Here is a 54,211-nt window from a genome sequence, read left to right as displayed (position 1 = left end):
GTGACCTCGGCAGGCTGAATTTCACGCTGCGCCGTCTTTTCCAGGGCGCGGGTGGCACGTATATTAGTCGGCTTCGTGTGCAAGGCTCCAAGTCTGGCACCCGCGCCCCGCCCTTTCAAACCTTTCGACGGCGGCGCCTGCGACTTCTCAATCGGGATCACATCATGCAGTTCAGCAAATCGAACAAGCTCGCCAATGTCTGCTACGACATTCGCGGCCCAGTGCTCAAGCACGCCAAGCGCCTGGAAGAGGAAGGCCATCGCATCCTCAAGCTGAACATCGGCAACCCGGCGCCGTTTGGCTTCGAGGCACCGGACGAAATCCTCCAGGATGTGATCCGCAATCTGCCCACCGCCCAGGGCTACAGCGACTCCAAGGGCCTGTTCAGCGCGCGCAAGGCGGTGATGCAGTACTGCCAGCAGAAGCAGATCGAAGGCGTCGGTATCGAGGACATTTACCTCGGCAACGGTGTGTCCGAGCTGATCGTGATGTCGATGCAGGCCCTGCTCAACAACGGCGACGAAGTGCTGATCCCAGCGCCCGACTACCCGTTGTGGACCGCTGCGGTCAGCCTGGCCGGCGGCAAACCGGTCCACTACCTGTGCGACGAGCAGGCCGACTGGTTCCCGGACCTGGAAGACATCAAGGCCAAGATCACGCCGAACACCAAGGCCCTGGTGATCATCAACCCGAACAACCCGACCGGCGCGGTGTACTCCAAGGAACTGCTGCTGGGCATGCTGGAACTGGCGCGCCAGCACAACCTGGTGGTGTTCTCGGACGAAATCTACGACAAGATCCTCTACGACGAGGCCGTGCACATCAGCACCGCCTCGCTGGCCCCGGACTTGCTGTGCCTGACCTTCAACGGCCTGTCCAAATCGTACCGGGTCGCTGGCTTCCGCTCCGGCTGGCTGATCATCTCCGGGCCCAAGCAGCATGCCCAGAGCTACATCGAAGGTATCGACATGCTGGCCAACATGCGCCTGTGCGCCAACGTGCCCGCCCAGCATGCCATCCAGACCGCCCTGGGCGGCTACCAAAGCATCAACGACCTGGTGCTGCCACCAGGGCGCCTGCTGGAGCAGCGCAACCGCACCTACGAGTTGCTCAATGCCATCCCAGGCGTGAGCTGCGTCAAGCCCATGGGCGCGCTGTACGCGTTCCCGAAGATCGACCCGAAAGTGTGCCCAATCCACAACGACGAGAAGTTCGTGCTCGACCTGCTGCTGTCGGAAAAGCTACTGATCGTTCAGGGCACCGCGTTCAACTGGCCGTGGCCGGACCACTTCCGCGTGGTGACCTTGCCACGTGTGGATGACCTGGAGCAGGCGATTGGCCGCATCGGTAATTTCCTGAAGGGGTATTCGCAGTAGGGTCGGCTTGGGGTTCGTGGCGGCGCGTGGATCGAGCGCCGCCCGCGCGGCGCATCGCGAGCATGGCTCGCTCCTACGCTTGCTTAGGGCCATGAAACAACGTCCGACAGCCCTCTCAGCATGTTTCTTACATCCTGCAACGCTCTAGCTCACAGCCCCCGCGATATCCTCTGCCATACTCCGCCGTACACAGTTTGAAATAGTCGCCCGATTGAATCGGCGCGACAGGCCCCTTATATACCCCGCATACGCAACGAACTCATCCGTCAGGAGAACGTAACAACCATGATGCGCATTCTGTTGTTTGTAGCCACCAACCTTGCGGTGGTGCTGGTTGCAAGCATTACCCTGAGCCTGTTCGGTTTCAACGGGTTCATGGCCGCCAATGGGGTTGACCTCAACCTCAGCAGCCTGCTGGTCTTCTGCGCCGTGTTCGGCTTCGCCGGTTCGCTCGTTTCGCTGTTCATCTCCAAGTGGATGGCGAAGATGACCACCGGCACCCAGATCATCACCCAGCCGCGCACCCGTCACGAACAGTGGCTGTTGCAGACTGTCGAGGAGCTGTCCCGCGAGGCCGGCATCAAGATGCCCGAGGTGGGTATCTTCCCAGCTTACGAGGCAAACGCCTTCGCCACCGGCTGGAACCGCAACGACGCGCTGGTCGCCGTATCCCAAGGCCTGCTGGAGCGCTTCTCGCCCGATGAAGTGCGTGCCGTGCTGGCCCACGAAATCGGCCACGTGGCCAATGGCGACATGGTGACCCTGGCGCTGGTGCAAGGCGTGGTAAACACCTTCGTGATGTTCTTCGCCCGGATCATCGGCAACTTCGTCGACAAGGTCATCTTCAAGAACGAGGAAGGCCAGGGTATCGCCTATTACGTGGCCACCATCGTCGCCGAGCTGGTGCTGGGCATTCTGGCCAGCATGATCGTGATGTGGTTCTCGCGTCGCCGCGAATACCGCGCTGACGAAGCTGGCGCACAACTGGCCGGTACCAACGCCATGATCGGCGCCCTGCAGCGCCTGCGCGTGGAGCAAGGCCTGCCGGTGCACATGCCTGACACCATGCGTGCCTTCGGCATCAACGGCGGCCTGAAGCATGGCCTCGCTGGCTTGCTGATGAGCCACCCGCCACTGGAAGACCGCATCGAGGCGCTGCGTCGCCGCGGTTGATGGGTCGAGGTATGAAAAGGGCGACTCAGGTCGCCCTTTTTTTACGCCTACCTCTCCCCACCAACACCTGTGGGGACGGGCTTACCCGCAAAGCGTCCGGGACCTGCGCGCTATCGATCAAAACCCTAGCCGATAGGCGCGCTCCAGCAAGCTCGCGATTCCAGCCTGGCGAAACTTCGGACTTTCCTCGATCACCTCGACGGCCTCCAACGCCTCCACCTTCCAAGCGCAAAAGCCGCGCCGCACCTCTTCATCCCCCACCGAAAACGGCGGCCCCTCCAGCTTGGCCTGGTCATAGTCCAGTGTCACCAGCAGCCCTCGACCACCAGAAGGCAGGATATTCGACAGCATCGCCATGTACCGCTCCCGCATCTCAGGGGGCAAGGCAATCAGCGCGGCCCGGTCGTAGAGCCCGACACAGTCGACGACATCCTCGGCCTGCAAGGCGAAGACATCCCCGCACAACACTTGCACCGCGCCGGCCTGCCAGAGCTCGAATACGCCCTGCTGCGATACCTCGGCCGACAACCCCTGCTCGCGGAAGAAGTCTTCCACCGCCCGCCGCGACAACTCCACCCCCAACACCCGGTGCCCCTGCCCTGCCAGCCACGCCAGGTCCAGGCTCTTGCCACACAGCGGCACCAATACCCGACTACCGGGTGCCAACCCCAACGCTGGCCAATACCGCTGCAGATAGGGGTTGACCTGGGCCTGGTGAAAACCGATCTGGTTGTCGGCCCACTTGCGATGCCAGAACGCCGCGTCCATCTTTCCTCCTGGTTACTCGATAGATAACGCTAAAATCTTATATTGGAATTCGATCTGTATCTGATCGAAGATGTCAGCATCTTAACCGCCAGGACACCACCATGCTGCCCAGCCTGTTCATTTCCCACGGCTCCCCCATGCTCGCCCTGCAACCCGGCGCCAGCGGTCCGGCCCTGGCTGGTCTGGCCAACGCCTTGCCACGGCCAAAGGCGATCGTGGTGGTGTCGGCGCACTGGGAAAGCCGCGAACTGCGGGTGACCGGCAGTGCGCAACCAGGGACCTGGCATGACTTCCATGGCTTCCCCGCCGCGTTGTATGCGGTGCAGTACCCGGCGCCGGGCGAACCTGGCCTGGCCGGCCAGGTCAGCGAACGGTTGACCAAGGCCGGCCTGCCCGCCCGCCTGGACCCGCAGCGACCGTTCGACCATGGTGCTTGGGTACCGCTGTCGCTCATGTACCCGGATGCGGGCATTCCGGTAATTCAGGTTTCACTGCCCAGCCACATGGGCCCGGCGCTGCAGATCAAGGTCGGCCAAGCGTTGGCGGGGCTGCGAGAGGAAGGTGTGTTGCTGATCGGTTCGGGCAGCATCACCCACAACCTGGGCGAGTTGGACTGGCACGCCGGGCCGGATGTGATCGAGCCTTGGGCGTTGGCCTTCAGGGACTGGGTGGTGGCGCGCCTGGCCGAGGATGACCAAGCTGCATTGCTGGATTACCGGCACCAGGCGCCGTTTGCGGTGCGCAACCATCCCAGCGATGAGCATTTGCTGCCGCTGTTCTTTGCCCTGGGGGCCGGAAAGCGGTTTGCCGTGGTGCACCAGGGGTTCACCTTGGGGGCCCTGGGGATGGACATTTATCGATTCGACTGAAGGGACCTCTTGCCGGCAGGCCGCCGCCTGCCGGTAAAGCTGAGCGTGCAGGCAAAAAAATCCCCGACCTAGGCCGGGGATTTTTTCATGGCGCCAGGATCAGTCCTCGCGGTAGCGGCGCAGCTTCAGCTGCTTGCCCGCCACACGGGTGTCCTTGAGCTTGGACAGCAGACGCTCCAGGCCGTCTTCCGGCAGTTCGATCAGGCTGAAGCTGTCACGAACCTGGATCCGGCCGATGGCGTCGCGAGCCAAGCCGCCCTCATTGAGGATCGCACCCAGCAGGTTCTTGGCGGCGATACCGTCACGGGCACCCAACGCGGTACGGCAACGAACGCGACCTTCAGCCAGCGGCATCGGCGCGCGACGCTCGCGGTCACCACGCTCACTGCGCTCACCACGGTCGCCACGCTCACCACTGCGCTCACGCGGGGTGAAGCTTGGCACCAGCGGCTGCTCACGCTCGACAGCCGCCAGATCCAGAGCCTGGCCATTGGTGGCCTTGCGCAGCAGGGCCGAGGCCAGTGCGCGTGGGCTGCAGCCGAGGTCGGCGGTCAGACGGTCGAACAGTTCGCCATGGGTGGCTTCCGCTTCGGCCACCAGCGGCGCCAGGCTCGAAGTCAGCTTCTTGATGCGGGCATCCAGTACGGCCTGCGCGTTCGGCAGACGGGCCTCGGCCACTTTCTGACCGGTTACACGTTCGATCACCTGGAGCATGCGACGCTCACGCGGGGTAACCAGCAGCAGCGCACGGCCATCGCGGCCAGCACGGCCGGTACGACCGATACGGTGAACGTAGGACTCTGGGTCGTACGGCATGTCCACGTTGAATACGTGGGTGATGCGCGGAACATCCAGACCACGGGCCGCGACGTCGGTGGCGACGACGATGTCCAGACGGCCATCCTTGAGCGAGTCGATGACGCGCTCACGCTGGTTCTGGGCGATGTCGCCGTTCAGCGCGGCAGCCTTGTAGCCCTTGGCTTCCAGGGCGGAGGCCAGGTCCAGGGTGGCTTGCTTGGTGCGTACGAAGGCGATCAGCGCATCGAATTCTTCCACTTCCAGCAGACGCAGCACAGCCGGGATCTTCTGGTCGGCGTGGACCATCAGGTGGGCCTGATCGATCGCGGTGACGGTCTGGGTCTTGCTCTGGATCTTGACGTGCTTCGGCTCGCGCAGGTGGCGCTCGGCGATGCTGCGGATCGAAGACGGCAGGGTGGCGGAGAACAGCACGGTCTGGCGCGATTCAGGGATGGCGTCGAAGATCACTTCGAGGTCGTCCATGAAGCCCAGCTTGAGCATCTCGTCCGCTTCGTCCAGTACCAGGTACTGAACGGTGGACAGGACTTTCTCGTCGCGGCGCAGGTGGTCGCACAGGCGGCCAGGGGTAGCGACGACGATTTGCGCGCCGTTACGGATGGCACGCAGTTGTGGGCCCATCGGGGCACCACCGTACACGGCCACGACGTTAACGCCCGGCATCTGCTTGGCGTAGGTTTCGAATGCGGTAGCTACTTGCAGCGCCAACTCACGGGTTGGCGCAAGGATCAGGGCTTGCGGTTCGCGCTTGCTCACGTCGATCTTGTTGAGGATCGGCAGGGCGAAGGCAGCGGTCTTGCCGGTGCCAGTCTGCGCCTGGCCGATCATGTCGTGACCGGCGAGGATGATCGGGATCGACTGTTGCTGAATGGCGGACGGCTCTTCGTAGCCGGTAGCCAGTACGGCAGCAACAATGTTCGGATTGAGTTCGAGAGCGGCGAATCCGCCGGTTTCCTGGGTCATGGGTCTGCCTCTAGGTGCATCCGCAAAGACCCATGCTCCAAAGCTGCACATGCCTTGAAAGACCAAACGGTCACCCAGGCAGCTTTGGCGGCGGGGATTTGCGAAAACGATTGAAAATGAATACGTGGGAAGGTCCGCCTAGCGGACGCGCAGCCGAAGCTGGACTCGGAGGATTTGCACCACCTGATTTTGAGGTCCGCTAAAAGACCGGCGCGTACTATACCCGAATTGAAGGGGACAGTGAGGAAATTTTTCAGTTTGGGTAGCCAGTATCAGGCCATCAATCGATACCGGCTGAAACGTTTTTCTCCAGCAGCCCCCTTCCTGCCCCGCTTCCGAAGAGCCCACTGCCCTGGAGCACGGCGCAGTCCCCGTAGGAGCGGGTTTACCCGCGAAGAGCGCAACACGGTTTCAGGTCGCTGGCCGAATTTCCCGGATCAGGCTCTCCAGGCTATACCCCAGGCGCGGCGCCAGCGCTTCGGCGCGTGCCCGCACCCCGTCCAGGTCCAACGTCTGCTCGAGGTCCGCAGGCACCAGCAGGATGACATTGCCCTCCTTCACCGGCAGCTCCCAGTAATGCCGGTGGTAAAGCCCGCGCAGCAACGCCGCACCCAGCGGCCGGCCATCGTCATTGGCCCACTGGTTGATCACCAGCCAACCGCCGGGGTTGAGTTGCTGCTGACAGTTTTCCAGGAACCGCCAGGCCAGGTGCCCGACACCCGGTCCGTGGTCGGTGTACAGGTCAACGAAGATCAGGTCGGCTTTTTCCGCGCTCGGCAGCAACTCGAGGGCATCGCCGATACGCACGTAAAGCCGCGGATCATCGTCCAGCCCGAGGTACTCCATGGCCAGGCGCGGCACATCCGGGCGCAGTTCGATGGCTTCGATGTCCTCCAGCGGCAGGAATTTCATGCAGGCCTGGGTCAGGGTACCGGCCCCCAACCCCAGGAACAGCGCACTCTCTGGCTGTGCGTGGCACAGCGCCCCCACCAGCATGGCACGGGTGTAGTCGTACTCCAGCCAGCTGGGGTCGGCGGTGAACACGCAGCTTTGCTCGATCGCATCGCCGAACTCGAGAAAACGGTAGTCGTCCACCTCGTACACGCTGATCACGCCAAAGGCATCTTCGACCCGGGCCAGTAGCCGCTCTTCCCGCTCCGTCGCCATCACTGCCACCTGCCCACACAAAAACGCGCATTGTCCGTCAACACCTGCAACGCAACAAGCGCACCGCCAACTGTTACCATGACGAACAGCCTACAACCGACAAGACCGAGCCTGTGATGAACCAACCGTGGAGCCCTGACAGCTGGCGTGCCCTGCCGATCCAGCAGCAACCGACCTACCCCGACGCCGCGCACCTGCTGAAGGTCGAGCAGACCCTGGCCAGCTACCCGCCGCTGGTGTTCGCAGGCGAAGCGCGCGAGCTGCGTCGACAGTTCGCCGAGGTCACCGAAGGCCGGGCCTTCCTGTTGCAAGGTGGCGACTGCGCCGAAAGCTTCGCCGAGTTTTCGGCCGCGAAGATCCGCGACACCTTCAAGGTGCTGCTACAGATGGCCATTGTCATGACCTTCGCCGCCGGCTGCCCGGTGGTCAAGGTCGGGCGCATGGCCGGGCAGTTCGCCAAGCCTCGCTCCGCAGGCGATGAAACCATCGGCAACGTCACCCTGCCCGCCTACCGCGGCGACATCGTCAACGGCATCGGGTTCGACGAGAAAAGCCGCGTGCCGGACCCGGAGCGCCTGCTGCAGGCGTACCACCAGGCCACCGCCACCCTCAACCTGCTGCGCGCCTTCGCCCAGGGCGGTTTCGCCGACCTGCATCAGGTGCACAAGTGGAACCTGGACTTCATCGCCAACTCGGCGCTGGCCGACAAGTACCACCAGTTGGCCAACCGCATCGACGAGACCCTGGCCTTCATGCGCGCCTGCGGCCTGGACAGCGCCCCACAACTGCGCGAAACCAGTTTCTTCACCGCCCATGAAGCGCTGCTGCTCAACTACGAAGAGGCCTTCGTGCGTCAGGACAGCCTGACCGGTGACCACTACGATTGTTCGGCGCACATGCTGTGGATCGGCGACCGTACCCGCCAGTTGGATGGTGCCCATGTCGAGTTCCTGCGCGGCGTGCACAATCCGATCGGGGTGAAGGTCGGGCCGAGCATGAACCCTGAAGAACTGATCCGCCTGATCGACATCCTCAACCCGGACAACGACCCGGGCCGGCTGAACCTGATCGTGCGCATGGGCGCCGGCAAGGTGGGTGACCACCTGCCGGGGTTGATCCGCACCGTCGAGCGCGAGGGGCGCAAGGTGCTGTGGAGCTCCGACCCGATGCACGGCAACACCATCAAGGCCAGCAGCGGCTACAAGACCCGTGACTTTGCGCAGATCCTGGACGAGGTGAAACAGTTCTTCCAGGTGCACCAGGCCGAAGGCAGCCATGCGGGCGGGATTCATATCGAGATGACCGGACAGAACGTCACCGAATGCATCGGCGGCGCCCGGCCGATCACCGAAGACGCGCTCTCAGACCGCTATCACACCCATTGCGACCCACGCATGAATGCCGACCAGTCACTGGAGCTGGCGTTCCTGATCGCCGAGACGCTCAAGCAAGTGCGGCGCTGAGCGGGAGCGGTTGGCTGAAAGCGGGGGCGTTCGTGAGAGCGAGCGCCGCCCGCGCGGTGCATCGCGAGCAAGGCTCGCTCCTACGTTTGTTTCCGGCCAGCACAGGCTCTTACCCTCATTTACGCAGCGGATCGTCCCAGAAATGCCGATCCGCCTCTTGCTGGATATCGGCCCGGCTCAACCCCAAGTCCTGCAACGTCGCGTCACTGAGGCGAGCCAACTCCTGACGCTGGCGATACAACTGCAGCCAGCGCGCCAAACGCTCGATCGCCACATGCCACAGGTGGTTCAGGGAAAAGGTGGTGTGCTCGATGCTGCTGACATGACCTTTCATCGTGAGGCCCTCCGTGTTGATGGCTCCAGTCTCATCCCAGGCTTAAGATCAATCCAACGAATGTTTCTGATGCCATGCATCTCGGAGATTGATGCAATGTCCCACTATCAGAGTCTCGATGCCGATGTGCTGCGCACCTTCGTCGCCATTGCCGAACAAGGCGGCTTCACCCGCGCCGGCGAGGTGGTCAACCGCACGCAGTCGGCAGTCAGCATGCAGATGAAGCGCCTGGAAGAAGACATCCTCCAACGCCAGCTTTTCGAGCGCGACGGCCGCCAGGTGCGCCTGACCGCCGAAGGGCAAGTGTTGCTGGGTTATGCCCGGCGCATCCTCAAGCTGCACGGCGAGGTGTTCAACACCCTGCGCATGCCACACATGGTCGGCGTGGTGCGTATCGGCACGCCGGACGATTATGCGATGCGTTTTCTGCCGACAATCCTGTCGAGTTTCGCCCAGGCTTACCCGCTGGTGCAGGTGGAAGTGCACTGCGACTCGTCCAAGCAACTGATGCTGCGCCAGGACTTGGACCTGACCATCGTCACCCGCGAGCCGGGTAACGAAGTCGGCCAGCTGCTGCGCCAGGAGCGGCTGGTCTGGGCCGCTGCCGAAGGCTTCTGCCCACACGAGCAGCGGCCCGTGCCATTGGCGTTGTTCAACACCGATTGCTTCTGCCGCGCCTGGACCTGCAATGCCCTGGAGGCCCAGGGCATCGACTACCGCATTGCCTACACAAGCCCCAGCCTGGCGGCGATCTTCGCCATCGTCACCGCTGGGTTGGCGGTGACAGCGCAGCTGCAGAGCCTGATTGGCGGTAATGTGCGCATTCTTGGCGAACAGAGCGGTTTGCCGCAGTTGCCGCTGGCCAATGTGATGCTGCTGCGCAATTCGCAGAGCCAGTCACCGATTACCGACTGCATGGCCGACTACATCGTGGAAGGGTTCAAATGACCGCGGGCCACCACTGTCGGCTATAGCTCGAACCCAAGCATCGCCGCGCACACCACCAGAAACACGCAGAACAACGCCCGTAGCACTTTCTCGGGCAGTGCATGGGCCAGCCGCACACCCCAACTGATGCTGAGCAAGCCCCCCACCGCCAGTGGTATGCCCACGCTCCAGCTCACGCTGTGGTGCACACCGTAGGTCAGCAAGGTCACCGCCGTGCTTGGCGCCGCCAAGGCCAGGGACAGCCCTTGGGCTACCACCTGGGTGGTACCGAACACACTGGTGAGGATCGGCGTTGCGACCACGGCCCCGCCTACCCCGAACAATCCCCCCATGGCGCCCGAGAAGCTGCCCAGCACACCCAGCCACGGCCAGGGGTAGCGCAGCTCGGCGGAGGGTGGCGCCACCTTGAGGAACATCCGCGCCACGTTCCAGATGGCCAGGGCCACCAGGAAGCCGACGAAGCCCAGGCGCATCGACTGCGCGTCGATCCCCACTGCCCAGATCGACCCTAACCAGGCGAACAGCAGGCTGCACAGTGACAGCGGCAGTGCATGGCGCAGCTCGATGCGATTGCGCTGGTGATAACGCCACAGCGCCAGCAACACGTTAGGGACCACCATCACCAGCGCGGTGCCCTGCGCCAATTGCTGATCGAGGCCGAACAACACACCCAACGCCGGGATCGCGATCAACCCTCCACCAATGCCGAACAGCCCACCCAGGGTACCCAGGGCTGCGCCCAGCGCGACATACATCAACCACTCGATCATCAGGGCCTCATCCGCCTGTAGTTGGAATTCAAGCATCCTACCCAGTCAGGGCTGGCGGGGAAACGCACAGCAACGCACAATGGCTATGCGTGTTTCGCAAAGCAGAGTCGCCATGAGCCCCGACACCCTGACCGAACAACTGAGCCTGTTTCTCGATGTGCTGGAAACCAGCAGCTTCTCGGCCGCCGCCCGCCGTCACCCGCTGACGCCCTCGGCGGTGGCGCGGCGCATCGACAACCTGGAAGCGGCCGTCGGTAGCCGACTGTTCGTGCGCAGCACCCATGCCGTGCGTGCCACCCCCGCTGGCAATGCCTTCGCCGAGCGCGCCCGGCGCATCATCGAAGAGCTGCGCCTGGCCCGTGCCGAGGCAGTGTCGTTGAGCAATGCCCCGGAAGGCTTGATTCGCATCGACGCCCCGGCGGCATTCGGCCGTCGTCACCTGGCGCCGGCCATCGCCGATTTCCTGGTGGCCTACCCTGGCCTGGATGTACAACTGCGCCTGATCGACAGTTTCGTCGACCTGCATGGCAGCCACTTGGGCGAGGTGGATTTGGTGCTGCGCGCCGGCCCCCTGGCCGACACCCGACTGGTCGCCACACCGCTGGCCTACATGGTGCGTATCGCCTGCGCCAGCCCCGCCTACCTGGCCAACCGTGGCGTACCGGCTTGCCCCAGCGAGCTACCTGACCACGACGGCCTGGACTGGGACGGGCTCGCGCCGCCGTTCGCCTGGCGCTTCACGGTCGCGGGACAAACCCGCCTGTATCGCCCGCAGCGCATGCGCATGGCCGCCAACAACGCCGAAACGCTGCTGTTCGGCGCACTGGCAGGCTTGGGTGTCGCGCACCTGCCCACCTGGCTGATCAGCGACTACCTGCTGCGCGGTGAACTGATACCGCTGTTCTGCGAAGGCGGCCTGCCCGAGCCTGAGTCCAGCGGCATCTACGCACTGCGCCTTGAACATGAAACGAACTCTCGCAGCCGTTTACTGCTCGAATTTCTCAAGAGCCGCTTCAGCCCGGTTCCACCTTGGGACTTGGCCTTGCGAAGCGAATTGCGCTGGTAATGAGCGCGCCAATCATCAGCGTGCTAGATTTTCACATTGATCAATTTCAAGGATCTGCATGAACGCCGACCCCAAAGCCCCCTGTGACGAGCTGCTGTTGGATAACCAGGTCTGCTTCGCCCTGCACTCCACCTCGTTGCTGATGACCAAGGTCTACAAGCCGCTGCTGCAGGCGTTGGGGCTGACCTACCCGCAGTACCTGGCCATGCTCGTGCTCTGGGAGCAGGACGGCCTGACCGTGGGCGAAATCAGCCAACGCCTACTCACCGACCCCGGCTCGCTTACCCCCCTGCTCAAACGCCTGGAAAGCGAAGGTTTGCTCAAGCGCACCCGCAGTCGCGAAGACGAACGCGTCGTCCTGGTGCAACTGACCGACAAGGGCCGTGCCCTCCACCAGCAAGCGCGCAGCGTGCCCCAGTGCATCCTCAAGGCCAGCGGCCATAGCCTGGAACGCTTGCAGCAGCTGCAAGCCGAACTGCTGGAACTACGCGACAACCTGCAGAAGAACCTCTGAGGACTATGCTCTGAGGTGGCCGTTCGGATGAATGGTCAAAGATTTATCTTGCGCACTAACTAATTGCGCGCTAATTTAAATCCCGTACCCACTCAGCGCCCCGGCGCACATCACTCAAGCGAGGCTCAACATGCAAAAGGTCACTCCGCTGTACATCGCCGAAGCCACCTCCACTGGCGGGCGCGACGGTAAATCCCGCTCCAGCGACGGCAAGCTGGAAGTCAAGCTGAGCACCCCGAAGGAGCTGGGCGGCGCGGGCGGTGACGGCACCAACCCCGAGCAACTGTTCGCTGCCGGTTATTCGGCCTGCTTCATCGGCGCCCTGAAATTCGTCGCAGGTCAGGAGAAGAAAGCCCTGCCAGCCGATGCCTCGATCACCGCGAACGTGGGCATCGGCCAGATCCCAGGTGGCTTTGGCCTGGACATCGACCTGCACATCAACCTGCCAGGTCTGGCGCAGGCCGATGCCGAAGGTTTGGTCGAGAAGGCGCACAAGGTTTGCCCGTATTCCAACGCCACTCGCGGTAACGTGGATGTGCGGCTGCATGTGACGGTGTGATGGATGCGCGCAGCCTCTGACACAACAGAGGCTTGCGCGGTCCCTGCAAAAGCGAAGATCCGCCAGCGGGCGAGATTCTCGCAAGCAAAAAAAACCCGGCCAAGGCCGGGTTTTCTGCGTATCGCAAGAAGTCTTACTTCTTGGAACGGCCCTTGAAGCTGCCGTCGCGGGTATCGATATCGATCCACTCGTCGATTTCGATGAAGTCGGCAACCTGTACTTCGGTACCGTTGGCCAGCTTGGCAGGCTTCATGACCTTGCCCGAGGTGTCGCCGCGGGCAGCGTTCTCGGTGTAGACGACCTGACGGCTGATGGTGGTCGGCAGTTCAACCGATACCACTTTCTCTTCGTACATGGTCAGGGCGCAGATGTCCTGCATGCCTTCTTCGATGTACGGCAGAACGGCGTCGATGTCTTCGGCGTTCAGTTCGTACATGGTGTAGTCGGTGGTGTCCATGAAGGTGTAGGCGTCACCGCTGATGAACGACAGAGTCACTTCCTTGCGATCGAGGATCACGTCGTCCAGCTTGTCGTCGGCGAAGTAGACGGTTTCAGTCTTGTAGCCGGTCAGCAGGTTCTTCAGCTTGGTCTTCATGATCGCGCTGTTGCGACCGGACTTGGTGAATTCGGCTTTCTGTACCAGCCACGGGTCGTTGTCGATCCGCAGTACGGTACCGGGTTTCAGTTCTTTACCAGTTTTCATTACAAAGTATCCGAATCTGGATGGATTTATAAAAATCGAGGCCGCGTATCATAGCCAATTTCGGTAAAACTGTACCAGCGTCATGGCAAGGTCCGGCTGAGCGGCCTGTTTGGTGCACCAATGGCGGGCATGCGCCTGCAGCTCGTCCCAGTGGGCCAGCACCCCGCGCCACGGGGCGCCCATGTCGCGATGCATGTTCCAGGCACGCCAGAGCTCGACCAGTGCTTCACCGGCTTCTTCCGACAACCCATGTCGATAAATCGCCAAGAACGCTTCAAGTTTTTCCCAGTGAGCGTTCTCGTCCTGCACATAGATGTGCCACAGCAGCGGCCGCCCTGCCCACTGGGCGCGGACGAAGGAGTCTTCGCCCCGCACGGCATTGAAGTCACAGCACCAGAGCACGCGGTCGTAGTCGTCCTGGCTGACGAAAGGCAGCACCTGCACTGTCAACGCGCCTTTGCGGCGCAGGTCGCCCGGGGCCAACGATGCCTCCCCCAGCCAACCTTGCAGGTCACCCAGGATACGCCCCTCCGGCACCAGCAAGTGGGTGGGCCGCTCTGCCTCGGCCATGGCATCGAGCCAACCCCTTAGCTGCGAGTTCTCGTAGGCGAACAGCGAAACCAAGCGGGCATCGGCCTGGGGGTGCACTCCCAGCCGGTTAAGGAACGCCTCGCGTAGCCCGGGGCTGGCCTCGAAGGCCTCTCGTTGCGCAAGCAAGGAGGCTTCGCGCAGCAAGCCGCCGGTCTTGTCGCTGAAACCGGGAAAGAAAAACACCGTGCGCAGGCCGCTGGGCTGCGGCGAAGGCAAGCCATGGCAACCTTCCACCCAGTCCTCGGCGCTGAGGTATTCCAGGTTCAGCCATAACGTCGAAGTGGGCTTCAACCCGTCGATGTAGGCCGGCGGCAAGCGGCAGCCAAAGGCGCCGATCACGACCTCAGGGGCGTTCACTGGCTGCCAGTCGGTCGGCCAGCGGCGCACGTCGACGCCTTGCTGCCACTGCTGGTCGGCCGCAGGGTCGGCGCCAGGGCACAGGCGCACGAAGGCCTGCAGGTCATCCACCCACAGGCGCACCGCCAGGCCGTGCTCGGCCACCAGTTGCCGGGCCAGGCGCCAGGTCACGCCGATGTCGCCATAGTTGTCGACGACGGTGCAGAAAATGTCCCAGGTGGCCTTCATGTGCCCTACCCTCGTCGTACGGAAAAGCAGCGGATTCTGCGCATAAATTGTCGCCGACAAAAGCACCGACGCTGAAAAAACCCTCGGTGCCATGCGACAATACCCGCTCGTCCCGCCTTGCCAGGAGGCCACCATGCCCCGCCACCGTGAACTGAAAATCACCCTGAAGCCACTGCAATTGATCCTGTGCGTGGCTTTCGGACTGTGGCTGGGCGCCGTGGCCATCGCCCTGAGCCTATGGCTGGCCTTGCAGTATTGGCCCGACCAGGTGCAGCCGGTGGCCCAGGCCGTCGCCCCCACCTACGCGCACCCCGCTGCACCACCTGTGCAACCAGCCGATGCGCAAAGCGACATGTTCGAACGCTACAAAGACATCCTGCAAAAGCAGGAAATGCAACAGGCCGCCGAAGCTGCCCAAGGCAACCCACGCAATCTCAACAGCCCCAAGTGCCAGTTCTGGCTGCAACAGAACCGCACCGCGCCAACCGACAAGAGCCAGGCCAATGTCCTGGAGTTCTGCTACTGACCATGAACAAAGCCGCCCTCCTTGCCCAGATCGTCGCCACCCTGGAACACGACATGGACGTGTTGCGTCGCGCTGCCCAAAGCGCCTACGAAACCGCCACGGCTGAAGAGAATATCGCCGAGAACAAGTACGACACCCTGGGCCTCGAGGCCTCGTACCTGGCCACCGGCCAGGCCCGGCGCACGGCCGAGATTCGTCAGGCATTGCTGACCTACCAGCAGTTGGTGCTGCGCGACTACGACCCGTCGCGCGGGGTACAGGTGAGCAACCTGGTGACGCTGGAGGATGAAGATGGCGCACGTCGGGTGCTGTTCCTCGGGCCGGAAGCCGCCGGGCTGAAGATCGGCGAGGGGGATGAACGGGTAACCGTCATTACCCCTCGGTCGCCTTTGGGCCAGCAACTGGTTGGCAAGCGGGTCGAGGATGAAATCATCCTGGGCAACCAGGCGCTGTTTATCGTCGAGGTCGACTGACAGTACTTTACCGCCGGCAAGCAGCGATTCCTTCACGTCGCCTGCAAGGCATCGAACCGCGTCGCCAACCCCTGCGCGGCGAACTGCTGCGCCACGAAATCGATGAACGCCCGCGTTTTGCCCGGCAGCAATTTGTGCCCGGCGTAGTACAGGCAGATGTGCCCGTCGTCCACGTACCAATCCGGCAGCACCCGCTGCAGCCTTCCGGCCTCCAGGTAGGGCACGGCGAACGGCAGGCTGACCAGGGCAACCCCCAGCCCCTGCTGCGCCACGGCGCAAGCGGCATCTGAGTCGCTCATGGTCATGGCCTGTCGCATCAGCAACGGCTGCTGGTCTTGCCAACGGCTGGTCAACGGCCAGGAACGCACCCGACCGGTCTGCGGCGAACGGATGAAAATGCCATCGTGACGCTGCAATGACGGCGGACCGTCTATCGGCGCATGGCGCAGCAGGTACTCAGGTGCCGCCACCAGAACCCGATGGGCCGGGGTGAGCTTGCGCGCCACCACGCCCAGGGGCAGATCGAAGCCGCCACCAATGGCCGCATCGAAACCCTGGCCGATCAGGTCGACCTGACGGTTATCGAAATGCCAGTCCGGTGTGATCGCTGGGTATTGCCGCAGAAATTCGCCCAACAGCGGCACCACGTACAAGCGCCCGAACACCGTGCCCATGCTCACCCTCAGCAGCCCGGCAGGCTGGCCCTCGGCACTGGCCAGGTTGGCTATGGCGTGCTGGATGGTGCGAAAACTGTCGCTGACCTCGCCCAGAAAGCGCTGGCCGGCTTCGGTCAGGGTCAGCTTGCGCGTACTACGCTGGAACAGACGCACACCCAGGCGCGCCTCCAACTGGGCGACATGCTTGCCCACTGCGGCAGGCGTGAGGCTCAACCGGCGGGCCGCCTCGGCGAAGCTACCCACCTCGGCGCTACGGATAAAACACTCGATGGCGCTGAACGATTCCATGGCCATGATTGGCAACCAAAAGTTTACTCAGCTGATAGTGATTGCCATCTTATCAGCACCTAATCGACGACTGATACTGCGTCCATCCACGGCATACGGCCTGGCTTTCCACTGGAGATCACTATGTCCAAGCAACTCACACTCGAAGGCAAGGTCGCCCTGGTCCAGGGCGGCTCGCGCGGTATCGGCGCAGCGATCGTGCGGCGTCTGGCCCGTGAGGGCGCCAAGGTCGCCTTCACCTATGTCAGCTCCGCCGGCCCCGCCGAAGAGCTGGCCCGGGAAATCAACGCGCAAGGCGGCCAGGCACTGGCGCTGCGCGCCGACAGTGCCGATGCAGCCGCCGTGCAAATGGCTGTGGATGACACGGTAAAACAGCTCGGCCGCCTCGATATCCTGGTCAATAACGCCGGCGTGCTGGCGGTGGCGCCAATCACCGAGTTCGACCTCGCCGAATTCGACCGCATGCTGGCAGTCAACGTGCGCAGCGTGTTCGTCGCCAGCCAGGCGGCAGCACGCTACATGAGCGAAGGTGGGCGGATCATCACCATCGGCAGTACCAACGCCGAACGCATGCCCTTCGCCGGTGGTGCCCCCTATGCCATGAGCAAATCCGCCCTGGTCGGCCTGACCCGCGGCATGGCTCGCGACCTGGGGCCAAGGGGCATCACGGTGAACAACGTGCAACCTGGCCCGGTGGACACCGACATGAACCCGGCCAGCGGGGAGTTTGCGGAAAGCCTCATTCCATTGATGGCCATCGGGCGTTACGGGCAGGCGGATGAAATCGCCAGCTTCGTCGCCTACCTGGCAGGACCGGAGGCTGGCTACATCACCGGGGCCAGCCTGACGGCAGATGGTGGGTTTGCGGCCTGAGATTCGGCTGGGGCTTTATCACCGGCAAGCTGGCTCCTACAGATAGCCCCACCGTGGGAGCTGGCTAGCCAGCGATCAGGCCCGATCCGCCAGCAGGTGCTGCTCCATGACTTCGAGAAACGCCCGCGCCGCCGGCGTCGGGCTCTGCGACCACACCGCGTACAAATGACGCACCGGCGCATCTCCCAGGCGCGCCACCGCCACACCCGGCATGCCTTCGGCCAGTCGCTCCGGCACCAGCCCCACAGCCATACCGCGTTGCACGAACTTCTCGACCAGACGAATATGGCCGATCTCGAACTGCACCCGCCGCTGCACGCCCACCGCCAGGAACGCCTCGTCGGTCTGGCGCCGCGCCCCCGTGCCTTCGGGGAAGTCCACCAAGACCTCGTTCGCCAGGTCAGCCAGCGCCAGTTGACCACGGCCAGCCAGGATGTGCGTGGGTGGCAACAACGCCACCAACTCCTCCCGTGCCAACAGACGGTGGCGCACCCCTTGCGGCTCCTCGCCCTGCCACAGACCGATGAACCCAACGTCCAGGCGCCGCTCGCACACATCGGCCACCAGCAGCTCGCTCTTGGCGGTCAACCAGCGTAGGTCCACATCCGGATGGCGCCTGTGGAACACCGCCAGCAGATCAACCAGGTCCAACGCCGTGAGCGAACTGATCTCGCCAATCGACAGACGCCCCCTCACCTGGCCACAGGCCGCCGCGACGTCATCGGCAATCCGTCGGGCAGCTTGCACGGCCGGACGCGCACTGAGAACGAATGCTTCGCCTGCGTGGGTCAGGCGCACCCGCCGCGAACTGCGCTCGAACAGGCTCACGCCCAACTGCGCCTCCAGGCGCGCAACCTGATGACTGAGCGCCGATTGCACCACGTGGCAGCGCTCGGCGGCACGGGTGAAACTGCCGGTGTCGGCGACGGCCAGGGCGTACTCAAGCTGCTTGAGGTTCATCGAATCAATCTGCTTTTTAGATGGACAAGCTGAAAACTATACATTGGTGTCATTCTCAAGACTTCCCGATACTGACGCCCACTGATTTCTGCCCGCTACGAGATGCTCATGAACACCCCTACGCTCAGTCGCGCCCTCATCCTGCTGATGGCCACCGCCACTGGCCTGGCCGTGGCCAGCAACTACTACGCCCAGCCACTGCTGCACAGCATCGCCGAACAGTTCGGCCTGAGCACCGCCAGTGCCGGTAGCATCGTCATTGCCGCCCAGCTCAGTTATGGCGCGGGCCTGCTGCTGCTGGCACCGCTGGGCGACCTGTTCGAACAGCGCCGACTGATCGTGGTGATGACGGCCATCTCGACCTTGGGCCTGGTAATCAGCGCTTGCGCGCCGAGCCTGCCCTGGTTGCTGCTGGGCACGGCACTGACCGGGCTGTTCTCGGTGGTGGCGCAGATTCTGGTGCCCATGGCCGCGGCCCTGAGCGCGCCAGACCAGCGGGGCCGTGCGGTGGGTACGCTGATGAGCGGCCTGTTGCTGGGTATTCTGCTGGCCCGCACGGCTGCAGGATTCATGGCAGAACTCGGCGGGTGGCGCAGTATCTACGTGCTCGCGGCCGTCCTCATGGCGGTATCCGCCATCGCCCTCTATCGCAGTTTGCCGCAGCACAACAGCCATGCCGGGCTGAAGTACCCGGCACTGATCGGTTCGGTGTTCCGCCTGTTCGTGCAAGAACCGGTGCTGCGCCTGCGTTCTTTGCTTGGCCTGCTGGCATTCAGCCTGTTCGCGCTGTTCTGGACGCCACTGGCCTTCCTCCTGGCCAGTGAGCCCTACCACTATTCGGATGCCGTGATCGGGCTGTTCGGCCTGGCTGGCGCGGCGGGAGCGCTGTCGGCGAACTGGGCAGGTCGTTTGGCCGACCGCGGCAAGGGCTCACTGGGCACCACCGTCGGCCTGGTCGCACTGATGCTGTCGTGGGTGCCTCTGGGCTTTGCCGAGCAGTCCCTGCTGGCGCTGCTACTGGGCGTGCTGGTACTCGACCTGGCGGTGCAGCTGGTGCATGTGAGCAACCAGAACGCGGTGATTGCCCTTCGTCCAGAAGCCCGCACACGGCTCAATGCCGGGTACATCACGTGCTACTTCATTGGCGGCGCTTTGGGCTCGCTGCTGGGAACGCAATTGTTCCAGCACCACGGCTGGATGGGCATCGTCACGGCCGGCCTTGCCATTGGGGCGCTGGCACTGTTGGTCTGGGCAATGGCCGAGCGCAAACGCAAGCGTGCGCTACAACTTACCTGAGCCACGCCTGCCGGCAGGACCGCGACCAACCGCCACGACCCTCCGTCGCCCGATCGTTGACTTGCCGGCCAAGGAGGGGCTCAGTAGGTGTTGGTCAAGACCCTTTCCCGACAGGACGACTCAATGACAAGGCTCACGGTTCAATCCGGCGATTTCTTGCAAGGTGAAGGCGAGTACCGCAATGGAGCGCTCACTCTCAAGACCCCGCGCAGCCCCTCGCCCGGCGAGCGGATTTCTCTCACACGAATCACCGACCTCAGGCTCGCCAGCCTTGAGTCCAGCCGCAGCCTGGGTACCGCGATCGGCTGGGGCGTGGCGGGTGCCTTGGTGGCAGGCCCGGTCGGCTTGCTGGCCGGGCTGTGGCTCGGCGGCAAGGAAGAGGAAGCGACCTTCCTCGCCACCTTCAAGGATGGTCGCAAGTTGATGGCCATCACCGACGGCAAGACCTGGTCGAAGATCGATGACAGTTGGCGTCGCCATCGGCATCCGGCCTCTAACGACTGAGTATTGCGGTGATGCCGCTATCGCGAGCAAGGCTCGCTCCTACGCGCCGGTCACCCAAAACGGTCGCGCGCAAATCCCGCAGGACTCAGTGGTCCGAAAAAACGTAGGAGCGAGCCTTGCTCGCGATGCGCCGCGCGGGCGGCGCTCGATCTCACAGCCGAAAAGATCGCCCGATGAACCCCTGTGAGCCCCAAAACAAAAAGCCCCCGAACCTTTCAGTTCGGGGGCTTTTCGCAGAATGTGGCGGTGAAGAAGGGATTTGAACCCTTGATACGATTTCTCGTATACACACTTTCCAGGCGTGCTCCTTCGACCACTCGGACACTTCACCGTTTTCTCTTCAAGCTATTCAGCCTGTCGAGGCGCGCTAATTTAGTAGAAGGCTTTTCCTTTGGCAAGCATTTTTTTCAGAATTTTCATGCGCTTAAGCAAATTCTCCGAAAAACCTCGCTTGGCAGGGCAATGCTGCCAATCTCGCTTGCGCTTTTACCCTCTCCTGACGCCCTCCCCCGACACGGCAAGGCATGGCGCGCAAACGCTGACTGACTGGTCAGCCTTACTGCTTTACCTGGCTGGCGGTGCTGGGTAACGTCGTTGCCACGTTACCCAAAGGACTCTGCCATGAGCGAGCTGATTACCTACCACGCCGAAGACGGCATCGTCACCCTGACCCTGAACAACGGCAAGGTCAACGCCATCTCGCCGGATGTCATCGTGGCCTTCAACGCAGCCCTGGATCGCGCAGCACAGGAACGAGCAGTGGTGATCATCACCGGCCAGCCGGGCATTCTTTCCGGGGGCTACGACCTCAAGGTGATGACCGCGGGCCCCAAGGAAGCCATCGGCCTGGTGACCGCAGGCTCGACCCTGACCCGCCGTTTGCTCTCGCACCCGTTCCCGATCATCGTCGCCTGCCCGGGCAATGCCGTGGCCAAGGGTGCCTTCCTGTTGCTGTCGGCCGACTACCGCATCGGCGTCGAAGGGCCTTACAAGATTTGCCTGAACGAAGTGCAGATCGGCATGACCATGCACCATGCCGGCATCGAGCTGGCACGGGACCGGTTGAGCCGCGCCGCGTTCCAGCGTGCGGTCAACAATGCCGAGGTATTCACCCCGCAGGCGGCCGTGGACGCTGGCTTCCTCGACAAGGTAGTGCCTGCCGAGCAGCTGCAGGAAGCCGCCCTGGCGGCGGCGCGTGAGCTGAAGAAACTCAACATGCTGGCCCACAAGAACACCAAGCTGAAAGTGCGCAAAGGGCTGTTGGATGCCCTGGATGAAGCAATCCTGGCGGACCAGAACCCTATGGGTTGAGCCCCACCAAGGATGCCGCCCCTGTGGGAGCGCCCTGTCGCGACGCAAGGCTGCTCCCACGACAATGAGACCTTCACAGGCGCTCACCCAAGGTTTGCCCCAAACAGTGCACAGCCGTACACTGCGCCGCGACTGTCTGGTGTGAGTCGTACCATGCTTTATTCCCTTCGCATGCTCCTGCTGGGGCTGCACTTTCTGCTGGTGGGTGCCGTCGGCCTGGTCATTGGCCTGTGCCGCCCTTTCAACCCCGACAACAGCCGTATCTTTGCCCGACTGTACAGCCTGCCGGCCACCTGGATGATGCGCATCAAGGTCAAGTCCGAAGTGGGCCCGCTGTGGGACCAGCCCCCCGGTTGCGTGATCGTCGCCAACCACCAGTCCAACTTCGACCTGTTCATCCTTGGCCATGTGGTACCGCAGCGGACCGTGGCCATCGGCAAGAAAAGCCTGGGCTGGATTCCGCTGTTCGGCCAGTTGTTCTGGCTTGGCGGCAACGTGCTGGTCGACCGCCAGAACGCCTACCAGGCGCGCAAAGCCATGCAGCAGACCACCCGTACCCTGCGCAACGACACCTCGATCTGGATTTTCCCGGAGGGCACGCGCAACCCCGAAGCGAAGCTGCTGGCGTTCAAGAAAGGCGCCTTTCACATGGCCGTCGAAGCCGGTGTGCCAATCGTGCCGGTGTGCGTCAGCCGCTACGCCCGACGCCTGAGTCTTAACAGCTGGCGCCAGCGCACGGTGATCGTGCGGTCGCTGCCACCCATCGCCACCACCGGCATGACCCAGCAAGACCTGCCGGCCCTGATCGAACACTGCCGCACGCAAATGCAGCAGTGCATCGACCACATGGAAAACGAACTGCCCCATGCCTGACTTCGCCTAACCGACAGGTTGCTCTCGCGCCCTTCACGGCCCAAGCTGTAGGACGTGTTCAACCGACAAAAGCGGACAACCATGGGGCGAGTCGTGGCATCGGCGGTGTACAGCGCCGGCAGAAAAGTCACCAACATCAGCATCGACGAAGGCAGCGAGTGGGCACGCAAGCCAGGGCACTTCGTCTGGATCGGCCTGGAAGAGCCCAACGCCGAGGAGCTGGCCAACCTGCAGTGCCAGTTCAACCTGCACGAACTGGCTATCGAAGATGCCCTGGAAAAGCACAGCCGCCCCAAGCTGGAAACCTTCGGCGACGCCCTGTTCATCGTCACCTACTCCCCCGTCCGACATGAAGGCAAGCTGGAATTCATCGAAACCCATATCTTCGCTGGCAACGGGTACATCATCACGTGCCGTAACGGCCACTCGAAATCCTATGCCCTGGTGCGTCAACGCTGCGAGGCGCGCCCCCTGCTGCTGGAACATGGCGAAGACTTCGTGCTGTACGCGCTGCTCGACTTCGTCACCGAGAACTACCAGCCCGTCAGCGAAGCCATTCATGGCGAAATCGAGGAGCTGGAGCAAAGCGTGCTCAGCGGCTCGCTGAAGGAAGAAGACATCCAGCGCCTGCACAGCCTGCGCCGCGACATCCTGCGCCTGCGCCGCTACGTGGCACCGATGGTGGAAGTGAGCGAGGAACTGCAGCGCCTGAGTTTCCCGTTCATCGACAAGAACATGCGCCCGTACTTTCGCGACGTGCAGATCCATGTCACCCGGCAGATGGAGGATTTGGCCGGCATTCGTGACATCGCCAGCCAGACCATCGAGATCGGCATGCTGCTGGAGTCGTCACGGCAGAGCATCGTGCAGCGCAAGTTCGCCGCCTGGGCGGCGATTCTCGCCTTCCCCACGGCGATTGCCGGCATCTACGGGATGAACTTCCAGAACATGCCGGAACTGGGCTGGCACTATGGCTACTTTGGCGTGCTGGGGTTGATTGGCGTGGGGTGTACGGCGCTGTATGCCAGTTTCAAGCGGTCGGGGTGGTTGTAGAGGCTGTCGCGCAGCCCCGTCGACGGCCAGCCGGCTCCTACCTCAGGACCCGGCTGGCTGGCGATCACGCGGCGTTATCGCCGGCCTTCGCCGTCTGCCCAACGAAGCGCATCATCCATTCCCCGACCAGGTCGCCCTGGTGCTCCGAGGCCAGGCTGGCAACGGCCTTCTGGTACACCTCATGCCCCAGGAAGTCCTTGCGCGCGTCGAGCAGTGCCCGGGAGTAGTCGTGAACGAACTCTGGGTGGCCCTGGAAGCACAGCACCTGGTCACGAATGTGATAGGCAGCATTCGGGCAGAAATCGCTGGAGGCGATCACCGTGGCGCCTTCGGGCAACTCGGTCACCTGGTCCTGGTGGCTGATCAGCAGGGTCAGTTCTGACACTTCCGGGTCCATCCATGGCGCATGGGCTGCCAGCGAATAACGGTGGATGCCCACCCCCCAACCCTTGTCGGCACGTTCAGCCTTGCCACCGAGGGTCAACGCCAGGAGCTGGTGGCCGAAGCACACGCCCAGAAGCTTCTCGCCACGCTCATAAAGCTTGAGCAGGTAGGCCTTGAGGGTCTGGATCCAGGGGTCATCACCGAACGAGTCAGCCTTGCTGCCTGTGACCAGGTAGGCATCGAACTTATCGCCATCGGGTGGGTAGTCACCGTTCATGACGTTGTACACGTCGAATTCGGCGGCAATGGGCTGACGCGAGAACAGCTGCTCGAACATCCTTCCGTAGCCCTGGTACTGCGCGACCAGCTCAGGTCGCAGGACATCGGTTTCAAGGATGCAGATGCGTAACGACATAGGGATAGTCCTGAACGACATGGGTGGGAATCTGCTGTAGAGACTGACGCGAAAGGCACGTACAAGCAAGTAGGCTGCACTGACGAACGGTCACATTTCGTCGGCGTCCTGGTCCCGGGTACGCAGCGGTCTAGCCAGAGGATGCCAGCAAGCTGGCCTTTGGCCTCATAACCGTATTTCAGCAATTTGCTCATCTTTTAGAACAAAGGGTTCTCTGGTATGGATGACGTAACCCCTACCTTTGGTTGTATATGCAGTAACAAGAGGCAAACAGAGTGGGCGCCAGGCGCGCCACTGTGATCGACCCGAAGCGCGACAAGGAAGCCAACGGGTATTCAGGAATAACAACAAGAAGGCGGTCAGCCATGTTCAGACAATCGAAAATTCGCCAAGCTGGGCTCATTCTCTTCGCCACGACTTTGCTGCTGATTCTCCCGAACCTTACCCGCTTGTTCGGATGATGGTGGCTGTGGCCTTTTCAGGCAATGCACAGGTAACCTGCCAACCTTGATGGTTGGAGACCTCCCATGCGCGTCTGCCTTGCTCTGCTAGCCCTCCTTCTCAGCCTGCCCCTCAAGGCGGCGCAACTGCACCTTGAACTGGGCGATACGCCGCGTCAGTTAAGCAGCCGCGACCTGCTCGACCACCCCAAGGCGCAAGACATCAGCATCGAGCAGGATGTCTCGTACAAGCGCCCCATGCATTACCGCGCGGTGCCTCTGGCCGCACTGCTGGACGGGGTGAGCGACAACGACCATCTGCAAGCCGTGGCGCTGGATGGCTTTGCCGCCGAAATGCCAGCAGGGCCACTGCTGCAGCATGGCCCGGCACAAGCCTGGCTGGCGGTCGAGGACCCGGCTGCCCCTTGGCCGGCGCTGGGTGACGGCAAGCCCAGTGCCGGGCCGTTCTACCTGGTCTGGACCCAACCGCAGGCGAGCGGGATTCGCCCGGAACAATGGCCGTTCCAGATCACCACCCTGCGCCGCCTGGCGCCCGTGGAACAGCGTTTCCCAGCCCTGCTGCCCGACCCGCGCTTACCGGCCAATGACCCGGTACGCGAGGGTTTTGCGCTGTTCCAACAGAACTGCCTGGCGTGCCACCGGCTCAATGGCGCTGGCGATGCGCAGTTCGGTCCGGACCTGAACCTGCCGCACAACCCCACCGAGTATTTCCAGCCGGCGTTCCTGCGCCAGTACATTCGCGACCCGCAAAGCCTGCGGCACTGGCCACAGGCCAGGATGCCGGGTTTTGCCGAAAATGTGTTGAGTGATCAGGCGCTGGACGCGTTGCTGGCTTACTTGGGGCATATGGCCTTGCGCAAGCCCTGAGGGCCTGAGGCAAGGCCGCGCCCATCGCTAGGCGATGGGCCGTTCCTGTTTGACGCCCCACCCTTCGAGCTCTCCGCCCAAGGGCGAGATCACGGCCTCGAAGGCTTCCTCGAATGCACCGATGCCGCAGTAAGTGGCGTACATGACCTTGCTGAGTTCCAGGTGCCAGACGCCGTCGTCCAGCTCACGCACCTGGGCGTTGATGGACTCGCCGCGAAACTGTCCGGCGGCTCGTCGCGCACCGGCTTCGTCGGGGAATACGGCATAGAACTCAATGGGATGGATGCGGGTGAAGTCGAAACCGCCTGCTTTCATCTGGCGCAGGACATTGCTGCTGATATCGTCGTTCTGGCTGCTCATGAAACGTCCTCCTGCAAAGCAATGGATAGACTTTCCGTGCACTACGCACCTGCCGGCAGAACCGGTCAGATCGAGCTGATGCGAGACGCGAACCAAGGGGGTGCCGACCTGCTGAACGGCCGGCACCTCACACCAGCGTAGTGCCTGCCACGGCAGCGCGCCAGCCAGGCGCCTTCAGGGGGCGGGACAGATTCGGGTGATGGTCACGCCGCTATGCTCCTTGAGCCAGCGGGCAGTAGGGGAATGGGTGCGATCCTGGAAGTCGTTGAGGTCCAGTTCGTCCATGACCGGGAACAGATGCGAACGAATGGCCCGCGCAGCGTCCTCCTCACTGGGGCATTGGTCGCTGTGCAGTAGCAGCGAGGTCGGCTCACCTTTCTGGTCGGCAAAAATGACTTCCCACTCTTTCATTGAAATGCCCTCAAGGAATACAGGGGATGTGCAACCTGTAATTGCTTGACCGTCGGCGGGGAGATTTGTTCAGTCAGGGGGGATGTGCAGCGCGGCGATCAGCGGCAAGCCGACCCCTGCTGGAGACGGCTCGCCGGTGATGCGGGACTTACTTCGGTACGCCGTGCACGACGCCGGCGGTATTGTCCATCAGGCTCTTGGTCGCGGTCTGGATGTAGGCTTCCAGGCGCTTGACCATGTCTGGCTGGTCCGGGCTCTCGATCAGTTCGGCCTTGAACTCACGGCCCAGCTGGTAGCGGTACATGCGTGGGCTCATGTCCTTGGACTCGATGAGGATACGATCACCCTGCACCAGGCCGACGATCTGCTCGCTGCCCGACGGCTTGATCATGCCCATGCCCTGGTCACCCTCAGGCAGGTTGAGCAGGTCGCGCCCCCAGCACTGGTGACGGGTCTGGCCACCCAGGCGGCCCATGATGGTCGGCACGATGTCGACCTGGGTACCCACGGTGTGATTGACCGCGCCGAACTTTTCCTGGATACCCGGGGCGATCAACAGCAGCGGTACGTTGAAACGCCCCAGGTCGAGCTCGGTCACCTGCTGGCTGTTGCCAAAACCGTGGTCGCCGACGATGACGAACAGGGTGTCCTTGAAGTACGGCTCCTTGCGCGCCTTCTCGAAGAACTGGCCCAAGGCCCAGTCGGAGTAGCGCATCGCGGTCAGGTGCTCGTCCAGTCGGCCCTGGCCGGTCACCGGCTCCACCGGCAAGTCCTTCGGCAGCGCATAAGGGGTGTGGTTGGACAGCGTCTGCAGCAGTGCGTAGATCGGCTTCTTGCCATCATGCTTGGCCAGCTCTTCGGCGCCACGGTCGAACATGTCCTGGTCGGACACGCCCCAGGTCGGGTCGGAGAAAACCGGATTGACGAAGTCGTTACGGCCAATGAAGGTGGTCATGCCCTGGTTGCCGAAGAACCCGGACTGGTTGTCCCAGGCGAAGTCGCCGTTATAGACGTAGACATCGTCATAGTCACGAGCACTGAGCAGCGCGGGCAGGCCCGACAGCTTGTGACCGCCTTCCGGGGTCTGCATCAGGTATTCGAAGCCTGGCAGGTTGGGGAAGCAGGCCATGGTGGCGAACATACCCTGGTGGGTATGGGTGCCGTTGGAGAAGAAGCGGTCGAACAGCAGACCCTCCTTGGCCAGCTTGTCGAAGTTCGGGGTGATGTTGTTCGGGCTGCCCAGCGCGCCAACCGAATGGCCGGCGAAGCTTTCCATGAGGATCACCACGACGTTCTTGACCGGCAAGGTACGCTCGGCCGGCGGCACGAAGTCACGGCGGATGGCCGCCTCGTCGGCGTCCACCAGGGTGTCGTGCGGGGTCAGCAGCTGCTCCCGCACGCTCTGGGTGGCCATGCCCTGCTCGAGCACCGGCTTCCAGATGTTGGCGCGGTCTTCACCGTACCGGCTCTTGGCGGCGTCGATCAGCGTCAGGGTGCCGTTCAGGCCCAGCTGGTTGACGAAGTTGGAATCGGTGGTGAAGGCATCGCCCCAGCGCATGGGCGGACCTTGGCGCAGAGTGCCACGGGCAGCGACCACGGCCACCAGCAGGACCACCATGAACACCGCCAGGCGGTTGTACCACGGCGTACCACGGCGGGGGCTGGCGAGCGTCACGGCCGCGCTGCTGCGGGTCAGACGGTCGATACCTTTGAACAGCAGGCTCAGCAGCCAGGTGCCGAACAGCCAGGCCAGCAGGTAGCGCACCACCGGGAAACCGTACCAGAGCATGCTCAGGACGGTCTTGGGGTCTTCCTGGATGTACTGGAAGACCAGGCCGTTCAAGCGCTGGTGGAATTCGCGGTAGAAGTCCATCTCCATCAGGCCGAGGAACATCACCACACTGGAGGCGATCGTCAGCCAGAAGCGGAACACGCCACGGCGTGCCATGGCCCATGGGCTGAGGATGGCCAACAGCAACGGAATGCTGATGTACACCACCACCCGAAGGTCGAAGCGCAAGCCATTGAGGAAGCCTTCGGCGACCGTCGCAGCAGGCGTATCGCCCACCATGTCGCTGTTATAGGCCAACAGCGCAACGCGCACCAGGCTGAGCATCAACATGATCACCAGCCCGCTGAGCAGCGTATAGGCCAGGTGAGATTTCAATGTGGGCGCGAATGACGCTTGCGCGCCTCGTTGCTTCAAGGCGTCCAGGTTAGCCATGAATGGGGAGGTCCTAGGAATGCAGGTTTGCGAAGAGGGTGCTGAGCATAGTCCAACGCAGCAAGTGCGGCTGCGGATTGTGTTTAAACCAATGTGAAAATTTTGTCACGGGTCATTTGCAACGGTGTCTGCACCGGCCCGCTACCGGTGCAGCCCTTGGCTGGCGATCAGAAGCGGATGTTGCCCCGGGGCCCGGCGATCGCCCAGATGATCAGGCCGACCACCGGCAGCAAGGCGATCAGCAGGATCCACAGGACCTTGACGCCGACTTCGCGGCCACTTTTGATCACGTTGAGAATCGCCCAGATATCCAGGGCCAGAATGATCAGGCCCACCAGGCTGTTGAATGTGGAACCCATGTATACGCTCCTGTTGAAAGACTGTCGGGGTGAGCATAGTCAGGCTATCGCCCTGATAGAAGGGAATCCTTGGCCTGGCGCGCGGGTCACTGGTTAGACTGCCTGTATCGACTGAATCGAGGTTCACATGCCCCCAGCCCACTCCCCGACAGCCACGGCGCATTCTTGGTTGAACGCCTGGCGGCAACAAGCCCTGAACACGCCCTGGCTGAGCGCAGGCCTGGGGCTAAGCCTGCTGGCGATCCTGATACTGCTGGCGGCGAGCCTATGGAACGCGGTGAATGGCGACCATGCCAACAACCTGCACCTGGCGCTGCTGGGCGGGTTGTCCGGTTTCGGCGCTACCGCGTTGGGGGCGGTGCTGGCGGTGGTGATGCGCGATGTGAGCGCTCGCAGCCAGGATGTGATGCTCGGCTTTGCCGCCGGCATGATGCTTGCGGCCAGTTCCTTCTCTCTGATTCTGCCGGGCTTGGATGCAGCCCGCGAGATCACCGGCAATGGCCCTGCTGCCGCTTTCACCGTGGTGCTGGGCATGGGCCTTGGCGTGCTGCTGATGCTGGGCCTGGACCGCTTCACCCCGCACGAACATGAAAGCACTGGCCCATGCGGGCCGGACGCCGAGCGGGTCAGCCGCGTGTGGCTGTTCGTACTGGCGATCACCTTGCACAACCTGCCAGAGGGCATGGCCATTGGCGTGAGCTTCGCGAACGGTGACATGGCCATCGGCTTGCCGCTGACCAGCGCCATCGCCATTCAGGATATTCCCGAAGGCCTGGCGGTCGCCCTGGCGTTGCGCGCCACGGGGTTGTCGAACTTCAAGGCGGCTCTGGTGGCGATCGGTTCAGGGCTGATGGAGCCCTTGGGTGCGGTGATCGGGCTGGGGATTTCCACCGGCTTTGCCCTGGCCTACCCCATCAGCATGGGGCTGGCGGCAGGGGCGATGATTTTCGTGGTCTCCCACGAGGTGATTCCCGAAACCCACCGCAATGGCCACCAGACGGCGGCAACCCTGGGGTTGATGGGTGGCTTTGGGGTCATGATGTTCCTGGACACGGCGCTGGGTTGACGCTGAAGGAGGGGCGCTGTGCGCCCCTGTCCCAAGACAAGGCTGCACCACAGGTGCTGGACGGCTGGAGGAACCTGCCCTGTGAGGGCCCTGTCATTAGCCAGTCGCCGATGACGTCAGACGTGCACCGCCACTTTCAGGGCTTCCAGCGCTGGCTCGACCTTGATGCCAACCGCCTCGCCCAGTTCCAGTACCCGCGCCAGATCGTTCTGGCCCACCATCACCATCTGCAACTCATCATCGAGCAACTGACTGAAATTCAACAGCACGTAGCCGCCGGCTTCCTTGTTCAGCGCCCCCATCTGCACCTGGATGCGATTGAGTGCGGTCAGCGGTTCGGCACGCGCCAATTGCTTGGGTTTGAGGGTGAACGGCACGCTCTTGTCGAACGAGTCGCTGATTTGCTGGAACAGGTCCTGATAGGTGTCTGCCTGGAACACCACGGTATCCGGCAAGCTGCCGAGCACCACCCACTCGCCGAGCGGAATGGGGAAAGTGTCGTCGTAGTTGATGTCCGGGTTGGCGGCCAGGAAGGCGGCAGGGTCGGCGTAGGCTTGGGCAGCCTCGTCGGCGATGCGCTCGATGTCTTCCTCGCGCATGCATCCGGCGCTGATGAGGCTGATGAGTTCGAGCAACTGGTTTTTCATGGGGGAGCCTGCAACGGGTGAAAAGTCGCCAAGGATAGCCGCAAACGCCGGTTGACCGTTAACCGCCCGCCATGGCGGCGACCGTGCAAAATGCACTGTGCAAAATGCACGACCTTGCATCCTGCACGATATTCACACTACAGAAACGATTTAACTTATTGATTTAAAAGGATTTTATTCAAGACTGCGACTGGCACGGTCACTGCAAATATCCACTCACGTCTGCCACCTACAGTCAGGAGTTGATATGGACCTCATCCAGGAAAAGTTCGTCTCGGTGTTTTCGGCCTATCAGGTCACCACCCAGCCTCGACCCGACGGCGGCGTCCTGCTGACCTTGCGGGCTGCCGACGGCAAGGTGACTCGACGCGTGCTGAGCTACGCGCAGTTGCACAGCGCTGAGCAGCTGTCCTGGGCGATCAGTGCCATCCGTCGCGATCTGGCGGAACAAGCCAGTGAATTGCCAGTGATTTCGATGCTGCAGAGCCAACAGCGGTTCGCACTGCCAACCTACCGTTGAACGTTGACGGGCCTCATCGCCGGCAAGCCTGCACCTACCTGTGGTAAGCCGGCTTGCCAGCGATGAAGCACTGATTCACAGCTCGTCAAACCCGGCGAACTGTCGCGCCGTCTCATCGCCAGTGAACCGCGCCTGTCGCCCCTGCTCATTGGCGAACAATCGCAATGCCACGCAGAACGGGTTGTCACCCAGGTCGATCCAACGCCGGACGCCTGCCGGGATCACCAGCTCGTCCCCCTTCTCGCACAGCACCGCATAGACGTAGTCCCCCAAACGCATGCCAACCTGGGCACGTCCGGACACCAAGGCGAACACCTCATCGGCATCCTGCACATGCTCGTCACGCAGATCGGTCTGGGCCAGGTCGGCACCGTCGCGGTTGAGCACGGCGAAGGCCTGGCAGCCATGGGCGGTCATCAATTGGTCGAGGTGCTCGCGGCAAGCCTCCAGCACTTCGTCCGGATGACTGCCGGGCCGCACACGAAGGGCATGGGGGCGATGAACGATGCGCACGCCCTGCTCGGCCAAGGTGGCGGCGATGTCATCGTGGTGGGTCAGCACCTTGTTCGGCAGGTCCGGGCTGGACGGGTGAAAAACGCTGAGGATGCTCATCAGTGACGTGTCCTGGTCGGTTTCGAACGTAGGGCAATGATAACGGCTGCCGCCAGGGCTGCGGCGCTGGCCATACCAAAGGTGAAGGTCGGCCCCAGCAATTTCCAGCTGTAGCCTGAGTAGAGAGCGCCCAGCGCACCACCGGTTCCCGAGAGCGCCGCATACAGCGCCTGCCCCTGGCCTTGCTGGCGCGCGCCGAAGCTCGATTGCACGAACGCGATGGCGGCGGCGTGGAAGCAGCCGAAGGTGGCCGCGTGCAGCACCTGGGCGAAAACCAGCACTGCAGGCTCACCCGCCAGGTTGCCCAAGAGCAGCCAGCGCAACGCCGCCAACAGGAAACTGGCCAGCAGCACCCGCTGCACGCAGAACCGCGCAAAGATCCGGCTCATGAACATGAACACCAGCACTTCGGCGACCACGCCCAGCGCCCACAGCAGGCCAATGGCCCCACGGCTGTAACCCAGATGCTCCAGGTGCAGGGTCAGGAAGGTGTAGTAAGGCCCATGGCTGAGCTGCATCAACGCCACGCAGAGATAGAACGCCATCACGCCTGGCGCCATCAACTGGCGCACAAAGCCCCCGGCCGTGCTGCGCTCGCCCTGCTCCACCGGCTGGGCGTTGGGTACCCACAGGCTGGCCAGGACGATACCGGCCATGATGGTCACCAGGGCGACCGGGTAGATATCCAGGCTCAACCACTCGAACAACCGACCCAGCCCGACCACCGTTAGGATGAAACCGATCGAGCCCCACAGCCTCACTTGGCTGTAACGCGAGGTCTGGCCATGCAGGTGGGCCAACGTGATGACTTCGAACTGGGGCAGTACTGCGTGCCAGAAGAACGCGTGCAAGGCCATGACCAGCGCCAGCCAGGCGTAGCTCTTGCCGAAGAAGATCAACGAGAAGGTCGCCAGCGTCGACAACGCCCCCAGGCGCACGATCAGCAGGCGCTGGCCACTGCGGTCACCCAGCCAGCCCCACAGGTTCGGAGCGATGCAGCGCATCAGCATGGGGATGGCGACCAACTCGCCGATGCGCGCCGGGGAGAAACCCAGGTGGTCGAAGTACAGCGCCAGGAACGGGGCGGTGGAACCGAGCAGGGCGAAGTAGAACAGGTAGAAGCTGGACAGGCGCCAGTAGGGAATCGGGGGCATGGGGGCAGGCCGGTAGTGCATTAATACCTGGCAAGCCAGCCCCCACAGCCGTGTGCTTGCGGGAGCCGACTGGACGGCGATAGGTTCGGTACGATCAACACCGAGCCAACTGAAGCATCAGCGCTGGCCCAGCACCGGTGTGGCGACCTTGACGTCGGCGTTCTGCGCGCGGTGGCGCAGCAGGTGATCCATCAGCACAATGGCCATCATCGCTTCGGCGATCGGTGTGGCGCGGATGCCGACGCACGGGTCGTGACGGCCCTTGGTCACCACCTCTACCGGGTTACCGTCCACATCGATGGAGCGGCCAGGAGTGGTGATGCTCGACGTCGGCTTCAGCGCCAGGTGCGCGACGATCGGCTGACCCGACGAGATACCGCCCAGGATGCCGCCAGCGTTGTTGCTGAGGAAACCTTCCGGGGTCAGCTCGTCGCGGTGCTCGGTGCCCCGTTGGGCAACGCTGGCGAAGCCTGCGCCGATTTCCACGCCCTTGACCGCGTTGATGCTCATCAGGGCGTGGGCCAGTTCCGCGTCGAGGCGGTCGAAAATCGGCTCGCCCAAGCCAGGCATCACGCCCTCTGCGACCACGGTGATCTTGGCACCGACCGAGTCTTGGTCGCGGCGCAGCTGGTCCATGTAGGCCTCCAGCTCAGGCACCTTGGCCGGGTTGGGGCTGAAGAAGGCATTCTCTTCCACCGAGTCCCAGGTCTGAAACGGAATTTCGATCGGGCCCAGCTGGCTCATGTAGCCACGCACACGGATGCCCTGGGTGGCCAGGTACTTCTTGGCGATGGCGCCGGCAGCCACGCGCATCGCAGTTTCGCGGGCCGAGCTGCGGCCACCGCCGCGGTAGTCGCGGATGCCGTACTTGTGGTGGTAGGTGTAGTCGGCATGGGCCGGGCGGAACAGGTCCTTGATCGCCGAGTAATCCTTGGACTTCTGGTCGGTGTTGCGAATCAGCAAGCCGATCGAGCAACCGGTGGTGCGGCCTTCGAACACACCCGAGAGAATCTCGACTTCATCGGGCTCCTGGCGCTGGGTGGTGTGACGGCTGGTGCCAGGCTTGCGACGATCGAGATCGTGCTGCAGGTCGGCCAGGGAGATCTCAAGGCCCGGTGGGCATCCATCGACAATGGCGACCAACGCCGGGCCATGGCTTTCGCCAGCGGTGGTGACAGTGAACAGCTTGCCGTAGGTATTACCGGACATGGACGCTCCGCGAGTCTGCCTGAGGTGATCGAAAGCGGGCAGTATACAGAGGATTGGCTATGTGTGAGGGGGCTATCGCCAACCCGCCGAACCTTCCCGTGAATGAGGGGTCCAACCGACACCTCCCTATGTAGTACCGCATGATGTCGCGCCTGGTCGCTTTGTTCTTGCTGCTGTGCTCCGGCCTGGCCCAGGCCGCCGCCCCTACTGTGCTGCAACGCCCCATCGACCTGGACACCGGCCAGGGCGTGCTGCATGGCAGCCTGCTGCTGCCGCAACAGGACACACCGCCACCGGTGGTGCTGATCATCGCCGGCTCCGGCCCTACCGACCGTGACGGCAACAACCCTGCCGCCGGACGGGTCGACAACCTCAAGCGCCTCGCCCTGCTGTTGGCCAACGAACACATCGCCAGTGTGCGCTACGACAAGCGCGGCGTCGCCGCCAGCCAACCGGCCACACCGGACGAGCGCGACCTCAGCGTCGAGCGCTACGTCGCCGATGTCGTGGCCTGGAGCCGCAAGCTCAAGGCCGACCCGCGTTTTGGCCCACTGATCCTGATCGGCCATAGCGAAGGTGCGCTGATCGCCAGCCTGGCCGCCGAACAGGCCGGCGCAAGCGCCGTGATCACCCTGGCCGGCAGCGGTCGCCCCCTGGCCGAAGTGCTGCGCGAGCAACTGGCCAAGCGCCTGCCGCCTGCCCAACTCGCCCGCGGCAGCGCGCTGCTCGACCGCTTGCAGGCAGGACAGACCAGCCTGGATGTACCCGCCCCCCTGCGCCAGGTATTCCGCCCCAGCGTGCAGCCTTACCTGATCACGCTGCTGCGGCAGAATCCGGCCGCCGCCTTCGCTCAACTGCCCATGCCAGCCCTGATCGTCCAGGGCCGCAACGATGTGCAGGTCGACGTGGCCGACGCCGAGCGCCTGAAGGCAGCCAAACCGGACGCGCAACTGGTGCTGATCGACGGCATGAACCACATGCTGCGCATCAGCCCCAAGGCCATGAGCGAGCAGCGCGACAGCTACCTCAACCCTGAACTGCCGCTGGCCCGCGAACTGGGCGAGCGGGTCGTCACGTTCATCCATCATCTGCCGTCGGCCTGAAGGTATCGGCATAGATTGCGCTCACGTCCTGGGCGGATCGGCCGATAACCGGATGCTGGCGTCGCCATTGCGCCCAGCCTGGCTGCACTGATGAGGACTGCCGTAATGACCGATGCCCCCGCCTCCGTAGACGCGACCGAAGAGCCGCAAGCCCCGGAAAGCGCCCCGCTGCCCTGGACCGACCTGGCCGTCGAGCACTTCCAGTTGCTGCGCCTGGCTGCCTTGCCCACTGACCGCAACAGCGGTGCACGGCCGCAGCGTTTCGTGCAGTTCGGCTATGCCGAACGCCACGACAAGGACCACAGCCTGCTGCGCATGGAAATCCGCCTGCCAGGGCAGAAAGTGCGCAAGGAACAGAACCAGCTGGATGTGCGTGTGGACCACGCCGAGCGCCGGGTGACGATCGGTGACAGCAACGGTTTGCAACTGGAACCGCTCAACCGTGGCCTCGGCCGCTTCATGTTGTCCCAGGCGGTGCAATGGCTGCAGCGCAAGTGGTCGCACTACCGGGTCGAAGGCTTCACCCTGCCCAGCAAGGATGCGCTGAACGAAGATTCACGCCTGCGCCGCGACCAGTTCCTGCGCGCCACTGGCCTTGAGGTGGAGTACGCCGACCCTCAGCACATGAAAGGTCGCACCGTCGAAGCCACGGTGGGCCAGCTGAAGGTGGGCTGGAACAGCGAGAAGGTGCAGCGGGTCGAGATCCTCGATGCAGCGAACATGCTGCAGAGTGCCGAGCAGCAGTTGCAGGAAAAGGAAGCGCAGCTGCGCGAGCGTGATGAGCGGGTGGCCAAGTACCGTCGCGAAGACAGCGGATTGCGCTTTACCATCACTTGCCTGGTGGCGTTTGCAGTGTTCCAGGCGGGGTTGTTGATCTGGATTGCTACACGCTGAGGGCTGGCTAGAGCTTTCTGGCGCCTGTGAGACCGAGCGCCGCCCGCGCGGCGCATCGCGAGCAAGGCGCGCTCCTACACAGCAGGGTGACCGTAGGAGCGAGCCTCGCTTGCGAGGGGATCACCTCAAGCCCTGGCCTTGAACAACTCCTGATGCTGGCGGCACTGCTCGGCCGTCAGCATGAACACGCCATGCCCGCCCCGCTCGAACTCCAGCCAGGCGAAATCGACCTCGGGGTACAACGCCTCGACATGCACCTGGCTGTTGCCCACCTCCACGATCATCAGGCCCTTTTCGGTCAGGTGATCAGCCGCTTCGGCGAGCATCCGCCGCACCAGGTCGAGTCCGTCGTTGCCACAGGCCAGGCCCATTTCTGGTTCATGGTGATACTCGGCCGGCATGTCGCCGAAGTCCTCGGCATCGACATACGGCGGATTGGACAGGATCAGGTCAAAACGCTGCCCCGGCAGACCGTCGAAACCATCGCCCTGAACCGTGTACACCCGCCCGTCCAGGCCATGGCGCTCGATGTTCTGGTTGGCCACTTCGAGGGCCTGGAATGACAGGTCGGCCAGCACGACCTCGGCATCGGGGAACACATCGGCGGCCACGATGCCGATGCAGCCCGAGCCGGTGCACAGGTCGAGGATGCGCGCAGGTTCGGCAGCCAGCCAAGGCTCGAAGCGTTTTTCGATCAGTTCGCCGATGGGCGAACGCGGCACCAGCACGCGCTCGTCGACCAGGAACGACATGCCGCAGAACCAGGCCTCGCCAAGCAGGTAAGCGGTGGGTACGCGTTCTTCGATACGGCGCGTGAGCAGGTGCTGCAGGCGAACCCGCTCATCGTCCTCGAGCTGGCAATCCAGGTAGCTGTCGGCCACCTCCCAGGGCAGGTGCACGGCGCCCAGCACCAGCAGGCGGGCTTCGTCCCAGGCATTGTCGGCACCGTGGCCGAAGAACAGCTCGTGCTCATGGAAGCGGCTGACCGCCCAGCGGATATGGTCGCGCAGCGTGCGCAGACGGGATGTGATCACGGGGTACTCCTATTCAGACATGACAAAAGTCTAACAGCCCAACCGCCACAAATGTTCCTTGCGCGTCACCGGCGATCCGCCACAGGCCAGTAACCATGCTGCCTGCGATGTCAACCATTCCCATTGGCGCCAAGGCAAGGGAGAATAGGTATACAAAAGCCCTACCCAAGGAGCCCTTGATGTCCGTTCCAACCACGATGTTCCGCCTCACTGGCCGCGACTATCCGCCGGCCAAGCTGAGCCAAGCCAGCCTGATCGTCATCGATGCACAAAAAGAGTACCTGAGCGGTCCTCTCATGCTGTCGGGCATGGACGAGGCCGTGGCCAACATCGCCAGGTTGCTCGACGCCGCCCGCAAGGCTGGCCGTCCGATCATCCACGTCCGCCACCTCGGTACCGTCGGCGGCCGCTTCGACCCGCAGGGGCCTGCCGGCCAGTTCATTCCGGGCCTGGAGCCGCGCGAGGGTGAAATCGTCATCGAAAAACGCATGCCCAACGCCTTCAAGAACACCAAACTGCACGAGACCCTGCAGGAGCTGGGGCACCTGGACCTGATCGTCTGCGGGTTCATGAGCCATTCCAGCGTCAGCACCACCGTGCGCCGCGCCAAGGACTATGGTTACCGTTGCACGCTGGTGGAAGACGCCTCGGCGACACGCGACCTGGCGTTCAAGGACAGCGTGATTCCGGCTGCACAGATCCACCAGTGCGAAATGGCCGTGATGGCCGACAACTTCGCTTGTGTCGCTCCGACCGCCAGCCTGATCTGACCCCGGCCGGCATGACCGCCCGGCACACGGGCGGAACCCAAGGGCGGGCGCCAGGTCCAATTCCGGCTACCTACAGAGGAACTCGGAATGAAGCTCAAAGGCAGTTTCGATGCCAAACACCTGCGTACGCGAGAGCCGCGTAACTGGGGCGCTCGCCTGGCTGCTGGCCTTTCGGCCCTGCTGGCGACACTTGGCGTGCTGCTGGCCATGGCTGGCGTCGCCGGCCTGCTGGGCAACTACCCTGCCCTGGCCGAGCTCAACGCCAACCGCCCGCTGTCCGCCATCCTGACCGTGGTCGGGCTGTCCATGCTGTACCTGGGCGTGCGCTTCTGGCGGCGCAGCCGCATTCGCTTGCGTCGCGGGCGCGAGTTGAACCTGGCACCGCACCTGATGAAGAAGCATGACTGAGTGAGCTGCGCCGGCGACAGGCCAGCACTGGCGACACAAGGCTGCACAGCGGCCCGCAGTCGCGTAAACTACGCCGCCCACGTGGAGGCATCATGCAAGACGACGACTTTTCCCTGTTCCACGCCGAGGTCCGCGGCGTCAAGCCGATCAAGCACGACCGCGCCGACGTCGGCAAGCCCAAGGCCGATCGCAAGCAACTGGCTGGCCTGCGCCAAGCGGCGACCGTGCGCAGCGATCAGGCGCTGGTCATCGACGGTTTGTCCGACCAGTTCGTGATCGACGTGGGTGCCGAGGATGAGTTGATGTGGCGCCGTGACGGCGTTCAGGAAAGCCAGATCCGCAAGCTCAAGCTTGGCCAGATCGCCTTCGAGGGCAGCCTCGACCTGCATGGCATGACCGTGGAAAAAGCCCGTGAAACCTTGTGGGCCTTCATCGCCGAAGCCACGAAGCTGGAAGTGCGCTGCGTGCGCGTCACCCACGGCAAGGCCGCGCGCCTCGATGGCAAGCGCCCGATGATCAAGAGCCACGTCAACACCTGGTTGCGCCAGCACCCGCAAGTGCTCGGCTTCACCTCCTGCCAGGCCCGCCACGGCGGTACTGGTGCCGTGTATGTAATGCTCAAGCGAACCATGATGGAAGGCCGCGACGAATAACGCCGCGCTTGCAGCGCCGCCTTTGCCGCCGTACCCTTCGTTTTTGCGATTTTTTACCCACAGGTAGATCCATGTCCCTGGAACAGAACTACACCGAGATCCTCAGCCAACTCGGCGAGGACGTCTCCCGTGAGGGCCTGCTCGACACGCCCAAGCGGGCTGCAAAGGCGATGAAATACCTTTGCCGCGGTTACGAGCAGACGCTGGAAGAAGTCACCAACGGCGCGCTGTTCAGCTCCGACAACAGCGAGATGGTGCTGGTACGCGACATCGAGCTGTATTCGATGTGCGAACACCACATGCTGCCGTTCATCGGCAAGGCCCATGTGGCCTACCTGCCCAAGGGCAAGGTGCTGGGCCTGTCGAAGGTTGCCCGTATCGTCGACATGTTCGCCCGTCGCCTGCAGATCCAGGAAAACCTCAGCCGCCAGATCGCCGAGGCCGTGCAGCAGGTGACCGGCGCTGCTGGCGTGGCGGTGGTGATCGAAGCCAAGCACATGTGCATGATGATGCGCGGTGTGGAAAAGCAGAACTCGACCATGCTCACGTCGGTGATGCTGGGCGAATTCCGCGAAAACGCCTCCACCCGTAGCGAGTTCCTCAGCCTGATCAAGTGATCGGCACGTAACCTCGAGCCGACCCCATGGGTCGGCTTTTGCATTTTCAGGAGTTGCCCATGATCGTCAAAGCCCTGCGGGTCGGCCTCGGCCAGCTTATCGTGTTCGGCGACTGGATCAGCCGCCCGGCCAAGCGCAAACGCGATGCCGCCGCCCAGACGCTTGTCGAGCAGCAGGCCAGTGGCCTTGCGCTGTATCAGTTCCATGCCTGCCCGTTCTGCGTCAAGACACGCCGCACCCTGCACCGCTTGAACGTGCCGGTGGCGCTGCGCGACGCGAAGAACGACCCTGTGCACCGTCAGGCACTGCTGGAAGGCGGGGGCCGGGTGAAGGTGCCATGCCTGCGTATCGAAGAAGCGGGCAAGGTGACCTGGATGTACGAGTCCAAGGACATCATTGCCTACCTGGACAAGCGGTTCGCGTAAGCCTTATAGCGACCGCTCGCCTCTTCGCGGAGGTAAACCGGCGAAGAGGCGAGGCCAGGTTCACTCGCTCATCGGCACATGACGCGGATGGCTGGCCACCCTGGCCAACCAGTCACGCACTGCCGGGTAATCGGCCAGATCGAAGCCGCCCTGATGCGCCACGTGGGTGTAGGCATACAGCGCCACATCGGCGATCGAATATTGATCCCCCACCAGGTACGGCGTCATCTGCAATTGGCGCTCCATCACCTTGAGCGCCTTGTAGCCGCCCTTGTGCAGCTTGCGGTACTCCTCCACACGCTCATCCGGCAGGCCCAGGTAAAACTGGATGAAACGCGCCACGGCAATGTACGGCTCATGGCTGTACTGCTCGAAGAACTGCCATTGCAGCGCCTGGGTACGCAAACGTGGCTCGCTGGGCAGGAACTCAGTGCCATCGGCCAGGTAGTTGAGGATGGCGTTCGATTCCCACAGGCAGGTGCCATCCTCGAGCTCGAGCACCGGGACCTTGCCGTTGGGGTTCATCGCCAGGAATTCGGGCGTTTGGGTCTCTCCTTTGAGGATATCCACCGAGTGCCATTCATACGGCAGGTCGAGCAGGCTCAGCATCAGCTTGATCTTGTAGCAGTTACCCGACTGGTAATCCCCGTAAACCTTGTACATCGCCCATTTCTCCCGTGCAGTTGCGCAATTGTGCCCAATAGTTCGCGACTGTACGGCTAATTGCAATGCCTGCTGTATCGCAAGCATCGGTCGCGCTCGCGTTAGTCTGCAAAAAACGGCTAATCCACGTACAAGGACTTACCCATGCCCCACGCCACATCCGCACGCCTGCGGCCCCTGGCAGACAGCTCCCCTTCGGCGGTGGTCGCCGGCTTCATCGCCATGCTCACCGGCTATACCAGCTCGCTGGTGCTGATGTTCCAGGCCGGCCAGGCAGCCGGACTGACCAGCGCGCAGATCTCGTCGTGGATCTGGGCGCTGTCGATCGGCATGGCGATCTGCAGCATCGGCCTATCGCTGCGTTACCGCACGCCCATTACCGTGGCCTGGTCCACGCCAGGCGCGGCGCTGCTGATCACCAGCCTTGGCGGGGTGAGCTACAGCGAAGCCATCGGCGCCTACATCACTTGCGCGGTGCTGGTGCTGGTCTGCGGCCTGACCGGCAGCTTCGAGCGCCTGGTCAAACGCATCCCGGCGTCCCTGGCCTCGGCCCTGCTGGCGGGCATTCTGTTCAAGATCGGCAGTGAAATTTTCGTCGCAGCCCAACATCGCACCCTGCTGGTGCTGGGGATGTTCTTCAGTTATCTGCTGGTCAAGCGTCTGTCGCCGCGTTACTGCGTGCTGGCGGCATTACTGGTGGGCACAGCGTTGTCCGGGGCCCTGGGCTTGCTGGACTTCAGCGGCTTCACGCTGGAGGTCGCCACACCGGTGTGGACCACCCCGAGCTTCTCGCTGGCGGCGACCATCAGCATCGGTATCCCGCTGTTCGTGGTGGCGATGACGTCGCAGAACATGCCTGGCGTGGCGGTACTGCGTGCCGATGGCTACCAGGTGCCGGCCTCGCCGTTGATCTCGGCCACCGGCTTCGCCTCGTTGCTGCTGGCGCCGTTTGGTTCCCACGGGGTGAACCTGGCGGCGATCAGCGCCGCTATCTGCACCGGGCCGCATGCCCATGAAGACCCCAGCAAGCGCTACACCGCAGCTGTGTGGTGCGGGATTTTCTACGGGATTGCGGGGGTGTTCGGCGCGACCCTGGCGGCGCTGTTCGCGGCGTTGCCGAAAGAGCTGGTGTTGTCGATTGCGGCCTTGGCGTTGTTCGGCTCGATCATGAACGGGTTGAGCGTGGCCATGAGCGAGGCGCGGGAGCGTGAGGCGGCGTTGATCACCTTCATGGTGACCGCGTCGGGGCTGACGTTGTTCTCGATCGGTTCGGCGTTCTGGGGGATCGTGGCGGGGGTGATTACGTTGATGATCCTCAATCCGCGGGAGGTACGGCGGTAGGGATTGGTCGCGGTTGAGATCGAGCGCCGCCCGCGCGGCGCATCGCGAGCAAGGCTCGCTCCTACGTCTGTTTCGGGCCAGTTATGCCTGTGAGATTTGCGCGCGAACGCTTTGGTGCACGGCGCAATATTGGGGTCGTACAAACAAGGCGGTCGCGCGCGCCTGTCACTGACGTTACTGGCCCGAAACAGACGTAGGAGCGAGCCTTGCTCGCGATGCGCCGCGCGGGCGGCGCTCGATCTCAAAAACACCAAAAATCTTCCGCCAACCGCGCCAACCGCGCCAATCCCGCCAACCCCGCCAATCCCACCACCCCCCATCCCCTACAACCTGAAATGCCCCACCATCCCCTTCAGGTCACTGCCCAACTGCGCCAACTCGATACTGGACCGGGCATTGTCCTGCATGGCCAATGCCGCCTGATCGGCACTCCCACGAATCTGCGTGACGCTGCGGCTGATCTCCTCGGCCACCGAACTCTGCTCCTCGGCCGCCGCGGCAATCTGCTGATTCATCTGCTGGATCAATGACACCGCCACCGCAATGCTGCCCAAGGCGCTTTCGGTCTGCAGTGCATCGGCCACCGCCAGGCGCACCAGCTCGGTACTGCCACGGATCTGCTCGACCGATTGCTGGGCATTGCCGCGCAGGCTGGCGACAAGGCGTTCGATCTCATCGGTGGATTGCCGGGTACGCCGGGCCAAGGCCCGCACTTCGTCGGCCACCACCGCGAAGCCACGCCCCTGCTCCCCTGCCCGCGCCGCCTCGATGGCGGCATTGAGCGCCAGCAGGTTGGTCTGCTCGGCCACGCTCTTGATCACCGCCAGCACATCACCGATGGTGTGGATCTCTGCGCTGAGGCTGTCGATACCGGCGCTGGCGGTCTCCGCCGCAGCGGCCAACTGCTCGATACGCTGCATGCTCTGGCGCACCACCTGTTGCCCGGAGCCAACCTTGTCGTCGGCCGACTGCGCCGCCTGAGCCGCCTCTTCGGCGTTGCGCGCCACATCGTGCACGGTGGCGGTCATCTGCTGCATGGCAGTGGCCACCTGCTCGGTTTCTTCTTTCTGGCTACCCACCTCGCGGTTGGTCTGCTCGGTGACCGCCGACAACGCCTGGGCGCTGCCGGCCAATTGCTCGATCCCCTGCTGCAGGCCGCTGACCACGCCTGACAAACCGGCAGCCATCTGCTGCATGGCCTGCATCAGTTGCCCCACCTCATCACGACGAGGTGCTTCCTCCTCCAGGCTCAGCTCGCCCGCGGCGATGCGCTGGGCGCGGCCAATCACGCGCTTGAGCGGGCCGACCACGGCACGGGTAATCAGCCAGCCTGCCACTATCCCGACCAGCAAGGCCAGGCCTGTGGCCAGGGCGATGGCCAGGGCGTTTCGGGAGAGTTCACCCTGCATGGCCTTTTCCTGGCCTACGTAGGCCTGGTCGACCAAGTCAGTGACATGGGCCGCCCGCGCCTGCAACTGGGCCTTGATGCCCTGCTCCTTGCCCAGCAGGTCGGTGTATTCGTTGAGCTTGTCGGAGAAACTGCCGATGTGCCCGGCCACTTCACCCAGCACGCTCTGATAGCCGGCATCGCTAATGGCACCTTTGAGCTGATCGACCAAGCTGGCAGCCTCGACGGTCTGGGCGATACGCTCCTGGCTGCCTTGCTCCTCGCCCTTGCGGCTTTTATCCAGGCGCACCCGGGCTTCGTCCATGGCCTGCAGCATCAATCGCGACACCTGCGCCACCTGGGTCGCCTGCTCAAGGAATTCGCCGCCCTGCTGGCCCTGGGATTGCTTCAGGGTATAGGTACCATCGTCGGCCAGGCCTGACTGCAGCACGTCGAGGTTGTTGGCCACGCTGGACACCGCCCAACTGGCCATGTCCAACGCAAGCTCCTTGGCCTGCACCACTTCGACGAAAGCCTCGAAGGACTGGCCGTAGGCGTCGAGCTCAGCGGGTGCACCGCTCAATGCCGGCAAACTGCGCGCACGCTCGGTGAGGTCCTTCAGGCCTGCACGCAAGGCTTCGGCCTCCTTGATATCGGAGCGCAGCGCAAAAGCTTGTTCATGCTGGCGCAAGCGCAATAAATCGGTGTTGAACTGGGCCAGTTGGCGCAGGCCATCGAACCGTTGGCCGACACCGTGCAACGCCACGACACCGATGCCCGCCACCGCGACTGTCAACGACAGCACCAAGGCAAAACCAAGGCCCATTTTGCGGGCCATGCCCAGATTGGCCAGAATACCGTGCCTGGTCGCGCCCATTGCCGATCTCCCCTCACCCTGTCAGGTTTTGCCGAAAGCCAAGAGTGGCAATGCCGCTGGCCTGCTCACAAGGGCTTGACGTCAGAATAGTGTCAAATAGCTATGAACGTGTCGTTTTCAGCGTGCTGAAGGTCGTCCTGCGTGCTGGAAGAAGGCCTGGGCGCGAGAGTCCTGCCCGAAAGCGACATTGATCCGCAGCCATTCACTGGGCGCCCCCTGGTAGTCGAATGCGCTGCCTGGGGTGAGTAGCACAGCATGCTCCAGCGCCAGCTGCTCCAGTCGGGCATAGCCCAGCCCCGGCACCCGCGCCCAGACGAACATGCCGCCATAGGGTTCGCACATCACCTCCCAACCGAACTGCTCCAATTGCCCCTGCAGCCTGGCCATATGCTGCCCCAGGCGCAGCCGCAGGCGCTGGGTGCTCTTGCGATAGCTGCCATTGGCAAGCATCTGCCCGACCACCTGCTCGGCAAAGCGCGAGTTACCGATGCCAGTCACCATCTTCAGCTCGGCCAGGCGCGCCAACAGCGGCGCATCGGCCACCAGGTAGCCCACCCGCAACGAACTGCTCAGGGTCTTGGAGAAACTGGCCAGGTAGATGACCCGCTGTTCGCTGTCGAGGGTCGCCAGCCGCGTGGCCGGCCCCTCCTGAAAATCGGCGTAGATATCGTCTTCGACGATACGCAGGTCATGCTCGCGGGCCAGCTCCAGCAAACGGTAGGCGACCTTGGGGGTGAGGCTGGTGCCGGTGGGGTTGTGGTACAGGCTGTTGACGAACAGGCAACGCGGACGGTGTTCAGCCAGCATCTGCTCGAGGGTGGCCAGGCAAGGGCCTTCAACGGTACGCGGCACCGGCAACATACGCACCTGGTGCTGGCGCAGCAGGTTGTAGAGGTTGTAGTAGCCAGGGTTTTCCACCAGCACCGTATCGCCGGGGCGCAGCAAGGTGCGCACCAGCAGGTCGAGGGCATGGCTGGCGCCTTGGGTGGTGAGGATGCGCTCAGGCCCGGCGGCAATGTCCAGGCGCGCCAGACGCTTGTGCAGTTGCTGGCGCAGACTGGCCAGCCCCAGCGGCGGGCAATAGTCGAACAGGTCCTGCGGGTTGCCACGGCTGACCTGGCGGATGGCCTGGGCCAGCTCCTCGTGTGCGCGCCAGGCGATAGGTAACCAGCCGCATCCCAGTTTCAGCAGTTCTTCGTGGCCTTCGCGAAACTGGCGCCAGCTGCCATCTCCCGCCTCGCCCCAGGTCGGCTCATCGTCCAGAGCCAGGCCCGGCTTGCGCTCGGCGACGAAGAAGCCAGTACCGTGGCGCGCCTCCAGCCAGCCGCTGGCGACCAGGCGGTCGTACGCCTCGATCACGCAGGACGCGCTGACGCACTGGTCGCGGGCCAGGGTGCGGATCGACGGCAGGCGCGCGCCTGGGCGCAGGCGCTGCTGGGTGATCCAGGTTTGGAGGTGCTGGGTGAGTTGCTGCACCAGAGGGGTGGCGCTGTCGCGGTCCAGGGGGATGTGCATGGGCAAGTGTTCGCTGTTTTTTGGCGAACAGTTAAGCATAAATCGATGCGGGGTGTGTCTTGTGAGGGGCATGGGCGCACTGACACCCTAACCGGAATTCTGGAGAAGAGGCCTGACTTGAGCTTTGAGGTGCCACGAAAATCGAGCGCCGCGCGGCGCATCGCGAGCAAGGCTCGCTCCTACGTTTGTTTCGGGCCAATAACGCCTGTGACAGGCGCGCGCGACCGACTTGTTGGTACGACTCGATATCGAACGATGCGCCAAAGCGGTCGCGCGCATATCCCACAGGCATAACTGGCCCGAAACAAACGTAGGAGCGAGCCTTGCTCGCGATGCGCCGCGCGGGCGGCGCTCGATCTGCTAGGCACCCAAAATAGTTGTGGCGAACCCAATAAACTCAGGACCTGAACACCATGCCCCCGCACCCCACCCCCGCCCTGCTGGCCTTCGCCCTGTGCCTGATCACCCTTGCGGTGAACCTGCCAGCCCCACTGTACATCGCCTACGCCGACCTCTCCGGCCAAGGCGCCGCCGCCACTGCCGTGGCGTTCTCCGCCTACGTGGTGGGCGTCATTCCCGTGCTGCTGGCCCTGGGCGGCCTCGCCGACCGCATCGGGCGACGACCACTGATCATTGCCGCGCTGTTGCTGTCGATGATCGCGACCTCACTCATGCTGCTGGCCCCCGGCTTGCACACCCTCGCCTTGGCGCGCCTGTGCCTGGGCCTTGGCACTGGCCTCGCCACCGCCACGGCGACCGCCTACATGGGCGAACTGATGGGCGCCGACCACAGCGCACGCGCCGCCACCTGGGTGACCGCCAGCACCTCCCTGGGCTTTGGCCTGGGGGCGGCGCTGACCAGCCTGTTCCTGTTGCACGAAGCCAGCCTCACACCCGGCAGTTTCCACTTGCAACTGCTACTTGCGGCCTTGGCCGTGCTGCTGGTGTGGCGCCTGCCCGACCCACGCCAGGCGCAACGCGGCGCCATGCTGCGCCTGCCCTTCTACCCCCGAGGCAGCGTTGCCTATGGCTTTGCGATTCTGCTGGCCTGGGCCTGCTCGGGGCTGGTGATTGCGCTGTTGCCAGGCATTTTGCGCCAGCACGGCCTGAGTGAATGGTCGGGGGTCTCGACGTTTTGCGTGATCACTTGCGGGTTGGCGTTCCAGCCCATGGCACGCCGCATGGCCAGCAGCAAAGCGACTCTGCTGGGACTTGCGATTTTACCGTGCAGCTACGCCTTGCTGGCCTGGGGAGCCGACCACGGGCAGTTGGCGGCAGTGCTGTTGGGTGCAGTCGCCGCCAGCAGTGCGTGTTACGGGTTCATCTACCTGGGTGGATTAGCGGCAGTGAACCACCTGGCCGGCACAGAAAAGACCCGCGCCAGCGCCGGGTTCTTTCTGCTGGCCTACTTCGGCTTCAGCCTGCCGGTGATCTTCACCGGGTTGCTGAGCGACCGGCTCGGGCCGCGGCTGGCACTGGTGGTGTTCGGGCTGGCATTGCTACTGGGCTGCGCAAGTGTGGCCGTGGCCCTGGTACGCGGCGCACGCCCGGCACAGCTGGCAGCCCAGGCGTCGTCCTAGATGGCCGTCGCGCCGCCGTCGACCGTCAGGCAGTGCCCAGTGGTAAACGCCGCGCCATCACTGCACAGGTACAACACCGCACTGGCGATTTCCTCTACCTTGCCGATGCGCCCAACCGGGTGCATCGCCGCTGCGAATTCCGCCTTGCGCGGGTCGGCCTCGTAGGCGCGGCGGAACATATCGGTGTCGATCACGGCGGGGCACACCGCATTCACCCGAATGCCCTTCTTCGCATACTCGATGGCCGCCGACTTGGTCAGGCCGATCACCGCATGCTTGGATGCGCTGTAGATGCTCATCTTCGGCGCTGCCCCCAAGCCCGCCACCGACGCCGTGTTGACGATCGCCCCGCCGCCCTGGGCCAGCAGCAGCGGCAGTTGGTACTTCATGCACAGCCAGACACCCTTGACGTTGACGCCCATGATGGCGTCGAACTCTGCCTCGCTACCCTCGGCCAGGCGCCCCTGCTCGATCTCGATGCCGGCATTGTTGTAGGCGTAGTCCAGTCGCCCGAAGGCCTCGATGGTCCTTGCATGCAGGTGGCGCACCTGCGCGTCCTGGGTCACGTCACAGGCCACGAACAACGCTTCGCCACCCGCCTCGCGAATCCGCATGGCGGTCACCTCGCCACCCGCCTCGTCCAAGTCGGCCACCACCACCTTGAGGCCTTCCCGGGCGAAGGCCAGCGCCGTCGCCCGGCCAATGCCCGCCGCGCCGCCGGTGACCAGGGCTACCTGGCCGGAAAAGGTCATGCTCATAGCTCGCTCCTTGGGTTGGATGCTCCGGCCTCACCGGCGCCTACAGGGTTCCGAGGCCGTTGCAGGAGCCGGCTGGCCGGCGATGAAGGCTCATCGGATATCGAGCAGAGTCTAGTCAGACCGCCTTTAGGCTGGGCAGCATCATCAAGGCAGCAGTTGGGCTAACATGCTTGTCAGTGATGTTACTGACCCACCTGCATCAGCAAGGTAAATTGAGCCATCCACCTGCCTAAAGGACCTGTCATGACCCACACCAATCGCCGCTTCCTGCTTGCCAAACGCCCGGTCGGTGCCGTGCGCCGCGACGACTTCACCTTCGAGGCGGTGCCTGCCGCAGAGCCGGGCGACGGCCAGGTTCTGGTGCGCAACCTCTACCTATCGCTGGACCCGGCCATGCGCGGCTGGATGAACGAAGGCAAGTCCTACATCCCGCCCGTTGGCCTGGGCGAGGTGATGCGGGCCTTGGGCGTGGGCGAAGTGATCAGCTCCCGCCACCCCGACTACAAGCCGGGCGACCACGTCAGCGGTGCCCTCGGCGTACAGGACTATTTCACCGGCGAGCCCCAGGGCCTGCACAAGATCGACCCACGCCTCGCCCCCCTGCCCCGTTACCTTTCTGCACTGGGCATGACCGGCATGACCGCCTACTTCGCCCTGCTCGACGTCGGTCAACCCAAGGCTGGGGAGACGGTGGTGATCTCTGGCGCTGCGGGCGCGGTGGGCAGCCTCGTCGGGCAGATCGCCAAGATCAAAGGTTGCCGTGTGGTCGGTATTGCCGGCGGCGCGCAGAAGTGCCAGTACCTGAAGGACGAACTGGGCTTTGATGGCGTGATCGACTACAAGGCCGAAGACGTGCTCGCCGGCCTCAAGCGTGAGTGCCCGAAAGGCGTGGACGTGTACTTCGACAACGTTGGCGGCGAGATCCTCGATGCCGTGCTGACCCGCATCAACTTCAAGGCACGCATCGTCATTTGTGGCGCCATCAGCCAGTACAACAACAAGGAAGCGGTCAAAGGGCCGGCCAATTACCTGGCGCTACTGGTGAACCGGGCGCGCATGGAAGGCTTCGTGGTGATGGACCATGCCAAGGAGTATGGCAAGGCCGCTCAGGAGATTGCCGGGTGGCTGGCCAGCGGGAAGGTGAAGAGCAAAGAGGATGTGGTGGAAGGGTTGGAGACGTTTCCGGAGACGTTGTTGAAGCTGTTCAGTGGGGAGAATTTTGGGAAGTTGGTGTTGAAGGTTTGATAGCTTCCCCTCTCCGATGACCCGGTGGGCGCAACGCTTGCATGAACGCTGCGCCCGTTGGCTTGGCTTGTCGGTTAGAAGCTGAGCCCGGAGAAGATGATGTCTTCAGCCTGCTCGACGGACACCTTTGGGATCACTGCATCCGGAATCCTGGAGGTTTGCGACAGGTTGTAGACGGAGAAGCGTTCGTCCACGACACGGTCAGCCATCAACTTCATCGATGGCAAGATGCGGCTTTCGAAGTAATCGTCCAGGCCACAAGGCGAAATAGCTCGTCCCGCCGTTTCGTAGAAACGTCCAGCGGCCTGCGTCAGATCAACGCCCACCAGGAACACCTGCGTGAACCCTACGTGGTAGGCAATCTGCAATGCGGCATAGGCAACGGTCCGGGCGTCGAAATAGCCAGCGGATAGGTCCTTGCTGAAGCCCAATGTCCGTGAGCGCGAACGCCAGAATTCACGGCTGCGTACCAGGTCCGGCTGTGGATTGAACGCCGATTCGTAAAGGGTCGAGCGGCTTGCCTTGGTTAGTGGGTAGATTTCAGCACTGGTCGAAGTCTGGGCCGCTTCAATCTCGTCCGGCCAAAGAGCGAGCCGGCGGCTCAGCGAAAGAGCACTGGCGTAAAGGTCAGGTTGCTGCAAAGGGAATCCGGTGTCCGTGCATACATAGAAGAACGGACGGATACCGCTACCCTCGAACATCGAGATCGCGCCGTTGAGCGTGATCATCGGAATGTCGGCAAAACGCTGGAGGGGAAAATCCTTGGCTGAGGAGCCAGAGGCGACAATAAACACCGGCCCTTTGGCGATACCACGGCATGTCGCGAAATCTCTTACAGGCCCCCAAAGAGATTGCCTCTTGACGCTGAGTACTTCCACCGTGCCTCCACTGAAATCGTGCGCGGCGGACTATACACAAAACGTTTACCAAGAACCATCCAAGATCAACCACGCACAGCTCCAGTCCACCATCAGACTATTCCGATATTGGAAGAAGAATCGTCTGCCGAGGATTGTAAAAGGTGGTGTTCGCCGGGATGTCCCGGGTCACCAGCGACATGGCGCCTATGACGACATTGTCGCCAATACTGATGCAGTCGGCGATGATGCAGCTGTTGGCACCGAGGCTGACGTTGTCGCCGATGGTTAGTGAGTATTGCTCCAGGCCGAGGGTCTTGATGCCGATCGTGCAGTTCTGACGGATGAAGAAATTGCGACCGATAGTCACGTAGCCAGTGATCACTACGCCGGGCAAATGGGCGATGCGTAGGCCGGGGCCGATTTGCGCGCCGATGTCAATGTCTACCCCGTACTTGAGGTTGAGCCTCTGCTGCATTCCCCGAGCGTAGCTCCTGGCCAGGCCGCCTCGGGCGTTTAGGTACTGAGCAAGCCGGTACTTGAAGAGAAAACGCAGCTTATTGTGCCGCCGTATGCGTCGGAGGATGTTGAACAACAGGCTGATTCGGCGTCCTGGCTTTTTCTTGTTGGAGACTTCCTGCCGCCAGCATTCGAGTAGGTTTTCGAGGTTCACACGCGGGTACCAATGGGATCGACCCGCCATGATGCCCAAATGGCGACGGAGATGCAGCAGGTTGCTGCACTCCGCGCCCACTCCTTTCAGCGGACGCCAAAGGAAACCTTCGTCTGGATTTGCATTCTCCTTAGTCAGCCCATACCCACAATGGCGACCGCTAAAGACAAGTAGCCTATTGAGCTACTACATCCTGCAATATGTTAATCATTGTTACAAAATCAATAGCCCAAGAAATTGAAATGAAAGTAGGAGAATTCACCAAAGAATGGTTGAAAATCAACAGGGGATTGGAGGAATCAGTAGGTTCCTAACTACAACAGCTACGGTCCTCGACCCTGCCCTTGCACTGGGTAGCTCCCGCTTAGCGGTAGCCGCTCCCCAGAGCCGGCCCAGGTGTACAAGCCTTTGGGCTTCGCGTACCCTTGCTGCGAAACCGCCATCCTTGGGCCTTCCAGTCGAGCGGTAAAAAAATGCCAACAAACTGCACACCATGAATGCAGTAAAGAGTCAAGGTTAGAGGCTTAACTATGCACGCCCCATGTCTCGATGCTACTGATACACCTCTGGTGACAGTCATCATCGCGTCTTACAACCACGCGCGCTACATTGAAGAAAGTATCAACAGCGTTTTAAACCAGACCTATAAAAACATTGAGCTGTTGATTATCGATGACGGTTCGAAAGATGAAAGCCCAACTCTCTTAAAGCGGTTGCAAGCGCAACATGGCTTCGACCTGCGACTCCAGGCCAACCAAGGCTTGGCGCGCACCCTGAATGACGCCATCGCACGTGCCAAAGGCTCGCTGATTGTCCCGTTCGGCTCTGACGACATCATGCTGCCCCACCGTATCGCCACCCAAGTGGCATACCTGCAAGGGAAACCTGAAGTCGGCATCTGCTCGGCGAATATCGAAACAATCGACCAGAATGGTCGAGTGATGGGCGCACGCGAGCAGCGCAACCGTAACCTGCCCTTCCGCCGTCTGGACTTCGATGACCTGTTCCTGGACCGTAAGCCCGGGCCGATGGCTGCGACTCTAATGATACGCCGTGAAGCACTCGATAAAGTCGGTGGCTTCCATGACAGCATTCGGTTGGAGGATGTGTACATCGAGTTGGCGATTACCCGTGCCGGCTACTACATCGATGTGCTGGGCGAGGTGCTGGCGCAATACCGCGACCACCCGAGCAATACCTTCAAGAACGGCCGCTTCATGGTCGACAATGTGTTGCAAACCTACGCGGTGTTCCAGGACCACCCACAGTATGAGCAGGTGTGCATGAACTTCCGTAACTCGATGGTGTTGAAGTACGCCAACCGAGACAAGGCGCTGAGCCGGGAAATCCTTTCGGAAATCCCGGTCAGGTACTGGAACCGGAAGACCTTGCGCGGCATGTGGCGACTGGTCTGTTCTTAAGCAGACCGACCGCGCTTCCAGTGGATCAGCGATTGGCCATAGACGAGCGCCATGGGGATCCAGATCAGGAACCAATGCTCCTTAGGGCGTGACATGAAAGCGCTGCCTTCTGTCAGGCCCGAGGCGAAGCCGAAGATCAGCCAAGTGGCTGCAATTGTAACGCCGGGGTGCTTGCGATAAAGCCAGCTGAAGTGCATCGCCAATCCGTAAAGCGTCATCCACAGCACTAGCCCTACGATGCCACCCGCGTACAACACACCCAATTCGATGTTGTGCGGGTCGGCCAAGGTTTTGGTCAAACCGGGAATGATCACCGTCATCGGAGCGTCGAAACCATGGCCAAGCCAGGGATGCTCACCGATCTGACGCAGGGCTTCCATCCAAATAGCCGGACGGTATGACATACCACGCTGGATAACAGCCTCAGGGTAAGCCAGTACCACGCAGATGGCTGCGATTGCGACCGCCGCAATGGCCAGCAGACCACGTCGACGATCTCCTACTATCAGAAGCCAGCCTAAAGCGGCAGCCAAGCCAACCAATGGTGTACGCGAACCCGTTGCCAGCACTGCCAGCCCCAGCACTGCGAGAGAGAGCAGTGGCAGCGGGCTGAACGGGCTGCGCGCTTGGAACCAGGACGCCAACCAGTAGGCCGCGAATGCCCCAAATACGTGAGCGGTGAGCAGAGGATTGTAGAGCGCACCGTATCCATTCAACCGCCGACCGGCTAGCACTGGAGTGCTGTACAGGTAGTAAGCCAGCGACAAACCCGCTGCCATCGCAGCAAAGATCGCCGCGAACCGTGTGCACTGGTCCAGTTGCGTAGGGGAACGCAGGCTGATGATACCCGCAGCAAACAGCAGCATGGCAATGTACAGGGGCCGCTTGACCAGACTGCCTGTAGAGTTTTCGGTGTCTGACCAGGCAATGGTCAACAGTGTGTACGCACTGAACGCCAGGAAAGCCAGAAACAACGGGTTCATGACCATAGGCCTGAACAGATCCCGCTGCTTGACCAGCATCAGCAGCGTGGGAACCGCCAGAAAGATATAAAACAGTTTATGGAACGCAGCACGGTCCCAAGCCCAGAACATCCCTGTGAGGATGACCACCCACCCTACCGGCAAAACGTAGCTATTGATCAGGCTACCCAGGCGCTGAACTGGCGATTCAACTGCAACATCAACTGACATTTAGCGTTCTCTGACAAATAGGACATCGAAATCGTATGTCCTATACGATTTCGGTTTCTGAACTTCAGTGATTGCGTTTGGCTCAGCCGCGAATCTCTGCCACGACCGCAGCCAAGGCTTTGGCCGGGTCTGCTGCCTGGCTGATCGGGCGTCCAATCACGAGGTAGTCCGAGCCCGCATCCAGTGCCTGGCGCGGGGTCAGAATGCGACGCTGGTCGTCCTGGGCACTGCCCGCCGGGCGAATGCCCGGAGTGACCAGTTGCAACGAAGGATGTGCCGCCTTCAGCGCCGGAGCCTCAAGTGCCGAGCACACCAAACCGTCCATACCGGCCTTCTCTGCCAGAGCGGCCAGGCGCAGCACCTGCACTTGCGGGTCGACATCCAGACCGATGCCTGCCAAGTCTTCACGCTCCATGCTGGTGAGCACGGTCACGCCAATCAGCAGAGGCTGCGGCCCGCTGCGCTTGGCCAGTTCTTCACGGCAAGCCGACATCATGCGCAGGCCACCAGAGCAATGAACGTTGACCATCCACACACCCATCTCGGCTGCCGCCTTCACTGCCATGGCCGTGGTGTTGGGGATGTCATGGAACTTGAGGTCGAGGAACA

Annotated in this window: 57 protein-coding genes, 1 tRNA gene and 1 pseudogene (1 of these 59 cut by a window edge); 30 read left to right on the top strand and 29 right to left on the bottom strand. The window is 62.8% G+C overall.

All coding sequences use genetic code 11. From position 1 onward, the window contains the following. The first annotated feature begins 164 nt into the window (after positions 1-164). Positions 165-1,376: a pyridoxal phosphate-dependent aminotransferase gene (locus IF103_RS06920; protein WP_023379369.1), complete on the top strand. Its 1,212-nt coding sequence runs from the start codon at positions 165-167 to the stop codon at positions 1,374-1,376. A 285-nt stretch (positions 1,377-1,661) separates the two neighbouring features. After that, the gene (gene htpX / locus IF103_RS06915) at positions 1,662-2,549 is read left to right on the top strand and encodes a protease HtpX (RefSeq protein WP_023379368.1); all 888 of its coding nucleotides are present in this window, start codon (positions 1,662-1,664) and stop codon (positions 2,547-2,549) included. A gap of 117 nt (positions 2,550-2,666) precedes the next feature. On the opposite strand, the gene IF103_RS06910 is transcribed toward htpX, so the two are convergent. Beyond that, entirely contained in the window at positions 2,667-3,317 is a 651-nt protein-coding gene (locus tag IF103_RS06910) for a thiopurine S-methyltransferase (protein ID WP_023379367.1), read from the bottom strand. 101 nt (positions 3,318-3,418) lie between these two features. Between IF103_RS06910 and IF103_RS06905 the strand changes: the two genes are divergently transcribed. Further along, positions 3,419-4,186, top strand: a complete 768-nt coding sequence (locus IF103_RS06905) for a DODA-type extradiol aromatic ring-opening family dioxygenase (RefSeq protein WP_023379366.1) — start codon at positions 3,419-3,421, stop codon at positions 4,184-4,186. A 99-nt stretch (positions 4,187-4,285) separates the two neighbouring features. Here the strand turns inward: IF103_RS06905 and IF103_RS06900 are convergent, their stop codons facing one another. Both IF103_RS06900 and IF103_RS06895 read right to left on the bottom strand, forming a co-directional pair. After that, entirely contained in the window at positions 4,286-5,965 is a 1,680-nt protein-coding gene (locus IF103_RS06900) for a DEAD/DEAH box helicase (RefSeq protein WP_023379365.1), read from the bottom strand. Between the two features lie 411 nt (positions 5,966-6,376). Further along, positions 6,377-7,132, bottom strand: a complete 756-nt coding sequence (locus IF103_RS06895) for a spermidine synthase (RefSeq protein ID WP_202675971.1) — start codon at positions 7,130-7,132, stop codon at positions 6,377-6,379. Between the two features lie 116 nt (positions 7,133-7,248). Between IF103_RS06895 and IF103_RS06890 the strand changes: the two genes are divergently transcribed. Continuing rightward, entirely contained in the window at positions 7,249-8,595 is a 1,347-nt protein-coding gene (locus tag IF103_RS06890) for a class II 3-deoxy-7-phosphoheptulonate synthase (protein ID WP_023379363.1), read from the top strand. Positions 8,596-8,710: 115 nt separating this feature from the next. On the opposite strand, the gene IF103_RS06885 is transcribed toward IF103_RS06890, so the two are convergent. Further along, a complete protein-coding gene (locus IF103_RS06885; protein ID WP_023379362.1) occupies positions 8,711-8,929 on the bottom strand; it encodes a DUF1127 domain-containing protein in 219 nt (72 codons plus the stop codon). A gap of 96 nt (positions 8,930-9,025) precedes the next feature. Here IF103_RS06885 and IF103_RS06880 point away from each other — a divergent pair, with 96 nt between their 5' ends. Further along, entirely contained in the window at positions 9,026-9,877 is an 852-nt protein-coding gene (locus IF103_RS06880) for a LysR substrate-binding domain-containing protein (protein WP_023379361.1), read from the top strand. Positions 9,878-9,897: 20 nt separating this feature from the next. Here IF103_RS06880 and IF103_RS06875 read toward each other — a convergent pair whose 3' ends face one another. Then, positions 9,898-10,647: a sulfite exporter TauE/SafE family protein gene (locus IF103_RS06875; protein ID WP_023379360.1), complete on the bottom strand. Its 750-nt coding sequence runs from the start codon at positions 10,645-10,647 to the stop codon at positions 9,898-9,900. Between the two features lie 112 nt (positions 10,648-10,759). Between IF103_RS06875 and IF103_RS06870 the strand changes: the two genes are divergently transcribed. The 3 genes from IF103_RS06870 to IF103_RS06860 all read left to right on the top strand — a co-directional run bounded on the left by IF103_RS06870 (position 10,760) and on the right by IF103_RS06860 (position 12,786). Beyond that, positions 10,760-11,713 carry a LysR family transcriptional regulator gene (locus tag IF103_RS06870; RefSeq protein WP_027907250.1) on the top strand — a complete coding sequence of 318 codons (954 nt, stop codon included), beginning with the start codon at positions 10,760-10,762 and terminating at the stop codon, positions 11,711-11,713. Positions 11,714-11,771: 58 nt separating this feature from the next. Further along, positions 11,772-12,227: a MarR family winged helix-turn-helix transcriptional regulator gene (locus tag IF103_RS06865; protein WP_023379358.1), complete on the top strand. Its 456-nt coding sequence runs from the start codon at positions 11,772-11,774 to the stop codon at positions 12,225-12,227. Positions 12,228-12,357: 130 nt separating this feature from the next. Next, positions 12,358-12,786, top strand: coding sequence for an organic hydroperoxide resistance protein (locus tag IF103_RS06860; protein ID WP_023379357.1), 429 nt, complete (start codon positions 12,358-12,360; stop codon positions 12,784-12,786). A gap of 133 nt (positions 12,787-12,919) precedes the next feature. Here IF103_RS06860 and efp read toward each other — a convergent pair whose 3' ends face one another. Then, entirely contained in the window at positions 12,920-13,489 is a 570-nt protein-coding gene (gene efp, locus IF103_RS06855; RefSeq protein WP_023379356.1) for an elongation factor P, read from the bottom strand. 48 nt (positions 13,490-13,537) lie between these two features. Further along, positions 13,538-14,665, bottom strand: coding sequence for an elongation factor P maturation arginine rhamnosyltransferase EarP (gene earP / locus IF103_RS06850; RefSeq protein ID WP_202675970.1), 1,128 nt, complete (start codon positions 14,663-14,665; stop codon positions 13,538-13,540). 133 nt (positions 14,666-14,798) lie between these two features. Between earP and IF103_RS06845 the strand changes: the two genes are divergently transcribed. Together IF103_RS06845 and IF103_RS06840 are read left to right on the top strand one after the other, a co-directional pair. After that, the gene (locus tag IF103_RS06845) at positions 14,799-15,191 is read left to right on the top strand and encodes a hypothetical protein (protein WP_202675969.1); all 393 of its coding nucleotides are present in this window, start codon (positions 14,799-14,801) and stop codon (positions 15,189-15,191) included. 2 nt (positions 15,192-15,193) lie between these two features. Continuing rightward, positions 15,194-15,664 carry a GreA/GreB family elongation factor gene (locus IF103_RS06840; protein ID WP_023379353.1) on the top strand — a complete coding sequence of 157 codons (471 nt, stop codon included), beginning with the start codon at positions 15,194-15,196 and terminating at the stop codon, positions 15,662-15,664. A gap of 32 nt (positions 15,665-15,696) precedes the next feature. Here the strand turns inward: IF103_RS06840 and IF103_RS06835 are convergent, their stop codons facing one another. Beyond that, the gene (locus tag IF103_RS06835) at positions 15,697-16,635 is read right to left on the bottom strand and encodes a LysR family transcriptional regulator (RefSeq protein WP_027907249.1); all 939 of its coding nucleotides are present in this window, start codon (positions 16,633-16,635) and stop codon (positions 15,697-15,699) included. A 117-nt stretch (positions 16,636-16,752) separates the two neighbouring features. On the opposite strand from IF103_RS06835, the gene IF103_RS06830 reads away from it, so the two are divergent. Further along, on the top strand, positions 16,753-17,502 hold the full coding sequence (locus IF103_RS06830) for a 3-oxoacyl-ACP reductase family protein (protein WP_023379351.1): 750 nt from the start codon (positions 16,753-16,755) through the stop codon (positions 17,500-17,502). A gap of 75 nt (positions 17,503-17,577) precedes the next feature. Here the strand turns inward: IF103_RS06830 and IF103_RS06825 are convergent, their stop codons facing one another. After that, entirely contained in the window at positions 17,578-18,462 is an 885-nt protein-coding gene (locus IF103_RS06825) for a LysR family transcriptional regulator (RefSeq protein ID WP_202675968.1), read from the bottom strand. Between the two features lie 108 nt (positions 18,463-18,570). Here IF103_RS06825 and IF103_RS06820 point away from each other — a divergent pair, with 108 nt between their 5' ends. Together IF103_RS06820 and IF103_RS06815 are read left to right on the top strand one after the other, a co-directional pair. Next, the gene (locus IF103_RS06820) at positions 18,571-19,758 is read left to right on the top strand and encodes an MFS transporter (RefSeq protein ID WP_023379349.1); all 1,188 of its coding nucleotides are present in this window, start codon (positions 18,571-18,573) and stop codon (positions 19,756-19,758) included. A 123-nt stretch (positions 19,759-19,881) separates the two neighbouring features. Beyond that, a complete protein-coding gene (locus IF103_RS06815; RefSeq protein ID WP_023379348.1) occupies positions 19,882-20,262 on the top strand; it encodes a hypothetical protein in 381 nt (126 codons plus the stop codon). Positions 20,263-20,503: 241 nt separating this feature from the next. On the opposite strand, the gene IF103_RS06810 is transcribed toward IF103_RS06815, so the two are convergent. Continuing rightward, positions 20,504-20,593 (bottom strand) — tRNA-Ser (locus tag IF103_RS06810). 290 nt (positions 20,594-20,883) lie between these two features. Here IF103_RS06810 and IF103_RS06805 point away from each other — a divergent pair. The 3 genes from IF103_RS06805 (at position 20,884) to IF103_RS06795 (ending at position 23,499) form a co-directional block, all read left to right on the top strand. Beyond that, entirely contained in the window at positions 20,884-21,573 is a 690-nt protein-coding gene (locus tag IF103_RS06805) for a crotonase/enoyl-CoA hydratase family protein (RefSeq protein WP_023379347.1), read from the top strand. 153 nt (positions 21,574-21,726) lie between these two features. Then, entirely contained in the window at positions 21,727-22,446 is a 720-nt protein-coding gene (locus IF103_RS06800; protein ID WP_023379346.1) for a lysophospholipid acyltransferase family protein, read from the top strand. A gap of 81 nt (positions 22,447-22,527) precedes the next feature. Next, positions 22,528-23,499, top strand: coding sequence for a magnesium and cobalt transport protein CorA (locus IF103_RS06795; RefSeq protein WP_023379345.1), 972 nt, complete (start codon positions 22,528-22,530; stop codon positions 23,497-23,499). Positions 23,500-23,563: 64 nt separating this feature from the next. Here the strand turns inward: IF103_RS06795 and IF103_RS06790 are convergent, their stop codons facing one another. After that, a complete protein-coding gene (locus IF103_RS06790) occupies positions 23,564-24,298 on the bottom strand; it encodes an amidotransferase (protein ID WP_023379344.1) in 735 nt (244 codons plus the stop codon). 527 nt (positions 24,299-24,825) lie between these two features. Between IF103_RS06790 and IF103_RS06785 the strand changes: the two genes are divergently transcribed. Then, a complete protein-coding gene (locus IF103_RS06785) occupies positions 24,826-25,626 on the top strand; it encodes a cytochrome c (protein ID WP_023379343.1) in 801 nt (266 codons plus the stop codon). Between the two features lie 27 nt (positions 25,627-25,653). Here the strand turns inward: IF103_RS06785 and IF103_RS06780 are convergent, their stop codons facing one another. From IF103_RS06780 to IF103_RS06765, 4 genes are all read right to left on the bottom strand, one after another. Beyond that, a complete protein-coding gene (locus IF103_RS06780; protein ID WP_023379342.1) occupies positions 25,654-25,986 on the bottom strand; it encodes a ribonuclease E inhibitor RraB in 333 nt (110 codons plus the stop codon). A 174-nt stretch (positions 25,987-26,160) separates the two neighbouring features. After that, positions 26,161-26,397 (bottom strand): hypothetical protein, encoded by a 237-nt coding sequence (locus IF103_RS06775; RefSeq protein ID WP_023379341.1) that lies wholly within the window; start codon positions 26,395-26,397, stop codon positions 26,161-26,163. Positions 26,398-26,545: 148 nt separating this feature from the next. Continuing rightward, on the bottom strand, positions 26,546-28,621 hold the full coding sequence (locus IF103_RS06770; protein WP_023379340.1) for an LTA synthase family protein: 2,076 nt from the start codon (positions 28,619-28,621) through the stop codon (positions 26,546-26,548). Positions 28,622-28,788: 167 nt separating this feature from the next. After that, positions 28,789-28,980: a PLDc N-terminal domain-containing protein gene (locus tag IF103_RS06765; RefSeq protein WP_023379339.1), complete on the bottom strand. Its 192-nt coding sequence runs from the start codon at positions 28,978-28,980 to the stop codon at positions 28,789-28,791. A gap of 127 nt (positions 28,981-29,107) precedes the next feature. On the opposite strand from IF103_RS06765, the gene IF103_RS06760 reads away from it, so the two are divergent. After that, positions 29,108-30,046, top strand: coding sequence for a ZIP family metal transporter (locus IF103_RS06760; protein WP_027907247.1), 939 nt, complete (start codon positions 29,108-29,110; stop codon positions 30,044-30,046). Positions 30,047-30,162: 116 nt separating this feature from the next. On the opposite strand, the gene IF103_RS06755 is transcribed toward IF103_RS06760, so the two are convergent. Continuing rightward, entirely contained in the window at positions 30,163-30,693 is a 531-nt protein-coding gene (locus IF103_RS06755) for a hypothetical protein (protein WP_023379337.1), read from the bottom strand. 247 nt (positions 30,694-30,940) lie between these two features. Here IF103_RS06755 and IF103_RS06750 point away from each other — a divergent pair, with 247 nt between their 5' ends. Continuing rightward, positions 30,941-31,213, top strand: a complete 273-nt coding sequence (locus IF103_RS06750) for a DUF3509 domain-containing protein (protein WP_023379336.1) — start codon at positions 30,941-30,943, stop codon at positions 31,211-31,213. A gap of 75 nt (positions 31,214-31,288) precedes the next feature. Here IF103_RS06750 and IF103_RS06745 read toward each other — a convergent pair whose 3' ends face one another. The 3 genes from IF103_RS06745 to aroC form a co-directional block, all read right to left on the bottom strand. Further along, entirely contained in the window at positions 31,289-31,825 is a 537-nt protein-coding gene (locus IF103_RS06745) for an oxidase (protein WP_202675967.1), read from the bottom strand. Continuing rightward, positions 31,825-32,979 (bottom strand): MFS transporter, encoded by a 1,155-nt coding sequence (locus IF103_RS06740; RefSeq protein WP_023379334.1) that lies wholly within the window; start codon positions 32,977-32,979, stop codon positions 31,825-31,827. The genes IF103_RS06745 and IF103_RS06740 overlap by 1 nt, the downstream gene beginning before the upstream one ends. Positions 32,980-33,096: 117 nt before the next feature. Next, a complete protein-coding gene (gene aroC / locus IF103_RS06735; RefSeq protein ID WP_023379332.1) occupies positions 33,097-34,188 on the bottom strand; it encodes a chorismate synthase in 1,092 nt (363 codons plus the stop codon). 140 nt (positions 34,189-34,328) lie between these two features. On the opposite strand from aroC, the gene IF103_RS06730 reads away from it, so the two are divergent. Together IF103_RS06730 and IF103_RS06725 are read left to right on the top strand one after the other, a co-directional pair. Beyond that, the gene (locus tag IF103_RS06730) at positions 34,329-35,291 is read left to right on the top strand and encodes an alpha/beta hydrolase (RefSeq protein WP_023379330.1); all 963 of its coding nucleotides are present in this window, start codon (positions 34,329-34,331) and stop codon (positions 35,289-35,291) included. A gap of 105 nt (positions 35,292-35,396) precedes the next feature. Beyond that, positions 35,397-36,185, top strand: coding sequence for a hypothetical protein (locus IF103_RS06725; RefSeq protein ID WP_023379329.1), 789 nt, complete (start codon positions 35,397-35,399; stop codon positions 36,183-36,185). A gap of 125 nt (positions 36,186-36,310) precedes the next feature. Here IF103_RS06725 and prmB read toward each other — a convergent pair whose 3' ends face one another. Then, entirely contained in the window at positions 36,311-37,219 is a 909-nt protein-coding gene (prmB, locus tag IF103_RS06720; RefSeq protein WP_202675966.1) for a 50S ribosomal protein L3 N(5)-glutamine methyltransferase, read from the bottom strand. 179 nt (positions 37,220-37,398) lie between these two features. Here prmB and IF103_RS06715 point away from each other — a divergent pair, with 179 nt between their 5' ends. From IF103_RS06715 to IF103_RS06695, 5 genes are all read left to right on the top strand, one after another. Further along, positions 37,399-37,989 carry a cysteine hydrolase family protein gene (locus IF103_RS06715; RefSeq protein ID WP_023379325.1) on the top strand — a complete coding sequence of 197 codons (591 nt, stop codon included), beginning with the start codon at positions 37,399-37,401 and terminating at the stop codon, positions 37,987-37,989. 87 nt (positions 37,990-38,076) lie between these two features. Further along, a complete protein-coding gene (locus IF103_RS06710) occupies positions 38,077-38,397 on the top strand; it encodes a hypothetical protein (RefSeq protein WP_023379323.1) in 321 nt (106 codons plus the stop codon). Positions 38,398-38,489: 92 nt separating this feature from the next. Further along, on the top strand, positions 38,490-39,050 hold the full coding sequence (locus IF103_RS06705) for a Smr/MutS family protein (RefSeq protein ID WP_027907245.1): 561 nt from the start codon (positions 38,490-38,492) through the stop codon (positions 39,048-39,050). Positions 39,051-39,121: 71 nt separating this feature from the next. Then, positions 39,122-39,667, top strand: a complete 546-nt coding sequence (gene folE, locus IF103_RS06700; RefSeq protein WP_023379320.1) for a GTP cyclohydrolase I FolE — start codon at positions 39,122-39,124, stop codon at positions 39,665-39,667. 59 nt (positions 39,668-39,726) lie between these two features. Continuing rightward, a complete protein-coding gene (locus IF103_RS06695; RefSeq protein WP_023379319.1) occupies positions 39,727-40,092 on the top strand; it encodes a glutaredoxin family protein in 366 nt (121 codons plus the stop codon). A 60-nt stretch (positions 40,093-40,152) separates the two neighbouring features. Here the strand turns inward: IF103_RS06695 and IF103_RS06690 are convergent, their stop codons facing one another. After that, on the bottom strand, positions 40,153-40,755 hold the full coding sequence (locus IF103_RS06690) for a glutathione S-transferase family protein (protein ID WP_023379317.1): 603 nt from the start codon (positions 40,753-40,755) through the stop codon (positions 40,153-40,155). A gap of 144 nt (positions 40,756-40,899) precedes the next feature. Between IF103_RS06690 and IF103_RS06685 the strand changes: the two genes are divergently transcribed. Next, the gene (locus IF103_RS06685; protein ID WP_104882039.1) at positions 40,900-42,096 is read left to right on the top strand and encodes a benzoate/H(+) symporter BenE family transporter; all 1,197 of its coding nucleotides are present in this window, start codon (positions 40,900-40,902) and stop codon (positions 42,094-42,096) included. Between the two features lie 323 nt (positions 42,097-42,419). On the opposite strand, the gene IF103_RS25330 is transcribed toward IF103_RS06685, so the two are convergent. The 3 genes and pseudogenes from IF103_RS25330 to IF103_RS06675 form a co-directional block, all read right to left on the bottom strand. Beyond that, positions 42,420-43,124 carry a methyl-accepting chemotaxis protein gene (locus IF103_RS25330; protein ID WP_412458211.1) on the bottom strand — a complete coding sequence of 235 codons (705 nt, stop codon included), beginning with the start codon at positions 43,122-43,124 and terminating at the stop codon, positions 42,420-42,422. A 204-nt stretch (positions 43,125-43,328) separates the two neighbouring features. Beyond that, a pseudogene (locus IF103_RS25325) lies at positions 43,329-43,505 on the bottom strand (hypothetical protein); the annotation flags it as partial. A 972-nt stretch (positions 43,506-44,477) separates the two neighbouring features. Continuing rightward, positions 44,478-45,875, bottom strand: a complete 1,398-nt coding sequence (locus IF103_RS06675) for an aminotransferase-like domain-containing protein (RefSeq protein WP_186598687.1) — start codon at positions 45,873-45,875, stop codon at positions 44,478-44,480. Between the two features lie 413 nt (positions 45,876-46,288). Here IF103_RS06675 and IF103_RS06670 point away from each other — a divergent pair, with 413 nt between their 5' ends. After that, positions 46,289-47,455 carry an MFS transporter gene (locus tag IF103_RS06670; protein WP_023379310.1) on the top strand — a complete coding sequence of 389 codons (1,167 nt, stop codon included), beginning with the start codon at positions 46,289-46,291 and terminating at the stop codon, positions 47,453-47,455. On the opposite strand, the gene IF103_RS06665 is transcribed toward IF103_RS06670, so the two are convergent. Continuing rightward, a complete protein-coding gene (locus tag IF103_RS06665; protein ID WP_202675965.1) occupies positions 47,452-48,213 on the bottom strand; it encodes an SDR family oxidoreductase in 762 nt (253 codons plus the stop codon). The genes IF103_RS06670 and IF103_RS06665 overlap by 4 nt on opposite strands. A gap of 243 nt (positions 48,214-48,456) precedes the next feature. Between IF103_RS06665 and IF103_RS06660 the strand changes: the two genes are divergently transcribed. Beyond that, positions 48,457-49,458: an NADP-dependent oxidoreductase gene (locus IF103_RS06660; protein ID WP_023379307.1), complete on the top strand. Its 1,002-nt coding sequence runs from the start codon at positions 48,457-48,459 to the stop codon at positions 49,456-49,458. 74 nt (positions 49,459-49,532) lie between these two features. Here the strand turns inward: IF103_RS06660 and IF103_RS06655 are convergent, their stop codons facing one another. Next, the gene (locus IF103_RS06655) at positions 49,533-50,336 is read right to left on the bottom strand and encodes a WaaZ-like lipopolysaccharide core biosynthesis protein (protein WP_027907241.1); all 804 of its coding nucleotides are present in this window, start codon (positions 50,334-50,336) and stop codon (positions 49,533-49,535) included. 97 nt (positions 50,337-50,433) lie between these two features. After that, positions 50,434-50,988: a serine acetyltransferase gene (locus IF103_RS06650; protein WP_027907240.1), complete on the bottom strand. Its 555-nt coding sequence runs from the start codon at positions 50,986-50,988 to the stop codon at positions 50,434-50,436. A 530-nt stretch (positions 50,989-51,518) separates the two neighbouring features. Between IF103_RS06650 and IF103_RS06645 the strand changes: the two genes are divergently transcribed. After that, on the top strand, positions 51,519-52,409 hold the full coding sequence (locus IF103_RS06645; protein ID WP_041925446.1) for a glycosyltransferase family 2 protein: 891 nt from the start codon (positions 51,519-51,521) through the stop codon (positions 52,407-52,409). On the opposite strand, the gene IF103_RS06640 is transcribed toward IF103_RS06645, so the two are convergent. Continuing rightward, positions 52,406-53,602, bottom strand: coding sequence for an O-antigen ligase family protein (locus tag IF103_RS06640; protein WP_104882835.1), 1,197 nt, complete (start codon positions 53,600-53,602; stop codon positions 52,406-52,408). The two genes, IF103_RS06645 and IF103_RS06640, sit on opposite strands and share 4 nt — an antisense overlap. An 82-nt stretch (positions 53,603-53,684) precedes the next feature. Continuing rightward, on the bottom strand, positions 53,685-54,211 hold the 3' portion of the coding sequence (gene pyrF / locus IF103_RS06635) for an orotidine-5'-phosphate decarboxylase (RefSeq protein ID WP_023379299.1). Its footprint extends 175 nt past the window's final position; the window shows 527 of its 702 coding nt (coding positions 176-702); the start codon falls outside the window, past its right edge; it ends in the stop codon at positions 53,685-53,687.

Source organism: Pseudomonas sp. SK2, assembly GCF_016772395.1.
In the GTDB taxonomy this organism is placed as follows: domain Bacteria; phylum Pseudomonadota; class Gammaproteobacteria; order Pseudomonadales; family Pseudomonadaceae; genus Aquipseudomonas; species Aquipseudomonas taiwanensis.
The sequence above is the reverse complement of the archived record's forward strand: the minus strand, read 5'-3'. Positions and strand labels throughout refer to the sequence as shown.

Bases quoted from the DNA above. Each gene is read 5' to 3' on its own strand.
- IF103_RS06920 (WP_023379369.1), top strand. From the start codon at position 165: ATGCAGTTCAGCAAATCGAACAAGCTCGCCAATGTCTGCTACGACATT.
- htpX (WP_023379368.1), top strand. From the start codon at position 1,662: ATGATGCGCATTCTGTTGTTTGTAGCCACCAACCTTGCGGTGGTGCTG.
- IF103_RS06910 (WP_023379367.1), bottom strand. From the start codon at position 3,317: ATGGACGCGGCGTTCTGGCATCGCAAGTGGGCCGACAACCAGATCGGT.
- IF103_RS06905 (WP_023379366.1), top strand. From the start codon at position 3,419: ATGCTGCCCAGCCTGTTCATTTCCCACGGCTCCCCCATGCTCGCCCTG.
- IF103_RS06900 (WP_023379365.1), bottom strand. From the start codon at position 5,965: ATGACCCAGGAAACCGGCGGATTCGCCGCTCTCGAACTCAATCCGAAC.
- IF103_RS06895 (WP_202675971.1), bottom strand. From the start codon at position 7,132: ATGGCGACGGAGCGGGAAGAGCGGCTACTGGCCCGGGTCGAAGATGCC.
- IF103_RS06890 (WP_023379363.1), top strand. From the start codon at position 7,249: ATGAACCAACCGTGGAGCCCTGACAGCTGGCGTGCCCTGCCGATCCAG.
- IF103_RS06885 (WP_023379362.1), bottom strand. From the start codon at position 8,929: ATGAAAGGTCATGTCAGCAGCATCGAGCACACCACCTTTTCCCTGAAC.
- IF103_RS06880 (WP_023379361.1), top strand. From the start codon at position 9,026: ATGTCCCACTATCAGAGTCTCGATGCCGATGTGCTGCGCACCTTCGTC.
- IF103_RS06875 (WP_023379360.1), bottom strand. From the start codon at position 10,647: ATGATCGAGTGGTTGATGTATGTCGCGCTGGGCGCAGCCCTGGGTACC.
- IF103_RS06870 (WP_027907250.1), top strand. From the start codon at position 10,760: ATGAGCCCCGACACCCTGACCGAACAACTGAGCCTGTTTCTCGATGTG.
- IF103_RS06865 (WP_023379358.1), top strand. From the start codon at position 11,772: ATGAACGCCGACCCCAAAGCCCCCTGTGACGAGCTGCTGTTGGATAAC.
- IF103_RS06860 (WP_023379357.1), top strand. From the start codon at position 12,358: ATGCAAAAGGTCACTCCGCTGTACATCGCCGAAGCCACCTCCACTGGC.
- efp (WP_023379356.1), bottom strand. From the start codon at position 13,489: ATGAAAACTGGTAAAGAACTGAAACCCGGTACCGTACTGCGGATCGAC.
- earP (WP_202675970.1), bottom strand. From the start codon at position 14,665: ATGAAGGCCACCTGGGACATTTTCTGCACCGTCGTCGACAACTATGGC.
- IF103_RS06845 (WP_202675969.1), top strand. From the start codon at position 14,799: ATGCCCCGCCACCGTGAACTGAAAATCACCCTGAAGCCACTGCAATTG.
- IF103_RS06840 (WP_023379353.1), top strand. From the start codon at position 15,194: ATGAACAAAGCCGCCCTCCTTGCCCAGATCGTCGCCACCCTGGAACAC.
- IF103_RS06835 (WP_027907249.1), bottom strand. From the start codon at position 16,635: ATGGCCATGGAATCGTTCAGCGCCATCGAGTGTTTTATCCGTAGCGCC.
- IF103_RS06830 (WP_023379351.1), top strand. From the start codon at position 16,753: ATGTCCAAGCAACTCACACTCGAAGGCAAGGTCGCCCTGGTCCAGGGC.
- IF103_RS06825 (WP_202675968.1), bottom strand. From the start codon at position 18,462: ATGAACCTCAAGCAGCTTGAGTACGCCCTGGCCGTCGCCGACACCGGC.
- IF103_RS06820 (WP_023379349.1), top strand. From the start codon at position 18,571: ATGAACACCCCTACGCTCAGTCGCGCCCTCATCCTGCTGATGGCCACC.
- IF103_RS06815 (WP_023379348.1), top strand. From the start codon at position 19,882: ATGACAAGGCTCACGGTTCAATCCGGCGATTTCTTGCAAGGTGAAGGC.
- IF103_RS06805 (WP_023379347.1), top strand. From the start codon at position 20,884: ATGAGCGAGCTGATTACCTACCACGCCGAAGACGGCATCGTCACCCTG.
- IF103_RS06800 (WP_023379346.1), top strand. From the start codon at position 21,727: ATGCTTTATTCCCTTCGCATGCTCCTGCTGGGGCTGCACTTTCTGCTG.
- IF103_RS06795 (WP_023379345.1), top strand. From the start codon at position 22,528: ATGGGGCGAGTCGTGGCATCGGCGGTGTACAGCGCCGGCAGAAAAGTC.
- IF103_RS06790 (WP_023379344.1), bottom strand. From the start codon at position 24,298: ATGTCGTTACGCATCTGCATCCTTGAAACCGATGTCCTGCGACCTGAG.
- IF103_RS06785 (WP_023379343.1), top strand. From the start codon at position 24,826: ATGCGCGTCTGCCTTGCTCTGCTAGCCCTCCTTCTCAGCCTGCCCCTC.
- IF103_RS06780 (WP_023379342.1), bottom strand. From the start codon at position 25,986: ATGAGCAGCCAGAACGACGATATCAGCAGCAATGTCCTGCGCCAGATG.
- IF103_RS06775 (WP_023379341.1), bottom strand. From the start codon at position 26,397: ATGAAAGAGTGGGAAGTCATTTTTGCCGACCAGAAAGGTGAGCCGACC.
- IF103_RS06770 (WP_023379340.1), bottom strand. From the start codon at position 28,621: ATGGCTAACCTGGACGCCTTGAAGCAACGAGGCGCGCAAGCGTCATTC.
- IF103_RS06765 (WP_023379339.1), bottom strand. From the start codon at position 28,980: ATGGGTTCCACATTCAACAGCCTGGTGGGCCTGATCATTCTGGCCCTG.
- IF103_RS06760 (WP_027907247.1), top strand. From the start codon at position 29,108: ATGCCCCCAGCCCACTCCCCGACAGCCACGGCGCATTCTTGGTTGAAC.
- IF103_RS06755 (WP_023379337.1), bottom strand. From the start codon at position 30,693: ATGAAAAACCAGTTGCTCGAACTCATCAGCCTCATCAGCGCCGGATGC.
- IF103_RS06750 (WP_023379336.1), top strand. From the start codon at position 30,941: ATGGACCTCATCCAGGAAAAGTTCGTCTCGGTGTTTTCGGCCTATCAG.
- IF103_RS06745 (WP_202675967.1), bottom strand. From the start codon at position 31,825: ATGAGCATCCTCAGCGTTTTTCACCCGTCCAGCCCGGACCTGCCGAAC.
- IF103_RS06740 (WP_023379334.1), bottom strand. From the start codon at position 32,979: ATGCCCCCGATTCCCTACTGGCGCCTGTCCAGCTTCTACCTGTTCTAC.
- aroC (WP_023379332.1), bottom strand. From the start codon at position 34,188: ATGTCCGGTAATACCTACGGCAAGCTGTTCACTGTCACCACCGCTGGC.
- IF103_RS06730 (WP_023379330.1), top strand. From the start codon at position 34,329: ATGATGTCGCGCCTGGTCGCTTTGTTCTTGCTGCTGTGCTCCGGCCTG.
- IF103_RS06725 (WP_023379329.1), top strand. From the start codon at position 35,397: ATGACCGATGCCCCCGCCTCCGTAGACGCGACCGAAGAGCCGCAAGCC.
- IF103_RS06715 (WP_023379325.1), top strand. From the start codon at position 37,399: ATGTCCGTTCCAACCACGATGTTCCGCCTCACTGGCCGCGACTATCCG.
- IF103_RS06710 (WP_023379323.1), top strand. From the start codon at position 38,077: ATGAAGCTCAAAGGCAGTTTCGATGCCAAACACCTGCGTACGCGAGAG.
- IF103_RS06705 (WP_027907245.1), top strand. From the start codon at position 38,490: ATGCAAGACGACGACTTTTCCCTGTTCCACGCCGAGGTCCGCGGCGTC.
- folE (WP_023379320.1), top strand. From the start codon at position 39,122: ATGTCCCTGGAACAGAACTACACCGAGATCCTCAGCCAACTCGGCGAG.
- IF103_RS06695 (WP_023379319.1), top strand. From the start codon at position 39,727: ATGATCGTCAAAGCCCTGCGGGTCGGCCTCGGCCAGCTTATCGTGTTC.
- IF103_RS06690 (WP_023379317.1), bottom strand. From the start codon at position 40,755: ATGTACAAGGTTTACGGGGATTACCAGTCGGGTAACTGCTACAAGATC.
- IF103_RS06685 (WP_104882039.1), top strand. From the start codon at position 40,900: ATGCCCCACGCCACATCCGCACGCCTGCGGCCCCTGGCAGACAGCTCC.
- IF103_RS25330 (WP_412458211.1), bottom strand. From the start codon at position 43,124: ATGACCGCCACCGTGCACGATGTGGCGCGCAACGCCGAAGAGGCGGCT.
- IF103_RS06675 (WP_186598687.1), bottom strand. From the start codon at position 45,875: ATGCACATCCCCCTGGACCGCGACAGCGCCACCCCTCTGGTGCAGCAA.
- IF103_RS06670 (WP_023379310.1), top strand. From the start codon at position 46,289: ATGCCCCCGCACCCCACCCCCGCCCTGCTGGCCTTCGCCCTGTGCCTG.
- IF103_RS06665 (WP_202675965.1), bottom strand. From the start codon at position 48,213: ATGAGCATGACCTTTTCCGGCCAGGTAGCCCTGGTCACCGGCGGCGCG.
- IF103_RS06660 (WP_023379307.1), top strand. From the start codon at position 48,457: ATGACCCACACCAATCGCCGCTTCCTGCTTGCCAAACGCCCGGTCGGT.
- IF103_RS06645 (WP_041925446.1), top strand. From the start codon at position 51,519: ATGCACGCCCCATGTCTCGATGCTACTGATACACCTCTGGTGACAGTC.
- IF103_RS06640 (WP_104882835.1), bottom strand. From the start codon at position 53,602: ATGTCAGTTGATGTTGCAGTTGAATCGCCAGTTCAGCGCCTGGGTAGC.